The sequence below is a fragment of the Histidinibacterium lentulum genome, assembly GCF_003789055.1.
In the GTDB taxonomy this organism is placed as follows: Bacteria; Pseudomonadota; Alphaproteobacteria; order Rhodobacterales; family Rhodobacteraceae; genus Oceanicola; species Oceanicola lentulus.
Genome location: NZ_ML119083.1, coordinates 388,281 through 444,275 on the forward strand (window position 1 = coordinate 388,281; position 55,995 = coordinate 444,275).

Annotated in this window: 51 protein-coding genes, 1 tRNA gene and 1 riboswitch (2 of these 53 running past the window's edge); of the genes, 31 read left to right on the plus strand and 21 right to left on the minus strand. The window is 70.4% G+C overall.

Annotated features, from left to right (window positions below; all coding sequences use genetic code 11):
• Positions 1–691: the 5' portion of an MFS transporter gene (locus EAT49_RS07740; RefSeq protein WP_123641718.1), read on the minus strand. It extends 533 nt beyond the left edge of the window; 691 of the gene's 1,224 nt are visible here — the first part of the coding sequence; its start codon is at positions 689–691; the stop codon falls past the left edge of the window.
• Between the two features lie 318 nt (positions 692–1,009).
• Positions 1,010–2,317 (minus strand): ATP-dependent protease ATPase subunit HslU, encoded by a 1,308-nt coding sequence (gene hslU, locus EAT49_RS07745; RefSeq protein ID WP_123641719.1) that lies wholly within the window; start codon positions 2,315–2,317, stop codon positions 1,010–1,012.
• Between the two features lie 167 nt (positions 2,318–2,484).
• Between hslU and EAT49_RS07750 the strand changes: the two genes are divergently transcribed.
• From EAT49_RS07750 to EAT49_RS21810, 3 genes are all read left to right on the plus strand, one after another.
• A complete protein-coding gene (locus tag EAT49_RS07750; RefSeq protein WP_123641720.1) occupies positions 2,485–3,399 on the plus strand; it encodes a diacylglycerol/lipid kinase family protein in 915 nt (304 codons plus the stop codon).
• Positions 3,396–4,184: a metallophosphoesterase family protein gene (locus EAT49_RS07755; RefSeq protein ID WP_123641721.1), complete on the plus strand. Its 789-nt coding sequence runs from the start codon at positions 3,396–3,398 to the stop codon at positions 4,182–4,184. The genes EAT49_RS07750 and EAT49_RS07755 overlap by 4 nt, the downstream gene beginning before the upstream one ends.
• Before the next feature lie 89 nt (positions 4,185–4,273).
• Complete coding sequence (locus EAT49_RS21810) at positions 4,274–4,408, plus strand: BrnA antitoxin family protein (protein WP_425459518.1); 135 nt, start codon at positions 4,274–4,276, stop codon at positions 4,406–4,408.
• Here the strand turns inward: EAT49_RS21810 and hslV are convergent.
• Positions 4,363–4,920: an ATP-dependent protease subunit HslV gene (hslV, locus tag EAT49_RS07765; protein ID WP_123641723.1), complete on the minus strand. Its 558-nt coding sequence runs from the start codon at positions 4,918–4,920 to the stop codon at positions 4,363–4,365. The genes EAT49_RS21810 and hslV overlap by 46 nt on opposite strands.
• An 81-nt stretch (positions 4,921–5,001) precedes the next feature.
• Here hslV and EAT49_RS07770 point away from each other — a divergent pair, with 81 nt between their 5' ends.
• Positions 5,002–5,898, plus strand: coding sequence for a hypothetical protein (locus EAT49_RS07770; protein ID WP_123641724.1), 897 nt, complete (start codon positions 5,002–5,004; stop codon positions 5,896–5,898).
• 37 nt (positions 5,899–5,935) lie between these two features.
• Here EAT49_RS07770 and trxA read toward each other — a convergent pair whose 3' ends face one another.
• The 8 genes from trxA to regB form a co-directional block, all read right to left on the minus strand.
• Entirely contained in the window at positions 5,936–6,256 is a 321-nt protein-coding gene (gene trxA / locus EAT49_RS07775; RefSeq protein ID WP_123641725.1) for a thioredoxin, read from the minus strand.
• Between the two features lie 59 nt (positions 6,257–6,315).
• Positions 6,316–9,651 (minus strand): double-strand break repair helicase AddA, encoded by a 3,336-nt coding sequence (gene addA, locus EAT49_RS07780; RefSeq protein WP_123641726.1) that lies wholly within the window; start codon positions 9,649–9,651, stop codon positions 6,316–6,318.
• Positions 9,648–12,563, minus strand: coding sequence for a PD-(D/E)XK nuclease family protein (locus tag EAT49_RS07785; protein WP_246003793.1), 2,916 nt, complete (start codon positions 12,561–12,563; stop codon positions 9,648–9,650). The genes addA and EAT49_RS07785 overlap by 4 nt, the downstream gene beginning before the upstream one ends.
• Positions 12,560–13,231, minus strand: coding sequence for a nucleotidyltransferase family protein (locus EAT49_RS07790; protein ID WP_123641728.1), 672 nt, complete (start codon positions 13,229–13,231; stop codon positions 12,560–12,562). Before EAT49_RS07790 ends, EAT49_RS07785 begins: the two co-directional genes overlap by 4 nt.
• Positions 13,222–14,181, minus strand: coding sequence for an aminoglycoside phosphotransferase family protein (locus EAT49_RS07795; protein WP_123641729.1), 960 nt, complete (start codon positions 14,179–14,181; stop codon positions 13,222–13,224). The genes EAT49_RS07790 and EAT49_RS07795 overlap by 10 nt, the downstream gene beginning before the upstream one ends.
• Positions 14,174–14,644, minus strand: coding sequence for a tRNA (adenosine(37)-N6)-threonylcarbamoyltransferase complex ATPase subunit type 1 TsaE (gene tsaE, locus EAT49_RS07800; RefSeq protein WP_123641730.1), 471 nt, complete (start codon positions 14,642–14,644; stop codon positions 14,174–14,176). Before tsaE ends, EAT49_RS07795 begins: the two co-directional genes overlap by 8 nt.
• A 272-nt stretch (positions 14,645–14,916) precedes the next feature.
• The gene (locus EAT49_RS07805) at positions 14,917–16,542 is read right to left on the minus strand and encodes a PAS-domain containing protein (protein WP_123641731.1); all 1,626 of its coding nucleotides are present in this window, start codon (positions 16,540–16,542) and stop codon (positions 14,917–14,919) included.
• Between the two features lie 126 nt (positions 16,543–16,668).
• Entirely contained in the window at positions 16,669–18,057 is a 1,389-nt protein-coding gene (gene regB, locus EAT49_RS07810; protein WP_123641732.1) for a sensor histidine kinase RegB, read from the minus strand.
• A gap of 79 nt (positions 18,058–18,136) precedes the next feature.
• Between regB and EAT49_RS07815 the strand changes: the two genes are divergently transcribed.
• On the plus strand, positions 18,137–18,766 hold the full coding sequence (locus EAT49_RS07815; protein ID WP_123641733.1) for an SCO family protein: 630 nt from the start codon (positions 18,137–18,139) through the stop codon (positions 18,764–18,766).
• Positions 18,767–18,823: 57 nt separating this feature from the next.
• Positions 18,824–19,375 (plus strand): ActR/PrrA/RegA family redox response regulator transcription factor, encoded by a 552-nt coding sequence (locus EAT49_RS07820; RefSeq protein ID WP_123641734.1) that lies wholly within the window; start codon positions 18,824–18,826, stop codon positions 19,373–19,375.
• Between the two features lie 52 nt (positions 19,376–19,427).
• On the opposite strand, the gene EAT49_RS07825 is transcribed toward EAT49_RS07820, so the two are convergent.
• Positions 19,428–20,306, minus strand: a complete 879-nt coding sequence (locus EAT49_RS07825; RefSeq protein WP_123641735.1) for a LysR family transcriptional regulator — start codon at positions 20,304–20,306, stop codon at positions 19,428–19,430.
• A gap of 189 nt (positions 20,307–20,495) precedes the next feature.
• Between EAT49_RS07825 and EAT49_RS21100 the strand changes: the two genes are divergently transcribed.
• A complete protein-coding gene (locus EAT49_RS21100) occupies positions 20,496–20,654 on the plus strand; it encodes a hypothetical protein (RefSeq protein ID WP_185020693.1) in 159 nt (52 codons plus the stop codon).
• 30 nt (positions 20,655–20,684) lie between these two features.
• Here EAT49_RS21100 and EAT49_RS07830 read toward each other — a convergent pair whose 3' ends face one another.
• Positions 20,685–21,281: an HD domain-containing protein gene (locus tag EAT49_RS07830; protein ID WP_123641736.1), complete on the minus strand. Its 597-nt coding sequence runs from the start codon at positions 21,279–21,281 to the stop codon at positions 20,685–20,687.
• A gap of 66 nt (positions 21,282–21,347) precedes the next feature.
• Positions 21,348–22,376, minus strand: coding sequence for an alcohol dehydrogenase AdhP (adhP, locus tag EAT49_RS07835; protein ID WP_123641737.1), 1,029 nt, complete (start codon positions 22,374–22,376; stop codon positions 21,348–21,350).
• Positions 22,377–22,549: 173 nt separating this feature from the next.
• Here adhP and ahcY point away from each other — a divergent pair, with 173 nt between their 5' ends.
• The 3 genes from ahcY (at position 22,550) to EAT49_RS07850 (ending at position 25,840) form a co-directional block, all read left to right on the plus strand.
• Positions 22,550–23,938 carry an adenosylhomocysteinase gene (gene ahcY, locus EAT49_RS07840; protein ID WP_123641738.1) on the plus strand — a complete coding sequence of 463 codons (1,389 nt, stop codon included), beginning with the start codon at positions 22,550–22,552 and terminating at the stop codon, positions 23,936–23,938.
• Positions 23,939–24,149: 211 nt separating this feature from the next.
• On the plus strand, positions 24,150–25,334 hold the full coding sequence (locus EAT49_RS07845) for a PRC-barrel domain-containing protein (protein ID WP_123641739.1): 1,185 nt from the start codon (positions 24,150–24,152) through the stop codon (positions 25,332–25,334).
• Between the two features lie 164 nt (positions 25,335–25,498).
• A complete protein-coding gene (locus EAT49_RS07850) occupies positions 25,499–25,840 on the plus strand; it encodes a DUF2853 family protein (RefSeq protein ID WP_123641740.1) in 342 nt (113 codons plus the stop codon).
• Positions 25,841–25,926: 86 nt separating this feature from the next.
• On the opposite strand, the gene EAT49_RS07855 is transcribed toward EAT49_RS07850, so the two are convergent.
• Genes EAT49_RS07855 through tsaD form a run of 4 tightly spaced genes read right to left on the minus strand, consistent with a single transcriptional unit; the run spans position 25,927 to position 28,798 of the window.
• Entirely contained in the window at positions 25,927–26,322 is a 396-nt protein-coding gene (locus EAT49_RS07855; protein ID WP_123641741.1) for a DUF1761 domain-containing protein, read from the minus strand.
• A 36-nt stretch (positions 26,323–26,358) separates the two neighbouring features.
• Positions 26,359–26,781, minus strand: a complete 423-nt coding sequence (locus EAT49_RS07860) for an EVE domain-containing protein (protein ID WP_123641742.1) — start codon at positions 26,779–26,781, stop codon at positions 26,359–26,361.
• Positions 26,781–27,740 carry an NAD(P)H-dependent glycerol-3-phosphate dehydrogenase gene (locus tag EAT49_RS07865; RefSeq protein ID WP_123641743.1) on the minus strand — a complete coding sequence of 320 codons (960 nt, stop codon included), beginning with the start codon at positions 27,738–27,740 and terminating at the stop codon, positions 26,781–26,783. The genes EAT49_RS07860 and EAT49_RS07865 overlap by 1 nt, the downstream gene beginning before the upstream one ends.
• Positions 27,737–28,798: a tRNA (adenosine(37)-N6)-threonylcarbamoyltransferase complex transferase subunit TsaD gene (tsaD, locus tag EAT49_RS07870; RefSeq protein WP_123641744.1), complete on the minus strand. Its 1,062-nt coding sequence runs from the start codon at positions 28,796–28,798 to the stop codon at positions 27,737–27,739. Before tsaD ends, EAT49_RS07865 begins: the two co-directional genes overlap by 4 nt.
• 57 nt (positions 28,799–28,855) lie before the next feature.
• Between tsaD and EAT49_RS07875 the strand changes: the two genes are divergently transcribed.
• The 4 genes from EAT49_RS07875 to EAT49_RS07890 all read left to right on the plus strand — a co-directional run bounded on the left by EAT49_RS07875 (position 28,856) and on the right by EAT49_RS07890 (position 32,588).
• Positions 28,856–29,575 carry a uroporphyrinogen-III synthase gene (locus EAT49_RS07875; protein ID WP_123641745.1) on the plus strand — a complete coding sequence of 240 codons (720 nt, stop codon included), beginning with the start codon at positions 28,856–28,858 and terminating at the stop codon, positions 29,573–29,575.
• A gap of 133 nt (positions 29,576–29,708) precedes the next feature.
• Positions 29,709–30,980, plus strand: coding sequence for a COG4223 family protein (locus EAT49_RS07880; protein WP_123641746.1), 1,272 nt, complete (start codon positions 29,709–29,711; stop codon positions 30,978–30,980).
• Between the two features lie 13 nt (positions 30,981–30,993).
• Positions 30,994–32,469 (plus strand): heme biosynthesis protein HemY, encoded by a 1,476-nt coding sequence (locus EAT49_RS07885; RefSeq protein WP_123641837.1) that lies wholly within the window; start codon positions 30,994–30,996, stop codon positions 32,467–32,469.
• 43 nt (positions 32,470–32,512) lie between these two features.
• Positions 32,513–32,588, plus strand: a tRNA-Thr gene (locus tag EAT49_RS07890).
• 128 nt (positions 32,589–32,716) lie between these two features.
• On the opposite strand, the gene EAT49_RS07895 is transcribed toward EAT49_RS07890, so the two are convergent.
• Both EAT49_RS07895 and EAT49_RS07900 read right to left on the minus strand, forming a co-directional pair.
• Positions 32,717–33,115: a VOC family protein gene (locus EAT49_RS07895; RefSeq protein ID WP_123641747.1), complete on the minus strand. Its 399-nt coding sequence runs from the start codon at positions 33,113–33,115 to the stop codon at positions 32,717–32,719.
• A complete protein-coding gene (locus tag EAT49_RS07900; RefSeq protein ID WP_123641748.1) occupies positions 33,115–34,278 on the minus strand; it encodes a CaiB/BaiF CoA transferase family protein in 1,164 nt (387 codons plus the stop codon). The genes EAT49_RS07895 and EAT49_RS07900 overlap by 1 nt, the downstream gene beginning before the upstream one ends.
• A 28-nt stretch (positions 34,279–34,306) precedes the next feature.
• Between EAT49_RS07900 and EAT49_RS07905 the strand changes: the two genes are divergently transcribed.
• On the plus strand, positions 34,307–34,603 hold the full coding sequence (locus EAT49_RS07905; protein ID WP_123641749.1) for a hypothetical protein: 297 nt from the start codon (positions 34,307–34,309) through the stop codon (positions 34,601–34,603).
• Positions 34,604–34,633: 30 nt separating this feature from the next.
• The gene (locus EAT49_RS07910; RefSeq protein WP_123641750.1) at positions 34,634–36,166 is read left to right on the plus strand and encodes an OpgD/OpgG family glucan biosynthesis protein; all 1,533 of its coding nucleotides are present in this window, start codon (positions 34,634–34,636) and stop codon (positions 36,164–36,166) included.
• Between the two features lie 160 nt (positions 36,167–36,326).
• Here the strand turns inward: EAT49_RS07910 and EAT49_RS07915 are convergent, their stop codons facing one another.
• On the minus strand, positions 36,327–37,136 hold the full coding sequence (locus EAT49_RS07915) for a DeoR/GlpR family DNA-binding transcription regulator (RefSeq protein WP_221181442.1): 810 nt from the start codon (positions 37,134–37,136) through the stop codon (positions 36,327–36,329).
• Positions 37,137–37,320: 184 nt separating this feature from the next.
• Here EAT49_RS07915 and EAT49_RS07920 point away from each other — a divergent pair, with 184 nt between their 5' ends.
• From EAT49_RS07920 to EAT49_RS07990, 15 genes are all read left to right on the plus strand, one after another.
• Entirely contained in the window at positions 37,321–38,787 is a 1,467-nt protein-coding gene (locus EAT49_RS07920) for an L-fucose/L-arabinose isomerase family protein (protein ID WP_123641751.1), read from the plus strand.
• Between the two features lie 3 nt (positions 38,788–38,790).
• Positions 38,791–39,627, plus strand: coding sequence for a transketolase (locus tag EAT49_RS07925; RefSeq protein WP_123641752.1), 837 nt, complete (start codon positions 38,791–38,793; stop codon positions 39,625–39,627).
• 5 nt (positions 39,628–39,632) lie between these two features.
• Complete coding sequence (locus EAT49_RS07930) at positions 39,633–40,592, plus strand: transketolase family protein (RefSeq protein ID WP_246003794.1); 960 nt, start codon at positions 39,633–39,635, stop codon at positions 40,590–40,592.
• A 1-nt stretch (position 40,593) separates the two neighbouring features.
• On the plus strand, positions 40,594–42,045 hold the full coding sequence (locus EAT49_RS07935; protein ID WP_123641754.1) for an FGGY family carbohydrate kinase: 1,452 nt from the start codon (positions 40,594–40,596) through the stop codon (positions 42,043–42,045).
• A gap of 117 nt (positions 42,046–42,162) precedes the next feature.
• Positions 42,163–43,575 (plus strand): mannose-1-phosphate guanylyltransferase/mannose-6-phosphate isomerase, encoded by a 1,413-nt coding sequence (locus tag EAT49_RS07940; protein WP_123641755.1) that lies wholly within the window; start codon positions 42,163–42,165, stop codon positions 43,573–43,575.
• Positions 43,576–43,579: 4 nt separating this feature from the next.
• The gene (locus tag EAT49_RS07945) at positions 43,580–44,968 is read left to right on the plus strand and encodes a phosphomannomutase (protein ID WP_123641756.1); all 1,389 of its coding nucleotides are present in this window, start codon (positions 43,580–43,582) and stop codon (positions 44,966–44,968) included.
• A gap of 130 nt (positions 44,969–45,098) precedes the next feature.
• Positions 45,099–46,643 (plus strand): phospholipase D family protein, encoded by a 1,545-nt coding sequence (locus EAT49_RS07950; RefSeq protein WP_123641757.1) that lies wholly within the window; start codon positions 45,099–45,101, stop codon positions 46,641–46,643.
• 1 nt (position 46,644) lies between these two features.
• Positions 46,645–47,589: an agmatinase gene (gene speB, locus EAT49_RS07955; protein WP_123641758.1), complete on the plus strand. Its 945-nt coding sequence runs from the start codon at positions 46,645–46,647 to the stop codon at positions 47,587–47,589.
• 50 nt (positions 47,590–47,639) lie between these two features.
• Positions 47,640–47,727: riboswitch (glycine riboswitch) on the plus strand.
• Positions 47,728–47,870: 143 nt separating this feature from the next.
• Positions 47,871–48,989 carry a glycine cleavage system aminomethyltransferase GcvT gene (gcvT, locus tag EAT49_RS07960; RefSeq protein ID WP_123641759.1) on the plus strand — a complete coding sequence of 373 codons (1,119 nt, stop codon included), beginning with the start codon at positions 47,871–47,873 and terminating at the stop codon, positions 48,987–48,989.
• Positions 48,990–48,999: 10 nt separating this feature from the next.
• Positions 49,000–49,359 carry a glycine cleavage system protein GcvH gene (gene gcvH / locus EAT49_RS07965; protein WP_123641760.1) on the plus strand — a complete coding sequence of 120 codons (360 nt, stop codon included), beginning with the start codon at positions 49,000–49,002 and terminating at the stop codon, positions 49,357–49,359.
• A 42-nt stretch (positions 49,360–49,401) separates the two neighbouring features.
• Positions 49,402–52,251 (plus strand): aminomethyl-transferring glycine dehydrogenase, encoded by a 2,850-nt coding sequence (gene gcvP, locus EAT49_RS07970; RefSeq protein ID WP_123641761.1) that lies wholly within the window; start codon positions 49,402–49,404, stop codon positions 52,249–52,251.
• A gap of 114 nt (positions 52,252–52,365) precedes the next feature.
• The gene (locus EAT49_RS07975; RefSeq protein ID WP_123641762.1) at positions 52,366–53,496 is read left to right on the plus strand and encodes an ABC transporter substrate-binding protein; all 1,131 of its coding nucleotides are present in this window, start codon (positions 52,366–52,368) and stop codon (positions 53,494–53,496) included.
• A 43-nt stretch (positions 53,497–53,539) separates the two neighbouring features.
• Positions 53,540–54,460: a branched-chain amino acid ABC transporter permease gene (locus EAT49_RS07980; protein WP_123641763.1), complete on the plus strand. Its 921-nt coding sequence runs from the start codon at positions 53,540–53,542 to the stop codon at positions 54,458–54,460.
• On the plus strand, positions 54,457–55,434 hold the full coding sequence (locus tag EAT49_RS07985) for a branched-chain amino acid ABC transporter permease (protein WP_123641764.1): 978 nt from the start codon (positions 54,457–54,459) through the stop codon (positions 55,432–55,434). The genes EAT49_RS07980 and EAT49_RS07985 overlap by 4 nt, the downstream gene beginning before the upstream one ends.
• Positions 55,427–55,995: the 5' portion of an ABC transporter ATP-binding protein gene (locus EAT49_RS07990; protein ID WP_123641765.1), read on the plus strand. 181 nt of this gene lie beyond the right edge of the window; 569 of the gene's 750 nt are visible here — the first part of the coding sequence; the start codon lies at positions 55,427–55,429; its stop codon lies beyond the right edge, outside the window. Before EAT49_RS07985 ends, EAT49_RS07990 begins: the two co-directional genes overlap by 8 nt.

A 55,995-nucleotide genomic window follows, 5' to 3' on the forward strand; every position in this document is an offset into this window, starting at 1 on the left:
CCAGGAGGGCGGGCACCAGAAGCCAGAACAGCGGATGGCGCAGCACCTCGGCCCGGGTCCAGTGGCGGCCCTCGAGGCCGGCGATGTCGGTCTCCTCGGCCAGCGCCTGAGGCGTGCGTTCGAGGCGCAGAAGGCGCAGCACGACGGGCAGGGTGCAGAGGACGAGCACCGCCGACAGAAGCCACAGGTTGCGCCAGCCGGTCATCGCAAGGAGCGCGACAAAGATCAGCGGCAGCACCGCCTGCCCGATGGCGAAGCCCATGGAGGAGATGGAAAGCGCGAGGCCCCTCCGGCGGACATACCAGCGCGCCATGGCCACGACGTTGAGATGGCTCATCATCCCCTGCCCGAAGAACCGCAGGGCGAAGATCGCGACGACCAGCAGGGCCGGGCCGGGCACCAGCGCCATGAAGAGGCAGGCGAGGGCAAGGCCGGGCATCACCAGAAGCGCGAGGCCCTTCACGCGGAAATGGTCGGTCAGCATCCCCGACCAGATCATCACCAGCGCCGACACCAGCGTGCCAAGGGTGTAGATTCCGCCCCAGGCCCCGTGGCTCAGGCCGAACTCGCCCCTGATCTCGCCGGCGAAGAGCGAAATGAAATAGGTCTGTCCGTAGGACGAGGTAAAGGCGAGGAGACCCCCCGCCAGAAGGAACGCGGCATTGTCCCGCGCGAACTGCAATGGCGACATGGCGCGATCCTTGACCGGTCCCGGGCGGAAGGGAAAGGGGTCACATCGCGGGAGGGAGCCAATCGGCCTCCCCGCGGAGGGCAGGTTTCAGGCTCTTTCCGGGGGGTCGAGGCTCGGTTCAGGCGCGTTCCATGGCTCGGGCGGCTACCGGTGGCGCGACGACCTTTGCCTCGCGCTGGTCGGGACGGTCGCGTTGCAGGACGACCGTCTCTTGACCGTTGATCACGCGGTAACCGTCGAAACGCGCCTCCACCGTTCAGTACCTGCGGAAGGCCGCCATCGTGTTCCCCTGGCCGTCGATCCGCGCAAAGCCATGCTCTACAGGACGTAGCGGCTGAGGTCCGCCGAACGGGTGAGCTCGCCCAGATGTGCCTCGACGAAGGCGGCGTCCACGGTGACCTCTTCGCCGCCGCGGTCGGGGGCGTGGAAGGACAGGTCCTCGAACACGCGCTCCATCACCGTATAGAGCCTGCGCGCGCCGATGTTCTCCACGCTCTCGTTCACCTCGGCGGCGATGCGGGCCAGCGCGGCGATCCCGTCCTCGGTGAACCGCACTGTCACGTCCTCGGTGCCTAGAAGGCCGGTGTACTGCCGGGTCAGCGCGTTGTCGGTCTCGGTCAGGATGCGCACGAAATCCCCCTCGGTCAGGGCGCGCAGGGTGACGCGGATCGGCAGGCGGCCCTGAAGCTCCGGCAGCAGGTCCGAGGGCTTGGCGATGTGGAAGGCGCCCGAGGCGATGAAGAGGATGTGGTCGGTCTTTACCGCGCCGTGTTTGGTGGACACGGTCGTGCCCTCGATCAGCGGCAGCAGATCGCGCTGCACGCCCTCGCGGCTGACGTCGCCGCCGCGGTGTTCCGACCCGCGGGCGACCTTGTCGATCTCGTCGAGAAAGACGATGCCGTTCTGTTCGACCGCCTCGACGGCGGCGCGGGTCACGGTCTCGTCATCCAGGAGCTTGTCGGCCTCCTCGGCGACGAGCACGTCATAGCTTTCGCGCACGGTCATCCGCTTGCGGACGGTGCGCCCGCCGAAGGCCTTGCCGAAGATGTCACCGAGATTGATGCCGCCGCCCATCATCCCGGGCTGGCCGGGGATCTCCATCCCCCCCAAGGGGTTCGACGTGTCGGAAAGTTCAAGCTCGATCACCGTGTCGTCGAGGTCACCGGCCTTGAGCTTGCGGCGGAACATCTCGCGCGTGCCCTCGCGGGCGCCTTCGCCGGCGACGGCGGAAATCACCCGGTCCTCGGCGTTGTGCTGCGCGGCGGCGCGCACGTCCTCGCGCATCCAGTCGCGGGTCTGCACGATCGCGGTGTCCACCAGATCGCGGACGATCTGTTCGACGTCGCGGCCGACATAGCCGACCTCGGTGAATTTCGTGGCCTCGATCTTGATGAAGGGCGCGCGGGCGAGTTTCGCCAGGCGGCGGCTGATCTCGGTCTTGCCGACGCCAGTGGGGCCGATCATCAGGATGTTCTTCGGATAGACCTCCTCGCGCAGCTCGGGCGGCAGCTGCTTGCGGCGCCAGCGGTTGCGCAAGGCCACGGCCACGGCGCGCTTGGCTTCGGCCTGCCCGATGATGAAGCGGTCGAGCTCCGAGACGATTTCGCGGGGGGTGAGGTCCGTCATGGCGCTCCTGCGGGGCGGCTCCCGGAGGACGCCTGCCTGTGCTGTTGGAATGGCGGACCGTGACACGAGGATGCGCCGCGGCCCGTCGCGGTCCCGGCAGACATACGCATCGCGGCGGAGATTCCAAGGCCGGGGAAACCTCGCCGCCCCGGCAGGGTTGATCCCTCATGGACCAGACCCAGAGACCCGAGGCGCCCACGCGGCGCATCCGCGTGATCGTCAACCCGGCCTCCGGGGGCAATCGCAGAGACCGCAACGCCATAGACCGGGTCCGCGAGGGCCTCGGGGACGGCGCGGAGGTGTTGCCATGGACGCCGGGCCGGCCGCTGACGTGGAAAGGCGGCGAGAAGCCCGACATCGTCGTCGCGGCGGGCGGGGACGGTACGGTCTCCGCGCTCGCCGCGGAACTGATCGGAAGCGGGACGCCGCTCGCCGTGCTGCCGCTCGGCACGTTCAACTATTTCGCGCGGGGTCTGGGCTATTCCGAAGACCCAGAGACTGCGGCGCGTCAGATCCTCGACGGCGAGGCCCATGCGATCCGGGTCGGGACGGTCAACGGGACGCCGTTTCTCAACAACGCGAGCCTCGGGCTTTATCCGCATGTGCTGCGCGAGAGAGAACGGACCTACGATCGCTGGGGCAGGCACCGGCTGGCGGCGCACTGGTCCGTGGTGCGCAGCTTCGTTCGGTTCCGGCAGCCGCTGTCGATCACGCTCGACCGGGGCGAGGGCCCAGAGACCAGGGAAAGCGCGCTCGTCTTCGTCGCCCGCTCGGCCTACCAGCTGGAACGGTTCGGCATCGAGGGGGGCGAGGCGATCTCGGACGACGCCTTCGCGGTGCTGATCGCGCGGGCGACGACGCGGGGCGCGCTGGCCCGGGTGATCGCGCGGCTGACGGCGCGGCGGGCCCGGGAGGGACGGGACTACGACATGCTGAGCGCCGACGACATGACCATCACCTTGCACCGACGGGACCGAGCGCTTCTGGCGCATGACGGGGAGAAGCGGGTCGAACACAGCCCATTCCGGTTCCGAATGGACCCGAGGCCCCTGACCGTGATCCTGCCCGGCGAGGCGACATGAGCCGGATCCTGCATCTGTCGGACCTGCATTTCGGGCGGGACGATCCCGAGCTGGCCGAACCGCTGCTCGAGACGGTCCACAGTCTTGCGCCGGAGCTGGTGGTGATTTCCGGCGATTTCACCCAGCGGGCCCGGGTGGCGCAGTTCGCCCGGGCGCGGGCGTTCGTGGACCGCATTCCCCGGCCCGTGCTGGCGGTCCCCGGCAACCACGACACCCCCCTCGACAACGTGCCGGTGCGGGCGCTGAATCCGTGGGGACGTTATCGCACGGCGTTCGGGGAGGATCTGGAGCCGACCTGGAGCGATCAGGCGGTGGCGGTGGCCGGGCTCAACACGGTGAACCGGTTCTCGTGGCAGCGCGGGCGCCTGTCGCAACGCCGCGTGGCCCGGGCCTGCCGCGCGCTCGAGAATGCGGGCGAAAGGGTGCGGATCGCCGTGATGCACCATCCGCTCCAGCACGGGCCGGAGGTCAAGAAGCGGCTGATGCGCGGCGCGCGCGAGGCGCTGAGGGCGTTCGATGCCTGCGGGGTGGACATCATCCTGTCGGGCCATCTGCACCGCACGGTGGTGGGGCCGGTGCAGGCGGCCCCCGGCCTTCTGTTCGTGCAGGCGGGCACCGGCCTTTCCCTGCGCCAGAGGGGAGAGCCCAACACGTTCAACGTGCTCGATGTCTCGCGCAAGCGTGTCGAGATCTCCACCTGGGCCGCGACAGACCATCATTTCCGGCCCGTGGAAGGCATGTCGTTTCGTCGGGACGAAAAGGGCTGGGTGAAGGAGGGAGATTGATCGGGTGCCGAGTTGTAACCACATTTGTAGGCGTGTGAGCGGTTGAGCCCCCGTTAGCCTTGCCGCGCCATGATTGTCCGCATCTGGATGTGCTCGCGTTCTTCAAGGCGCAGGGCAAGGGCTGCCAGACGCGGATCAACGCGGTGCTGCGCGCATACATGGAGGCGCAGGAGGGGCGTCAGCCGGCGGCCAGCGTCTCCACCGTCAGGTTGCCGTTGGTATAGACGCAGATGTCGGCCGCGATGGCCATGGCGCGGCGGGCGATGGCCTCTGCGTCCATGTCGCTGTCCATCAGTGCGCGGCCCGCGGCGAGGGCGTAGTTGCCGCCCGATCCGATCGCGGTCACGTCATGTTCCGGCTCCAGCACGTCGCCCGCGCCCGTGATCACGAAGAGGTCCCGTCCATCCGAGACGATCAGGAAGGCCTCCAGCTTCTGCAGGTACTTGTCGGTGCGCCAGTCCTTGGCCAGTTCGACGCTGGCGCGGGCGAGCTGGCCCGGCGTCGCCTCCAGCTTCTTTTCCAGCCGTTCGAGCAGGGTGAAGGCGTCGGCGGTGGATCCGGCGAAGCCCGCGATCACGTCCTGTCCGCCGGGGGAGAGGCGGCGGACCTTGCGGGCCGTGCCCTTGATGACGGTCTGGCCGAGGCTGACCTGTCCGTCGCCCGCGATCACCACCCTGCCGCCCTTGCGGACCGCGAGGATCGTGGTGCCGTGCCAGCCGGGGAATTGCTCTGCCATGGAGCCTCCTCATTGCGTCCGACCGATATGGCCCCCCGTGCCGCGATGGACAAGCGGGGTCGCTCCACGCAGGCTGGGGAGATGTCGCGCGCGATCCTTTATCTTCCCGACGGGCTTCGGCAGGTGGTCGAGTCGGGACGACATCCGTTCCTGGCTCGGCTCCGGTCCGTACTCGAGGGGGCCGGGATGGAGGTGTCGATCCGGTCCGAGCCTCGGGGCGTGCTGGAACGGGGCCGGGCGGCGATCCGGGGCGACTGGTCGCTCGTGCACATGGCGCGCCCGGCCGGACGCCGCTGCCTCACCTTCCGGAGGGCCTATCATTACCCGTTCTGGCGCATCGAGCGCCGGGCGGAACGCTGGGAGTGGGAGGTGGCCCATGCGGCGTTCGGGGAGGTGCCCGACCGCGCGGAGGCGGACCGGTTCTACGGCTACTGGCGAACGCGGCTGTTCGGCAAGGGGCCCGAAGGCGCGCGTCGGGAGGGGATGATCTTCGTGCCGCTGCAGGGCCGGCTGAGGGAGCGGCGATCCTTTCAGTCCCTGGCACCGGTGGAGATGGTTCGCGAGGTGATCGCCCATGCCGGCAGGCGCGAGGTGGTGGTCAGCCTGCACCCGAACGAGCGGCTGGACGCTGCCGATCTTGCCGCTCTCGAGGGGCTGGGCGTGCGCCCCGTGACCGGGGGAATGGAGGAGGCGCTCGCGCGGTGCGACCTCGTGGTGACCGAGAACTCCTCGGTCGCCTTCAACGGCTATCTGTTCGGCAAGCCGGCGGTGCTGTTCGCGCGCTCGGACTTTCACCACATCGCGCTCGACGGCGCGGCGCTGGGCATGGCGGAGGCGATGCGGCGCGCGGAAACCCATGCGCCGGACTACGCGGGCTACCTGTGGTGGTTCTGGCAGAAGATGGCGCTGAACGCGGGCCGGCCGGAGATCGAGGAGCGTATCGCGGAGCGGCTGAGGCAGCTCGGCTGGCCGGTGTAGGGGACGGGCGCGGGGGCGCCCGTCCTTCCTGCCGTCGTCAGATGGATTCGTCGATCCAGCTTTGCAGCGCGGCCTTCGGCGCGGCGCCTGCGCGGTTGGAGACGACCTCGCCGTTCTTGAAGATGAAGAGCGCCGGGATGCCGCGTACGCCCATCTGCGCGGGCGAGTTCGGATTCTCGTCCACGTTGACCTTGGCGATCTTGACCTTGCCGCCCATCTCGGCGGCGATCTCCTCCAGCGCCGGGCCGATCATGCGGCACGGGCCGCACCATTCCGCCCAGAAGTCGACCACGACGGGGATGTCGGATTTCCGGACTTCGGCGTCGAACGTGTCGTCGGTGACGGCGACGGTTGCCATGGGACTCTCCTTGGCCGCTATATGTTGAGGCCGGAACCTAAGCAGCCCCCCATCTCCGGTCAAGCGGGGGGCGCATCATGCAGGGCCGCCATGACGAGGGCGTCCGGCAGACGCATCAGGCGCGGGGCGGCCGTCCAGAGGATCGCCGTGTCCACCGGTCTGCCGGGGTAGACCTGACGCAGGGCGGCGGCATAGGCGCCCATCTGGCGCAGCAGGCCCGGCGGCGTGTCCTCGGGGCGCGGGGGGATCGCGCGGTTGGTCTTGAAGTCGATGGCGAGGACCGTCTCGCCCGGGATCAGCCGGTCGATGCTGCCGTGGATGCGGCCGACGCCGGGCAGGTCGGCGCTGATCTCCGCCTCGGTGAGGGCGTCGGCCCGGAAGAGGTCCGTCAGGGAGGGATCGTCGAGGACGCGCGCGGCGTCGGCAAGGAGGGGGGCTGCGTCCATCTCCGGCAGCAGGGTCTCGGCCAGGGCGGGCCAATCGGCCCTCGGCCAGCCGGGCAGATGTTCCAGAAGACGGTGGATCGCGGTGCCGCGGTCGAGAGCGTCGGGGTCGCCCTCGGCCTCGCCCGGCAGGGTCTTCGCGCCGCCGAGGTCCGAGGGCGAGCGGGTGCGGGTCGCCAGGACCGGGGCGAGGGGCGCGAAGGCCGGTGCCGGGGCCGGTGCGGGGGGCGGCGCGGTGGCTGACCCTTCGGGCAGGCCGGTCCAGTCGCCCGTCTGGTGGCGCAGGCCCTCGCCGAGGGCCGTGACGAGAGGCCGCGCGCCGCGCGCGAGAAGCCCGGCCTCGACCGCGCGCCACCAGCTTTTCTCCGGCGCATCTCCCACGTCGCCCGAGGCGCAGACGATCAGCCACTTCTCCGCCCGGGTCATGGCGACGTAGAGAAGCCGGCGGCGTTCGCGGTCCACGGCCTCCTCCAGATCGGTCTGGATGGCGGTGAGCACGGGGGGCATCCTGTCGGCGGGCGGTTTCCAGACGACGCTGTCCTCCATGGGCCAGATCTCCGACCGGATCTTGGCGCCGCCCCGCACCGCAGTGTCGGGCAGGATCACGATTGGCGCCTCCAGCCCCTTGGCGCCGTGGACGGTCATCACGCGGATCTGGTCGCCCTGGGCATCCATCTGGCGTTTCACCTCCACGTCCTCGGTCTGCATCCAGCCGAGAAAGCCGGTGAGGCCCGGGACCTCGGTCCGTTCGTAGGAGAGAGCCTGGGCAAGAAGCGCGTCGATGCCGTCCTCCGCCTCGGCGCCGAGGCGGGCGAGGAGGCGGCGGCGGCCGTCGTGGCGCACGAGGATGCGGGACAGAAGGTCGTAGGGGCGCAGGAAATCGGCCTGCGCGCGCAGGTCCTCGAGGATGGCGAGGGTTCCGGGGTGGGCCGGGCTTTCGCGGAGGGCCTGCCAGAGAAAGCCCTTGCGGTCATGGGCGAGGCGGAAGAGCTCCTGTTCAGTCCAGCCGAAGAGCGGGGATTTCAGCGCGCAGGCGAGCGAGAGGTCGTCCTCGGGCAGGGCGAGGAAGGCCAGAAGCGCGCCGAGGTCGCGCACCGCAAGCTCCGCGCCGACCTTGAGCCGGTCGCGCCCCGCGATGGGCAGGTCCTTCGCCTTGCAGGCGCGGATGATCTCGCCGAAGAGGCGCGAGCGGCGCTGCACGAGGATCAACACGTCGCCGGGGCGCACGGGGCGCAATGTCAGGCCGTCGCGGTCGTCTGGGATGCGGTGGGGGGAGCCCGGCCGCGTCATCTCGGCGATCTCGTCCGCGATCCGTTCCGCAAGCCGGACGTCCTGATGTTGCGGGCTGGTGCGGTCGACGGGTTCGTCCCAGGGGGTCTCGTCCGCGTCCTCGACCTTTTCCACCGGCGGCCAGAGGTCCACGCGGCCCGGCAAGGCGCTCTTGAAGGCGCGGTGGAGGACGGGGGATTCGAGCCCGCGCGCCATGTCGCCGGTGAAGACCGCGTCCACGGTCTCGAGGATCGCGGGAGCGGAGCGGAAGGAGTGCAGCAACACACGCGGGACGAGACGGTTTCCACCGGAAGCGAGCCGCTCCTCGAACTCCGCCTGGATCTGCTCGAAGGCCTCGGCATCGGCGCCCTGGAAGGAGTAGATCGACTGTTTCCGGTCGCCGACGACGAAGAAGCTGCGCGGCACGTCGGCGCGCGCGCCTGCGCCCGAGGCCATCTCCTCGGTCAGCCGGGCGATGACGCGCCATTGCGCCGGCGAGGTGTCCTGCGCCTCGTCCACGAGGATGTGGTCGATGCCGCCGTCGAGGCGGAACAGCACCCACTGTGCCGTCGCAGGGTCGGACAGCAGGTCGCCCGTCTTCTCGATCAGGTCGTCGAAGTCGAGGACGCCGCGCGCGCGCTTGCGGGCCTCGTAGAGCGTGACGAAGGCATGGCCGAAGTCGAGGAGCGTCGCGGTGCGCTCATAGGCCAGGCGCGCGTGGACGCGTGGACGCAGTTCCTCCACCGCGTCCATGAGCGGGTCGATGCGGTCCATCAGGTCGGCATGGGCGGTGCGCGTGGCGCCGGTGGGGAACTTGCCGGCCTTGGAGCCGAAGGGCGATTTCGTCCTGGCGCCGAAGAGGAAGAGGCCACAAAGCGTCTCGAATCCGGCCTGATCGACGTCGAGGCGGGCGATCAACGGTTCCAGCAGGGTGGCGGCCTTCCGGTCGTTCGTCGATCCGGCGGCGCAGGCGGCGCAGAGCGCGGATAGATCGTCCATCACCGATGGCGGGAAGGTCTCCGCCAGGAGCGCGGCCACGTTTCGTCCCGGATCAGTGTCGAAGCGGGCGGCGAGCTCGGCCCGTGGCGGGGGATGCCTGAAGGCGCGGGCCTTGCCGGCGACAGCCGCGATGAGCGGACCCACGTCGCCGTTCCCCGCCTCGGCGGCGAAGCGGTCCATGAGCGCGGGATCGCGCTCCGCAATCTCGTCCAGCACCTCGGCGCGCAGCAACTCGGCCGCGCGGTCCTCGATCTCGGTGAAGCGGGGCGAGACGCCGGCCTCGAGCGGAAAGCGCCGGAGGATGCCGGCGCAGAAGGCGTGGATCGTCTGGATCTTCAGCCCGCCCGGCGTCTCGATGGCGCGGGCGAAGAGGCGGCGGGCCTGGGCGTGGTCGTCGGGCTGGTCGGCGCCGAGGTCGCGCAGGGTCTCGCGCAGCTGTCCCGCCTCCATCATCGCCCAGCTTCCGAGGCGGGCGAAGAGGCGATTCTGCATCTCGGACGCCGCCGCCTTGGTGAAGGTCAGGCACAGGATGTTCTGCGGATCGACGCCCGAGAGCAGGAGCCGCGCCACCCGGTCGGTGAGAACGCGGGTCTTGCCCGAGCCGGCGTTGGCCGACAGCCAGGTGGAACCTGACGGGTCCGCCGCCTCGATCTGGCGGGTCGTGGCCTCGTCGCGGGGGGTCATCGCACGTCCTCCGGCACGGGCGGCATCGTCGGGTCCCATTCGCCGAACCGGGCGAGGTGGTCGTAGTCGCTCGCCTCCCTGTCGGTGAAGGTGCGGGCGCGGGCGGTGTAGCCGCGCGCGGGATCGAGCCAGCGGCGCAGCAGCGCCACGAACTTCTCCCAGACCTCGTCCGGCGGGGCCTTGTCGAAGGGGGCGGGCACCACCTTCGGATCGGCGCCGAGACCGATGAAGCAGGCGATGGCGGTCTCCGCCGGGCCGACCTCCCCGTAGCCGCCGCGGGCGGCCATGGCGGCCTGAAGCAGAAGCTGCTTGTCGAAGGCGAGCTGCTGCTTCTCGCTGGGCGGTGCGCCGGTCTTGTAGTCGTAGAGGGCGATGCGGCCGTCGGGCAGGAGGTCGATGCGGTCGGCCTTGCCCGTCAGCAGGATCGGCGGCGTGCAGATCGGGATCTCCAGCTCTCCGTCGGTCTCGAAGGCGGTGGGGGTCGCCATGGCGCGGCGCGCGCGCTCGCCCTCGAGAAAGGTGTCGGCGACACGCGCCATGCGGGCGGCCCAGAGCCTGCGCTGGGCGGGCCACGGGCAGTCGCGCTCCAGCGCGCGCTCGACCGCCGCCATCAGCGCGTCCCGGGCGGAGGGGTGGTCCGGCGGCGGGCCGGTGCGGACGAACTCCTCCAGCGCCGCGTGGACGATGGTGCCCCTGAGCGGCGCGTCGGCCTCCGCCACCAGTGGATCGAGCGGGGAGAGGCGCAGGACACGGCGGGCGTAGACGGCATAGGGGTCGCGGATCAGGCGCTGCACCTCGGTCACGCTGATGCGGCGCGGGCGGTGATCGGGATGGGGCCGCGGCGAGGGGCGCGGAGCAGCGTCCACCGGTGCCTCGGCCCGGCTCAGGGCCTCGGCCCGGGCGATCCAGTCGGCGCCGCGGGTGCGCATGTCGGCGAGCGCCTCTTCGCCATGGGGTCCGAGGCCGGCCATCAGGTTCGTCAGCCGGTTCAGCCACCGCGAGGGGACGGTCGAGGCCTCGTCGGTGCGGGTGGCGCGGCAAAGCCAGACCTGCGCCCCGGCGACGGCCTGTTCGTAGTCATGGGCCGAGAGGCCGATGCGCCGTTCGGGCAGTGTCAGACCCGCTTCGCGCCGCATCGCGCGGTTGAGCCATGGGTCCGGCGGCGGCGCCTCGGGCCAGGTGCCGTCGTTGAGCCCGCCGAGGATCACGAGGTCCGCGCCCTGCACGCGGCTTTCGAGGGTTCCCCAGATGAGGATGCGCGGATCGCCGGTGTCCGGGTTGCGCACCTCCTCGCCGTTCAGCACGCCGAGGAAGAGCGTGGCGTAGTCCGTCAGCGCCAACGGGCCTGCCGCGTCGCCCGCGCGGGCAAGTCCGTCGCATGTCTCCCGCGCCTTGCGGCCGGCGGCCTCGTCCCAGAGCGTCGGGGTTGCGCCGGGCCCGGCGGAGAGGGACTCGGCCCGTGCGAGGTGATGGGCCAGGAGGACGGGCACGGGCTGATCGCCCCCGGGCACGGGAAGGTCGAGGAGACCGGCCAGCCAGTCGGCCCAGGGCGCGCGATCCGAGGGGGCCTTGTCGCGCGCGGCCCAGCTGCGGAGCATGGCGCCATCGGGATGGGCGGGACCGTGGCGGCGGAGGTGAAGCTCCAGGTCCCGGGTGTGGAGAAGGTGGCGGTTGCGGTCCGCGCCGGCATGGCAGAGCGGGTGCTTCAGCAGCGCAAGCAGGCTCGCGCCGGTCGGGCGGGCGGTCATCAGCTCCAGTGTCTGGCGCAGCAGGCGGCCCGGTGGAGACAGAGGCAGGGGCTGGCCGGCGCTGTCGTCAGGGGTGATGCCCCAGCGGTCGAGGGCCGCGGCGACACGGCGCGTGAGCATGCGATCGGGCGTGATCAGAGCCGCAATCCGCCCCTCCGCCGCCGCGGCGCGCATCCCCAGGGCGATGGTGTCCGCCTCGGCCCTGGGCGAGGGCGCTTCGACGAGGGTCAGGCCACGGGCGGCGGCTTCCGGATCCATGGCGGCGCCCTCGGCGAGCCAGGCGTCGGTGACGGGCGCGGGTCGCAGGGAGAGGGAGACCAGACGGTTCCGCGCCGGGTTGGCGGGCTGCGCATCTGTCCAGCGCGCGACGTCGCCAGGGCGCAGGCCGAGGCGGTCGAGCAGGCGCTTGAAGCGGTACTGCGGATGGTCCTCGGCCTGCATGGCGTCGGACATGCCGTCCCACACGGCGGGCGGGAGCTCGAAATCGAAGCCCGGCAGCACGACGAACCCGTTGGGCAGGCGGGCCACGGCCGCGAGGAACTCTGCGGTGGCTCCGCGCGATCCGGTGGAGCCTGCGACGACGACCGGATGAGGGGGCGGTGCCGTGCGCCAGCTCTCGGCCAGGGCCAGAGCGCGGTGCCGCAGCCGGCCGCCCTCGCCCGGCGGACCGGCGTCGAGCACGCCCCTGATGATCTGCAGGAATTTCAGCGCCTCCTGCCAGTGGGCGGAGCTCTCGGTGCCGTCGAGCCCTGTCAGACTCGACGCGGGCACGCCCTCCACCTCCATCTCGTCGAGGAGGCCTGCAAGGCTGTCTGCGAGGTCGAAGAGCGCAGCCCGGGGGGCAAGGTCGGGCTCGGCCTCCAGCAGCGCCCGGACCAGCCGCATGAGTGCGAGGCGCCGCGGCAGGGCGCGGGCGCAGGGCGACTCTCCGGGCACGGGGTCGCGGGAGAGGTCTGTCAGCAGGCGCAGGCGGGGCAGGAGCGCCGCCGGCCCGCGGTCCTGAATGGCGCGGACGTGGCGCTGCATCCGGCGGGTGTTGACGTAGATCGTGATGCGGGCGGCCTCTTCGGGCGGCAGGCCGGCGGTGCGCTGGTCGAGGCCGCGCACCAGTTCCGCGCCGAAGTCGACGCCGGGCGGCAGGGCGAAGAGACGGGGCGTGCTCACAGCAGGGTCTCCGCAAGGGGAATCGCATCGGGATGGCCCACGTCGCACCAGCGGCCGGGATAGTCCAAGCCGTGGAGGGTGCCGCGCCCGGCGAGGCGCTCCCATACCGCGCGCAGGGAGAAGACCGGGTCGTCGTGACCGGCCAGGGCCGCGGGGTCGATGATCTGGGCGCCGGAATAGACCGCGCCCGCGCCGAAGTGCAGGCGTCCGTCGGCCTCGCGCAGCACGTCGCCGGGGCCGGCATGGCCCAGCGCGCGGTCGCGGGGGATGCAGAGCATCAGGGCCTCCATCTCTCCGGGGCGCCAGTGCCCGGCGAGGAGGTCGAACGGGTTCGGCCCGGACCATATGGCGTCGGTGTTCAGGGTGAAGACGGGACCGGGGCCGAGGAGCGGCATCGCGTGGCGCAACCCGCCGCCGGTGTCGCGCAAAAGGTCTGTCTCGTCGGAGATCAGGACGCCGGTTCCGGCGAGGTGAGTGACGATGAGCGGGGCGAGGTAGTGGGTGTTGACCACCCGGCGGGTGAGGCCGGAGCCCAGAGCGAGCGCATGATCGAGCAGCGTCGTGCCGCCCACCGTGACCAGGGGTTTCGGACGGTCGAGGGTCAGGGGCCGCATCCGCGTGCCGAGCCCGGCGGCGAAGAAGAGCCCGGCGGAGGGGGTCAGGTCCATGGCGTTTCCGACGCGAGGATCGGCAAGACATGGGGACGGACCGCCCCGAGCGCGGGAAGGGCGAGCTGGCGCTGCAGATGGCGGCGCAGACGGGGGAGGAAGGCGCGGTAGCGCGGTTTGCCGCCGGCGATCAGCGCGGCGAAGACGCCGAGGATGCGCAGGTTGCGCTGTACCGAGAGCACGGCGCGGGCGGCCGCGAGGCTCTCGGGGCTGGTCTGCGTCAGGCGGGCGAAGGCATCGAGGGTGCGCGCCCCGGTCGCCGGCGAGACATCGCGGCGCACGTCGTCGAGCAGCGAGGCGAGATCGTAGGCCGGGGGGGCGAGGAAGGCGTCCTGGAAATCGAGGAGGCCGAGGCGGTCGGTGCCTCGACGGTCCGGGCGCCAGATAAGGTTCTCGGCGTGGAAATCCCTGAGCGACAGGATCATCGGGCCGGCGGCATGGTCCGTCATGGCGGCCTCGAGCGTCCCGGCGATGGCATCCCGCCGGTCCGGGTCGGGGACCGCATGGGCGAAGAAGGGGGCGAGCATCGCCGCGGCCGTGGCGGGGACCAGCGTCGAGAGACCCGCGGGAGGCGGCGCGGACTGAAGGGCGGCGAGGAGGGCGGCGGCGGTCTCGTAGATCTCGGCCTCGTCCCCGGGGTGGTTGTCGAGATGGCGCGCGGCCTGGGTGGGCCCGAGGTCCTCGAGGATCAGGATGCCGTGGCGCGTGTCGGCGTGGAGCACGTCGGGCGCCGCGAGGCCGAGGCTGCGCAGGTGGGCGCCGACGCGCAGGAAGGCGTCGAGGCTTTCGACGGCCTCGGGGGGCGCATCCATGACGATGCGGGTCTCGGCGCCCCGTCGCAGGCGGAGGTAGCGCCGGCGGGAGGCGTCGGCGGGCAGGGGCGTGACCTGCCAGTCAGCGTAACCGGCGGAGCTGAGGACATCGGCCAGGAGGCAGGCGCGGTCAGACACCGGCGGCCTCGAGCCGCGCGGGCCAGGGGTCTGGGCCGGCGAGGGTCAGAAGATGGGCGGTCTCGCCCGCGGCGAAGGTCAGGCCGAGGGCCTCGGGCGGGGCGAGATCCCCCAGCCGGTCGGGCCATTCCACAAGGCAGATCGCCGTGTCGAAGGCGGTTTCCAGCCCCAGCTCGACAGCCTCGTCGGGGCCGGTGAGACGGTAGAGATCGGCGTGCCAGAGTTCGGTTCCGCGGGGGTCGCCGTAGGTCTGGACGAGGGTGAAGGTGGGCGAGGGGACCTCCTCCGACGGGTTCTCCATGCGGGCGCGGATCAGCGCGCGGGCGAAGGCGGTCTTGCCCGCGCCGATGGGACCCGACAGCAGGAGGGTGTCGCCGGGGCCCAGGATCGGGGCCAGCCGGGCGGCGAGCGCCTCGGTGTCGTCGAGGCGCGAGAGGGTCAGCGGGCCGGGCAGTCGGGGCATGGCGCAACACTAGGCGAAGGGCGCGGTGCCGCAAGCGCGAATGGGGCGAGGACACGGGTCGCCCGGCGGGACCGCGCGCGCCCGGGGTGCCCGGTGCGTGGCGGCGGGGCCTGCCGGTGACGGCGGGCATCGGGAGGGGGTGGACGCGCCGCCGGCCCGGGCGGCGCGCCCGGGTTCGGTGACGGGGGCCCGGGTCGCCGGGAGCGGGGCGGCCACGGGGTCCGGAGCCGCGCGGCCGCGCGCCGAGGGTGCGCAGCGGGCGCCTTGGCGGCTCAGCCGTGGGCGGCGACGGGGGCGGCCCCTTCCGCGAGAGCGGGCCGGAGGGCGCGGAGCGGCATGTCCTCGGCGGGGCAGGCGAAGGCGACCATGGTGCTTCCGCCCTGGAGGGGAACGACGCGGAGGCGCAGGCGGCGGCCGTCGTCGCGCTGGAGCTGCGCCGTCCACGGCTCGCGGTCGCCCGAGGCGCGGATGCTGGCGCGGATCTCGGGCCAGAGATCGGTGGCGGCGCAGGCGCCGCGCCAGCGGGCGATCTCGTCGGGGAGGCGCTGGTCCCTGACCGGCAAGAGCGCGCCGGCGCCGTCACCCTCCTGCGGATCGGGCAGGGGCCACATGGCGCGGTATCGGGCGTTGGCCAGGATGAGCGTGCCGCCGGAGGAGAAGACGGCGATCCCCTCGTCCATGGCGTCGAACACGGCATGGGCGGTGTCGATCTCCCCCCGGAAGCGGCGCGTAAGGGACATTTCGGCGGTGATGTCCTCCATCAGGAAGGCGATGGCGCCGTCGGGATGGGGGCGGCCCGTGACGCGGTAGGTCTGGCCACTGGGCAGGGACCAGAGGTCGCAATAGGTGCCGTCAGCAGCCTCGGTCTCCAGCGCCGCGATCTGTTCGCGCCAGCCGCGGTAGTTGCGCGGCTCGGGCAGCATTCGCGCCTCGCGCAGGCGGTCGAGAAACGCCTCGATCGGCGGTCGGGAGGCGAGGAAATCCACGGGCAGGCCTGTCAGGTCCACCAACGAGGGATTGAACATCGCCAGCCGCCGGCCCCGGTCGAAGATGGCGAGGCCGATGGCGAGGTCGGCGAAGGTCTTCGACAGGGTCTGCACGAAGTTGCGCTGCGCCGCCTCGGCGCGGACCACAGCGGTGGCGTCGGTGGCGAAGTGGATCGAGCCCGCGCCGCGGCGGATGCTGATGATGTCGAACCACGGCGCCTCGTCCCGCTTCGGGAGCAGGAGCTGCACCCTGCGGCAGTCACGGTCTCCGGCCTCTTCGGGCATGGCGATCCCGGGAAACAGCCGGCGCGGGGGCCAGCGCACGGACTCGGGGGATGCGGGATCGGACTCGAGGTCGAGATAGCTGCGGTTGGCCCAGATCACGCGCCCCCGGTCATCCTGCTGCCAGATCAGCTGTGGCGCATCCTCGGCGAGGGCACGCAGGGTCTGCAGTTCCTCCTCCTTCGCGGAGAGCGCGAGCGGGCTGATGGCTGTGCCCGGGGCCGCGTCATCGCTTCCGTGGAGGGTGAGCCGCACGAGGCCGTCCCAGTATTCGAGGTCGATCCATTCGGGCCCGGTGGCGGAGACGATCTGGCTGTGGCCGTCCTCGTCTATGGCGTCGAGGCGCGCGCGCAGGTCGGGAAAGCTGCGCGACAGGGTCTGGATGAGGGCCTCCTTCTCCCCCCCGCCGGACCCGGCAGAGACGGCGGGGGCGATCAGGAGCCGGCGGGCGGGAGGCGTCGCATCCTCGATCTCGTCTCCGTCGAGCAGGACCGTCACGGTCCCCTCCGCCTCGCGCATGAGCTGGCGCGCGCTGCCGGTCCGTGGACCGGGGCAGAGGATCACGAGGGCCACGGCGAGAAGGCAGGCCGCAACCGGGAGCAGCGCGGCGAGAATCGTCGGATCGAGCATGGAGAGTCCTTCCGGGGCCGAGGCCCCATGCCTACGACAGGGAGGGTTAATCGCTGGTTAAGCGTGATGGGCGGCGCCGGGGGATGGCCGGCTGAAGCCCGGCCTACGCCGCAGGGGTGGGCGGAGTCAGGCGGTGAAGGGCTGGTTCTCGCCGAGGCCGCCCTCGGGCGACGGGCGAGGGACGACCTCGAGGGCGGCGCGGGGCCAGACCACCTGCACCAGCGCCCCGCCGAGCCTTCCGGCGTCGCGGTCGGTGCCGCCGCCGTTCGCGAAGGAGACCCGGGCCCCCGAGCGTTCCAGCAGGGTCTTGGCGATGAAGAGCCCGAGGCCCATACCCTCGTAGCCGGGTCGCTTGCCGCGGTCCTGGGGCTCCTTGCGACGGGTCACGAAGGGATCGCCGATCCGCCCGATCAGCTGCGGCGGAAAGCCCGGACCGTCGTCGCCGATGCGCAGGCGGACCTCGGTCTCGGTCCAGGAGAGCGAGACCTCAACCTCGCTGCGGGCGAAATCGACGGCGTTCTGCACGAGGTTCCTCAGCCCGTGGATCACCTCGGGCCGCCGCTCGATCACCGGCTGGGCCGTGGGCGCGCCGAGGTCGGGCCGGGTGGCGATGCGCACGGCCTTGCCGCGGCTGGCGTGGGGTTCCGCCGCCTCCTGCACCACGGCCTCCAGCGGGGCCTGTTTCAGGTGGCGGTCGTCCTTTCCGGCCCGGCCCATGGAGCGCAGGATGTCGCGGCAGCGGTCCGCCTGCTGCCGGATCAGTGCCGCGTCGGCCTTCAGCTCCGGGTCCTCGATCTCGTCGATCAGTTCCGAGGACACGAGCTTGATCGTCGCGAGCGGCGTTCCGAGTTCGTGTGCGGCCGCCGCCACCACGCCGCCGAGGTCCGTCAGCTTCTGTTCCCGCGCCAGCGCGAGCTGGGTGGCCAGCAGCGCCTCGCCCATGGTGTGCATCTCGTTCGTCACCTGCCGGGCATAGAGCGACAGGAACGCCACCCCCACCACCAGCGCCATCCAGAAGCCGAAGCGGAACAGCAGGGGCAGTTCCAGCGGCACGCCGTCGGGGTCGAGGATGGGCAGGTAGTGCCAGCTCTGCAGGGTTACGATGGTGATCGCGAGGAGCCCCATGAGCAGGGTCGAGCGCAGGTGCAGGACGGTGGCCGAGATCGTCACCGGGGCCAGCATCAGAAGCGCGAAAGGGTTGTTCAGCCCGCCCGTGAGATAGAGCAGGAGCCCCAGCTGCAGCACGTCGAAGATCATCATCAGCATGGCCTGCCGTTCTGTCAGGCGCTGGTTCTCCGGAAACAGGAAGGTCGAGAAGAGGTTGGCGAGCACGGAGGCGCCCACGGTCATGGCGGCCAGCCCGATCTCGAACTGGATGCCGAAGGAGCGCACCGCCACGACGATCGCCGCGGTCTGACCGAGGATCGCGATCCAGCGCAGCACCACGAGGGTCCGGAGGCGCACCCAGTTGGCGCGCCGGTGATCCTGGAACATCTCGAGTTCGCTGACGTCCATCTGCGGCAATGGGCTCCGGTGGCAAAGGCGGCGTGCAGAGCGTATGTCTGCGGCCGGCATAGAGCAATGGAGACAGCCGATGGCCAGAACGGGCACGATCGCCATAGCGGCCGCCATCGTCGCGGTCGTCGGCGTGGGCGGGACGTATCTCTGGAGCGAACTGCGTCAGACGACCGGGGATTTCGCGCAATGCACCCGCGGCTCGGTGGCGGGCGGCGCGCTGGGCGGGCCGTTCACCCTCGTGAGCGAGACCGGGGAGACGGTGACCGACGCCGACGTCATCGACCGGCCGACGCTGATCTATTTCGGCTATACCTTCTGCCCGGACGTCTGTCCGCTCGACAGCATGCGCAACGCGCTCGCGCTCGAGATGCTCGAGGAGCGGGGGGTGGATGCGAAGGGCGTCTTCATCACCGTCGATCCGGCCCGTGACGACGTGGAGGTGGTGCGCGACTTCACCGACAATTTCCACGAGGACATGCTGGGCCTCACCGGGACAGCCGAGCAGGTGGACGCCGCGGCAAAGGCCTACCGGGTCTACTACGACGCGCGGATCGAGGAGGACCCGGAGTTCTATCTCGTGGATCATTCGGCCTTTACCTATCTCGTGCTGCCGGAGGCCGGGTTCATCGACGTCTTCCGCCGCGAGGCGGCGCCGGAGGAGATCGCCGACACGGTTCAATGCGTCGCCGAGGTCGCACGGGTTTGACGGGTCGCGTGGCGGGGGCTACCTCTGACCGCACGGAGTATCAGGGAGATGTGATCGGTGGACGCGACTGGACTGGACCTCGGAAGCGATCCGTCGCTCCTGCTGGTCGATGACGACGAGCCCTTTCTGAAGCGTCTGGCCAAGGCGATGGAGAAGCGGGGCTTCGTCGTGGAGACCGCCGACAGCGTCGCCGCGGGCAAGGCCATCGCCACTGCCCGGCCGCCCGCCTACGCGGTGATCGACCTGCGGCTGGAGGACGGCAACGGGCTCGACGTGGTGGAGACGCTGCGAGAGCGCCGGCCCGACAGCCGGATCGTGGTGCTGACGGGCTACGGCGCCATCGCCACGGCGGTGGCCGCGGTGAAGATGGGCGCGACGGACTATCTGTCGAAACCCGCCGACGCCGCCGACGTCACCAACGCGCTGCTGTCCCGGCCCGAGAGCATGCCACCCCCGCCCGAGAACCCGATGTCCGCCGACCGGGTGCGGTGGGAGCATATCCAGCGGGTCTACGAGCTCTGCGACCGTAACGTCAGCGAGACCGCGCGCCGGCTGAACATGCACCGCCGGACACTCCAGCGCATCCTCGCCAAGCGCAGCCCGCGTTGAGGCGTCGCTCCCCAAGGGAGTATTTCCGGCCAGATGAGGAGGGGGCGTCGGGTCAGGACCCTGCCGCCTCGGCCCTGAGCCAGCGCAGGAAGGTGTCGCGCAGCGGGGTCTTCTGACCCGGGCGGGTGACGATGTGGTAGGCGACGGCGCTGTCGCGTTCCGTGCAGAGGGCGAGGAGGCGGCCCTCGGCGATCTCCGTCTCCACGATGGGCAGGGGCAGGAGGGCGATGCCGAGACCCGCCTTCGCCGCCTCGCGGGCGAGTTCGGCGGTGTCGAAGGTGAGGACCTTCTCTGACGCCAGGTCGACGCCGTGGGATTGCGCCCAGATCTCCTCCTCGCCGGAGAGGCGGTCGGTGATCCAGGTTCCGCCGGCGAGATCCGACAGGCGATCCGTCCGGCGTCCGGCGAAGCGGCCCGGCGCGCCCACGGCGACATGGCCCGCGGGCATCAGGGGCACCGAGTCGACTCCGGGCCAGGGGCCGCGGCCGTACCGGATGGCGATGTCGATGCCTTCGGCACGCAGGTCGGCGAGCGCCGTTCCGGGAATGATCTCGAGCGCGACGTCGGGATGGTCGGACCAGAAGCGGCCGATCCGGGGCATCAGCCAGTTCGCGGCGAAAGTGGGCGTTGTCGCGATCCGCAAGGGCCGGGCCGCGTCGCGCTCGCGCAGGTCCTTGGCGGCGGCGGTCATGATGCCCAGGGCCTCGGTCAGGGCGAGGGCAAGGGGCTGGGCCTCTGGGGTCACGGTCATGCCGTTGCCGGAGCGGCGCATGAGCGGCAGGGCGAAATGCTCCTCCAGAGCGCGGACATGCTGGGCGATGGCGGCATGGGTCACGTTCAGCTCGCGCGCGGCCGCGGAGAAGCTGCCGTGGCGGGCGGCGGATTCGAAGGCGCGCATCGCGGCGAGGGACGGCAGGTCGCGCCAGCTCATGCTGTAAGTCTGGCTGACATGTGCCCAGTTTTTCTGACTGGCGGGTGGAGGTCAACCTGCCTAGGTGAGCGGTGTCGCCGGGATCACCGGCGACCGCTCTTCGAACACCCCGGCGGTTCGACCGGCCCCGCGCTGCCCCCCGGCGCGGACCGGACCGGCTCGCCCGCGACACAGCAAAGGACGTGACCCATGCTCGGCATCTTCTCCTCCGCCTTCAACCTCGCCGCGCGCACCGACGACTGGAGCCAGCCGCCGGCGAAGCCGATCGCCCCGGCCTCCGCCAAGGGCGACGAGGCGCAGGCTCCGCGCCGCAAGCGGATCGCCTTCACCCTGAGCGCGCTCGACTGAGTGGGCAGGGCGCGCCTGCCCGCCCCGGGGTCACAGCGCCGCCATCAGCTCCGCGTGGCGGGCGGTGTAGTCGGCGCGCACCTCGACGGGCGGGCGCAGGCGGATCGTGCAGGCCGCGATCAGGCCCTCGTCGGGGCGGCCGAAGAAGCGGGTCGCCTCCGCCTCGGAGAAGCCCGCGATCCGCGTTGCCTCGAGCCAGGCCGAGACCCTGTCGGCGGCCTTGATCTGTTGCTTGACGGGTTTCGGCACCTCGGCGGGCAGGCCGAAGCGGATGTGGATCGCCCGCATCAGCCGGTCGTCGAGCTCTCCGTAGGAGGGCCCGACCGCGGCCTTCACAGGCGAGATCATGTCGCCGATCACGTATTCCGGCGCATCGTGCAGCAGCGCCGCCAGCCGCCAGCGCGGTTCCGCCGAGGGGCGGCGCAGGGCGAAGATGCGCTCCACCAGCAGCGAATGCTCGGCCACGGAATAGGCGTAGTCGCCGCGTGTCTGGCCGTTCCAGCGGGCGACGAAGGCGAGACCGTGGGCGATGTCCTCGATCTCGATGTCCATGGGCGTGGGATCCAGGAGGTCGAGCCGGCGGCCCGAAAGCATCCGTTGCCAGGCGCGGGGCTGGGGTCTGGGCATGGCGGCACCTCCTCAGGCGCCGCTTGATAGCATCCCGGCGGCAGGGGGCCAGCCCCGGCGGTGTCCTCAGATCCGCATCACCACACGCCCGTCGATTGCCCCTGCGCGCATCCGGTCGAAGATCGCGTTGATGTTCTCGAGGCTGTCCCAGGAGAAATGCGAGGCGACCTTGCCCTCGCCGGCAAAGGCCAGGGCCTCGCGCAGATCGTTGCGGGTGCCCACGATGGAGCCGCGCACGGTGATCCGCTTCAGCACGATCTCGAAGATTGGCAGGGGGAAGTCGCCGGGCGGCAGGCCCACGAGCGACATGAAGCCGCCGCGCCGCAGCATCCCCACCGCCTGGGAAAACGCGGCGTTGGACACTGCGGTCACCAGGACACCATGGACACCGCCCATCTGGGTCTGAAGCTCCGCCACCGGGTCCTGGTCAACGGCGTTGATCGTCAGATCCGCGCCGAGTTCGCGGGCGAGCCGCAGCTTGTCGTCGTGGATGTCCACGGCGACGACGTGAAAGCCCATGGCCTTGGCGTATTGCACGGCCATGTGCCCGAGCCCGCCGATGCCCGAAACCGCGACCCAGTCGCCGGGTTTCGCCTCCAGCTCCTTCAGCCCCTTGTAGACCGTGACCCCGGCGCAGAGCACGGGTGCCGCCGGGCCGAACTCCAGCCCGTCGGGCAGGAGGCCCACATAATCGGCGTCGGCGGCGACATATTCGGCATAGCCGCCGTCGACCGTGTAGCCTGTCATCTGCTGGCTCTCGCAGAGCGTCTCCCAGCCGCCCACGCAATGGGGGCATCGGCCGCAGGCGGTGTGCAGCCAGGGCGCGCCGATGCGGTCGCCCTCCTTCAGGTGGGTCACGCCGGGGCCGACCGCCGCGACCTCGCCGACGCCCTCGTGGCCGGGGATGAATGGAGCGGTTGGCTTGACCGGCCAGTCGCCTTCGGCGGCGTGCAGATCGGTGTGGCAGACGCCGGAGGCATGGACCCGCATCAGCACCTGACCCGGGCCGATGGCGGGCACAGGGACCTCGCGGATCTCGAGGGGTGCGCCCAGGGCGGGCACGACGGCGGCCTTCATGGTCTTCGGGATCGACATGGGGGCTCCTTTCGCGGGCTGTCGCGGTGCAGTCTGACCGCCCGCGCGGTGAGCACCTTGACGCGGATCAAGGCGCCTCCGATTGGCTTCCGCGCGGTCCCTGCGTCGGCGGTTGTGGCACTGCTGCCTTTGGGGTAACGGCTGACTCAATTCGAGAGACAGGGGAGCCGTCAATGGCCAAGGATTACATCGTCCGCGACATCGGTCTGGCGGGGTACGGACGCAAGGAACTGGACATCGCGGAGACCGAGATGCCGGGCCTGATGGCGCTTCGCGCTGAATACGGCGAGACGAAGCCCCTGACCGGCGCGCGGATCGTGGGCTCGCTTCACATGACGATCCAGACGGCCGTGCTGATCGAGACGCTGGTGGCGCTGGGCGCGGACGTGCGCTGGGCCTCGTGCAACATCTTCTCCACCCAGGATCACGCGGCGGCGGCCATCGCCGAGGCGGGCGTGCCGGTCTTTGCGATCAAGGGGCAGACGCTGGAGGAGCACTGGGACTATCTCGACAAGTCCTTCATGTTTCCCGAGGGCGCGAACATGATCCTCGACGATGGCGGCGATGCCACGCTCTACGTCCTTCTGGGCGCGCGGGCCGAGGCGGGGGAGGATATCATCCCCGTGCCGCAGTCCGAGGAAGAAGAGGTCATCAAGGCGCAGATCAAGAAGCGCATGGCCGAGAGCCCCGGCTGGTTCACGAAGACCCGCGACGCGATCAAGGGCGTGTCCGAGGAGACCACGACGGGCGTCAACCGGCTTTACCAGCTGGTGCGCGAGGGCCGTCTGCCGTTCCCGGCCATCAACGTGAATGACAGCGTCACGAAGTCGAAGTTCGACAACAAGTACGGCTGCAAGGAATCGCTGGTGGACGGCATCCGCCGCGCCACCGACACGATGATGGCGGGCAAGGTCGCCGTGGTCTGCGGCTACGGCGACGTGGGCAAGGGCTCGGCCGCCTCTCTGCGCGGTGCGGGCGCACGGGTGAAGGTGACGGAGGTCGATCCGATCTGCGCGCTGCAGGCGGCGATGGACGGTTACGAGGTGGTGCTGCTGGAGGATGTGGTCTCGACCGCGGACATCTTCATCACCACCACGGGCAACAAGGACGTCATCCGCATCGACCACATGCGCGCCATGAAGGACATGGCCATCGTCGGCAACATCGGCCATTTCGACAACGAGATCCAGGTCGCCGCGCTGCGCAACCACAAGTGGACGAACATCAAGGAACAGGTGGACATGATCGAGATGCCCTCGGGCAATCGCATCATCCTGCTGTCCGAGGGACGTCTGCTCAACCTCGGCAACGCCACGGGCCACCCGTCCTTCGTGATGTCGGCCTCCTTCACCAACCAGGTGCTGGCGCAGATCGAGCTGTGGACCAAGGGTGACCAGTACCAGAACCAGGTCTACATTCTGCCCAAGCATCTCGACGAGAAGGTCGCGCGTCTGCATCTCGACCGGATCGGCGTGAAGCTGACGCCGCTCGATCCCGAGCAGGCGGCCTACATCGGCGTGAGCCCGGACGGACCGTTCAAGCCCGAGCACTACCGCTACTGACACGGCCAGCGCCTGCCCTTTCGGCCCGGTCGAGCGTGCCTGAACGGCCCGCCTGACCGGGCGATCCCTCTGGTTTCCCGGGCCGAACCCCGGCGCAACCGCTTCCGGGGCGGGGCGGCGTGATCCTGCCGAGGCGTCGCTCCCCCTGCGGAACAAAAGCCGCCGATACCTTCTTCTTCTCGCAGAATGCACCTCCACGGAGAGAGAGAAGATGATGATCAGGACACTCATGCTGTCGGTCGCCACGAGCGCGCTGACCCTGTCGCCGGCCCTGGCGCAGGATGGCCAGACATCCGGCGAGACCGGCGAGAGTGAAAGCGTGACCGTGCCGCTCGATACCGAGGCCACGGTGACGATCACCGAAGAGATACAGGTGCCCATCGAGGGCGAGGTGACCATCGACGTCAACGTGACCGAGGTCGAGGCCGATCCGGCCGCCGGGTCCGAGGGCGAGGAGTCGGCCCAGGCCGAAGGCGACCAGGCCGACAGTGACGAGATGGACCAGGCCGAGGGCGACCAGGCCGAAGGCGATGCGACCGCCGGAGCCGAGGGTGAGACCGGAGCCGAAGGCACCAGCGGCGAGCAATCCGCCGATCAGGGCCTCTCGGTCGCGGACGATCAGGAGCAGTCGGCCGAGGATGGGGACGACCAGCAGGGTCTGTCCGTCGCCGAGGACGAGGGTGATGCCACCACGTCCGGTCAGGGCGAAGACGGCGGTATGGCCGAAGGCGATACGGAGACCGAAGGTGGCGCGTCGGGCACCGGCATGGCCGAGGGTGACACCGAAGCATCCGAAGAAAGCGGTGACGTGGCTGCCGAGGGAGACGCCTCCGGCGAGGGTCTCTCGGTCGAGGAAGAGGACGGCACGGGAGTCGCCGAGGGTGACGACCAGTCCACGCAAGGCGGCAGCGAGCCGGTCGAGGGTGAGTTCGTCAGCGACGAGCAACTCGAAGAGGGTGCAGGCACCGCCGCCACCGACGAGGCGCAGACCGGCGCCGAGGCGGAACAGGACGGCATGTCCGCCGAGACGGAACAGGATGGCATGTCCGCCGAGGCGGAGTCCGGTCCCGACTACGGCCCCTTCGCCGACATGACGGTGGACGACATCCTGTCCATGCCCGTCGAATCCACAGACGAGCGGCGCGTGGGCGACATCGACTACCTGATCCGTCGCGAGGGCCGCATCGAGGTGGTGATCGGCGTCGGCGGCTTCCTTGGGCTGAACGAGTACACCGTGGCGCTGCCGCTGGAGGAGTTCGAACTCGTGGACGACGGCGACCGGCTCTTCATCTCGTATACCGAGGATGAGCTGACCTCGATGCCCGAGATCGACGAGAGCGGGCTCGAGAGCCTCGACGGGGATCTCCGGATCGCGGACATCGCCGCCCAGGGCTGACGCGCCGGGAAGTCCGGTTGACTGGACAGCACGGCAGCCGGCCGCGGATTCGCTCCGCGGCCGGTTTTCTTTGACCTTTCGTCATCTCTTCCCCTACGATTCGCGCGGACAGGGGCCGCCCCGGGGACAGGGTTGCGGCGGAATGCCGAGGGAGAGAGGTAACGATGGGAAAGAGGGACGATCTGATCGAGCTCTATGCCGGGGATCTGCGGACGAAGTGCGGCATGGACCCCGACATGGACCTGCTGAGAAAGGTGACGATCGGCTGCGGACCGTCGATCTACGACGCGGACGGCTCGACCGTCGCCGCGAGCCAGCCTCATGAGCTTGAGACGGTGAAGACGAACTTCCTCATCAGGAAGCTGGGCCTGAAGGACGGGCCGGAACTCGACGCCGCCATCGCGCAGGTGATCGAGACCTATGGCAAGTCCGAGCGGAACAAGTACCGCGCGGTGGTCTATTACATGCTCACGAAGCATTTCGGGAAAGAAGCTGTCTACGGCTGACCTCTCTCCCGCACGGCCCGGGCGCCCGGGCCGCCGCTCCGGCTCATCGCGTTCACTGGAGTTGACTCCGGTCGAACGCGAGGCGCCTAGAACAGCGTCAGCACCAGCCCGATGAGCCCGCAGCCGACCACGGCATAGCCGCCGTCGATGACCGTCAGTCCGGCGGGCTTTCTCCCGTAGGCGTTGTTGATCGCGATCCACGGCAGGATGAAGAAGGCGCCGATGCCGAGGCCCGACAGGAGCCCGGCGCCGGGCGTCGCAACGCCCGAGGTGGCGAAGATGTGGCGCATGAAGCCGGCCACGACGACCATGGCAATAGCCGAGAGCACGAAAGGCAGGGGACTTCCGCCGGTCTGCGGCTTGCCGTCCGGGCCACGGGGGATGCCGGCGGCCTCCATCCACGGTTTCGACAAGATCATGTAGTGCAGCGCGCCGTATACCCAGGCGACGGCGGCGGCGGCGAGAACGGCGATGATGCCCATGGACTTCCCTCCCCGAGACAGCGGGAGGATGCCGCGTCAACCCGGGTCTGTCTGCCCCATTTCGCAGATGCGCCGCCATTCAGCCTCGCTTACCGGCTGGACCGACAGGCGGGAGTTCTTCACCAGAACCATGTCCGATAGCGCGGGATCGGCCTTGATCGCGTCGAGCGTGACCGGCCGGGCGAGGGGCTTCAGCGCGCGGATGTCGACGCAGTCCCAGCGGTCGTCCTCGGTGGTGCTGTCGGGATGGGCGGCGGCGCTGACCTCGACGAGGCCCACCACGGCGCGCTCGGTCTGGGAATGGTAGAAGAAGCCGCGGTCGCCCACCGCCATCTCGCGCATGAAGTTGCGCGCCTGGTAGTTGCGCACGCCGCTCCATTCCTCGCCGGCCTCGCCCCTTGCGATCTGCTGGTCCCAGGACCAGGCGGAGGGTTCGGACTTGAAGAGCCAGTAGCGCATCATTCCTCCTTCAGCGGGCGGGCGAGCAGGGTCCGCAGGGCCGCGTCGATGTCGATTTCGCCCGCCACGACGGCGGCGACAAGGGTGGTGATCGGCATGTCGATGCCCTCCTCGGCCGCGATGCGGGCCACGGCGCCGGCCGTCTTCACCCCTTCCACCGTCCCGGCGTCCTCCCACCGCTCGCCCGCGCCCCAGGCATGGCCGAAGCGGTAGTTGCGGGACTGGTCGGAGGTGCAGGTGAGCGTGAGATCGCCGAAGCCCGACAGGCCCATGAGCGTGGTCGGATCGGCGCCCCTGTGCGCGGCGAGGCGCTGCATCTCGGCAAAGCCCCGGGTCATCAGCGCGGCGCGGGCTGAGGCGCCGTAGCCCTTGGCGATGGTGGCTCCGGCGGCGATGGCGATGACGTTCTTGAGCGCGCCGCCCAGTTCCGCGCCGATCACGTCGGTGGTGCGGTAGAGCCTGAGGCAGGGCGTGGACAGCAGGTGCTGGAGCCGTTCGGCCTCGGCCCTGTCGCGGCAGGCGAGGGTCAGCGCGGTGGGCAACCCGAGGGCGATGTCGCGGGCGAAGCTGGGGCCGGTCAGGATGGCGGCCGTGCTGCCGGGCAGGGTTGCGGCGATGGTGGCGGCGGGACCGGTGAGGCGTTCGGCGTCGATGCCCTTGGCGCAGGCGACCAGGGCGCGACCCTCGAGCTGCGCGCGGTGGGCGTCGAGGAAACCCGCCAGCGCCTGGGCGGGGATCGCGAGGAGCACGGCCTCGTCCGAGGCAAGCGCCTCGGTTTCGGCGGTCACGGTCACGGCATCGGGCAGGCGGATGCCCGGCAGGCGGCGGGTGTTCTCGCGTGTCTCCTGCATTCCGGCCGCGGCGGCGGGGTCGCGGACCCAGAGCTTTACCGGGCCGCTGGCCGCGAGGGCGGCCGCGAGCGCCGTACCGAAGGCGCCTCCGCCGGCGACGGTGATCATGCCTTGGCTCCCTTCCTGCCCGATCCGAGCAGCGCGGGAGCGCTGTCGTCGAGGGGCCAGCGCGGGCGGGCGGGCAGCTCCAGTCCGTCCGTCTGTCCCAGCTTGAGGCGCTCCGCGCCCGCATAGGCGATCATCGCGGCATTGTCGGTGCAGAGCGCGAGGGGCGGCGCGACGAAGGGCAGCGTCCCCGCCACCTCCTCCAGCGCCGCGCGGATCCTCCGGTTGGCCGCGACGCCGCCCGCCACGGCGAAGGCGGTCACGCCGGGGCAGAGGGCCAGCGCGCGGCGGCTCTTCTCCGCGAGGATATCGGTCACCGCCGCCTGGAACCCGGCGCAGAGATCGCTGCGGTCCCGTTCGGTGATCCCGCCCTTTCCGGCGATGACCGTGTCGCGGGCGCGCAGGAGTGCCGTCTTCAGCCCGGAGAAGCTCATGTCGCAGCCCGCGCGGTCCAGCAGCGGGCGGGGCAGGACGAAGCGCGCGGCGTCGCCCGAGGCCGCAGCGCGCTCCACATTGGGACCGCCGGGCTGGGGCAGGGCAAGGAGGCGGGCGGTCTTGTCGAAGGCCTCGCCCGGCGCATCGTCGATGGTGCCGCCGAGGCGGACGAAACGGTCGGGGCCGTCCACCCGGAGGAACTGGCAATGGCCGCCGGATACCAGCAGCAGGAGATAGGGAAAGGCCACATCATCGGTCAGTCGGGGGGTCAGCGCATGGCCCGCCAGATGGTTCACCCCGATGAGCGGCTTTCCCGTGGCGGCAGAGAGCGCCTTGGCGGTCATCACCCCCGCCAGCACGCCCCCGATGAGGCCGGGGCCTGCGGTCACCGCGATCGCATCGATCTCCGCCAGCGTCACCCCGGCCCCGGCGAGAGCGGCCTCGATGCAGAGGTCGACCTTCTCGGCATGGGCACGGGCGGCGATCTCCGGCACGACGCCGCCGTAGGGCGCGTGCAGATCGCTCTGGCCTTCGACGACCGACGACAGGATGCTGCGCCCGCGCAGGACGGCGGCGGCGGTATCGTCGCAGCTCGATTCGACGCCGAGGACGAGGGGATCAGTCATGGGCCGGGCGGTTGCTCTCGGGACGGCACGGCGTAACATCCGGGAGGGAAGGCGACAATGACCCCGATCCTGCTCGTCACGCGCCCCCTTCCCGAGGCGGAGCGATTCGTCCGGACGGTGATGGCCCGGCTGGCCCGGCGGCCGCAGGTGATCCTGTCGCCGCTCATGGACATCGTGACCCTCGGAGTGGAGACGCCCCCGGACGTGGCCGGGCTGGTGCTGACCTCGGCGCGGGGGGCGGAGGCGGCTGGGCGGCTCGGCCTGCCGCGGGGGCTGTCCGCCTGGTGCGTCGGCGCGCAGACAGAGGCCGCGGCGGAGGCGGCGGGCCTGGTGGCGCTGCCCGGCGGGGGGGATGCGGATGCGCTGGTCAGCCGCGTGCTCGCCGCCCGTCCGAAGGGGCCGCTCCTGCATCTCAGGGGCGCCCATGCCCGGGGCGACGTGGCGGCGCGGCTGAGCGCGGGCGGTGTCGAGACGATTGAGCGGGTGGTCTACGACCAGCGAGCGCGCCCGCCGAGCGACGAAGCTCTGGCGGCGCTGCGGGGGACGGCGCCGGTCATCGCGCCGGTCTTCTCGCCCCGATCGGCGGCATTGCTGGCCGAGGCCGGTCCCGTGCGCGCGCCTCTTGCCGTCGCCGCGATCAGCCCCGCCGCGGCGGAGGCCGCGGCTCCTCTGGGCGCCGCGCGGATCGGGGTTGCGGACCGTCCCGACGGGTCGGCGATGGCGGTGCTGACCTGCCGCCTTCTGGAAGAGACGCCGCAGGCGCACCCGTCGGCTTGAGGCCCGGCGGGGCGCGGGCTAGGGTGACTTCGGTCCGCGCCGGACCGAGGCAAGGAACGAGGTCGCGGACGTGGCGAAGGAAGACGAAGCGCAATCCCCGGAGTCCGGGCGCATTCCCCCAGAGGCGGCGGACATGACGCCCGTGCTCGCGCCGGAGGCCGAGGTCGCCGGCCTTGCCGCGGAAGAGGAGCGCGCCGAGGCCGCCCCGGTGACCGTGCATGACCGGAGAGCTGACGCCGCCGAGGAGCCGATGCGGGACATCGCCGCGCCCGAGCCGCCCCGGACAGAGCCGCCCCGGACCGAGCCTCCGCCGCCGCGGCCGCCCGCGCCCGTGCCGGAAAGACGCAGGGGCGGCGCCGTCGGGTTGATCCTCGGCGGGATCGTCGCCGGCGCCATCGGTTTCGGCGCCGCCTGGTATCTCGAGCGGATGAACGATCCCGGGCTCGACATCACCGGCGAGTTCGAAAGCCGCGACGCGCTGATCGCGGCGCTGGAGGCGGAGCTGGCCGACCTGCGCGCCGCCACCGCCGACGGGCCGGACCTGACCCCGCTCGAGACCGCGACGGAGAGTGCCGCGAGCGAGGCCGCCGCCTCCCGCGCCGCCGTGGAGGAGCTGCGCGGCGACATCGCCGAATCGGTGGGCTCGCTTCAGGACGGCCTCGCCGCGCTCGACACGCGGCTTACGGATCTCGAGCAGCTTCCGCAGGGCGACGGCAGCCTGTCCTCCGCCGCGGTCGAGGCCTACGAGCGCGAGATTGCCGCGCTGCGCGAGGAAACGGCCGAGGCCGTCTCCGGACTCGAGGCGCGGGCCGGCGCGATCGAGACGGGGTTCGACGAGCTGCGGACGACGGTCGAGGCGGCGCTCGCCGATCTCGAGGCCGAAGCCGAGGCGCTGGAGCAGCAGTCGGAGGAGGCCGCCGCGGCGGCCGCCGCCCGCACCGCGCTGGCGGAGATCCAGGGCGCCGTCTCGGGCGGCGCGCCCTATGCCGACGCCCTGTCCGATCTTCAGGCGAGCGGCGCCGTCGAGGTGCCCGAGGTCCTGGCTGCCAATGCCGAGGCCGGTGTGGCCAGCCTGCCCGCCCTGCGCGAGACCTTCCCCGAGGCGGCGCGCGCCGCGCTCGCCACCGTCCGCGCCGGGGAGAGCGGCGGCGGGCTCGGCGGCTTTCTGGAACGCCAGCTCAATGTCCGATCAGTCGAGCCGCGCGAGGGCGATGATCCCGACGCGGTGCTGAGCCGGGCGGGCGCCGCGGTGGACGCTGGCCGCATCGACCACGCGCTGGACGAGCTCGCCGCCCTGCCAGAGGCCGCGGCCGCCGCCCTGTCGGACTGGACTGCCGCGGCCACCGCGCGGGTTGAGGCGCAGGATGCCATCGACCAGCTTACCCAAACGCTCACGACGAACTGAGGCCGCTGCCATGATGCTCTGGACGCTCGTAAAGATCCTGGCCTTCGTCGCCGCCGTGATGGCGCTGACCTGGGGCGCCATCCTGCTGCTGGAGGTCGAGGCGGGCGCCACGATCACCATGGGCGGATACGAGATCACCCTGACCGCCCTGCAGATGGTCATCGCCGCCGTGATCCTCGTTGGTCTGATCTGGCTCCTGTTCAGGCTGGTCGGCCTGACGGTGGCGCTGTTCCGGTTCCTGAACGGCGACGAGACCGCCATCACCCGCTACTTCAACCGCAACCGGGTGAAGCGGGGCTATGACGCGCTGGCGGACGGGATGATGGCGCTGGCGTCCGGCGACGGTCAGCTCGCGATGGTCAAGGCGGAGAGGGCAAACCGCTACCTCGACAGGCCGGAACTGACCAACCTGCTCACCGCCCAGGCGGCGGAGATGGCGGGCGACAAGCGCAAGGCGGAGGCGACCTACAAGGCGCTGCTGACCGACGAGCGGACCCGCTTCGTCGGCGTGCGCGGGCTGATGAAGCAGAAGCTGGAGGCCGGCGAGACCGCGACCGCGCTGAAGCTGGCGGAGCGCGCCTTCGCGCTCAGGCCGAAGAACGCCGAGGTGTCGGACACGCTCCTGCGGCTGCAGGCGGATGACGAGGACTGGTCGGGCGCCCGCAAGACCCTCGGGGCGAAACTCACGAACGGGTCGCTGACGCGCGACGTGCACAAGCGGCGCGACGGGGTGCTGGCGCTCGCGGAGGCGCGTGAGGCCGAGGCGGAAGGCGACGCGGCGCGGGCCCGCGACCGCGCCATCGAGGCGAACCGGCTGTCGCCGGACCTGATCCCGGCGGCCGTGATGGCGGCCCGGGCCCATACCACCCGGGGCGAGATGCGCCCCGCCGCGAAGATCCTGAAGAAGGCCTGGGACGTGCAGCCCCATCCGGAGCTTGCCGCAGCCTTTGCCGAGATCCAGCCGAGCGAGGCGCCCGCCGCCCGGATCAAGCGGTTCCGCGACCTCGTGAAATCGCGGCCCGACCACGAGGAGAGCCGGATGCTCCTGTCGGAGCTTCACATCGCGGCCGAGGATTTTCCCGAGGCCCGGCGCGCGCTGGGCGATCTGGTGGAGACCGATCCGACCGCGCGGGTCCTGACGCTGATGGCCGCCATCGAGCGCGGCGAGGGCAAGGACGACAGCATCGTGCGCGGCTGGCTGACCCGCGCGCTGACCGCGCCGCGCGGCCCGCAGTGGATCTGCGACAGCTGCCACAACATCACCAAGGGCTGGGCCCCGGTCTGCCCGAACTGCAAGGGCTTCGACACGCTGAGCTGGAAGCGCCCGCCCGAGAGCGAGGTGGCGATGCCGCGCGGCACCGAGATGCTGCCGCTCATCGTCGGCGCGGTGGAGGACAAGCGCGCCCAGACCACGGAAGAGGCGCAGACCGTCGATGCCGAGGTGGTTCCGGAGTCGCCCCAAAGGGACGCCGCCGAGGCCCCGAAATAGGGCCTTTCGCCCCTCCATCCCCGGTGCTAAGAGCGCCGCCAGTGCCGGTGTAGCTCAGCTGGTAGAGCACGTCATTCGTAATGATGGGGTCGGGGGTTCGAGTCCCTTCACCGGCACCAAATCCCCATCCGGAAACTCGCTGAAGCGACGGTTGACCCTTCAGTCGAAGGGGAGGGAAAGTCGCAGGTCGCGTCGGGGACCGGGCTCCCGTCGATCGCGTCGGCGGAAGCCTTCCCGCGCGGGCGCGTCAGGACCCCTCCATCTCCACCAGCGCGCCGAACATGTCCGCGGGGTGCAGGAACGCGATGCGTTTGCCGAAGACGTTGAGGCTGGGCGGGGCGAGGACGCGGACGCCGGCGTCCCGGCAGCTGTCGAGCTCCGCGTCGAGGTCACCCGTGGCGAGCGCCAGGTGGTGCAGGCCTCCCCTTGGGTTGCGGGCGAGGAAGGCGGCAACGGGGCTGTCGTCGCTCAGGGGCGACAGCAGCTCGATCCGGGCGTTGCCGAGGTCGAACTGTACCAGCCGGACGCGCTGGATGTCGTTCACGAGGACCGGTCCGGGGGGCACGCCCAGCCGTTCGGTGAACCGGGCGATCGCCGCCTCGAGGTCGGGGACGGCGATGCCGACATGGGACAGGGCGAGATCCATCAGCTGTCCCAGACCGAGGCGGGATCGCGGCGCAGGCGCTCCATGATCTCCTCCGTGTGCTGGCCAAGCGTGGGCGGCGCGCGGCGGATCGCGGGAGGCGTCATGCCCATCGTGAAGGCGGGCGCGACGCTGCGGATCACCCCGGCGAGCGGGTGCTCGATCTCGGCGATCATGCCCAGCGCCGCGGTCTGCTCCTCGTCAAGGGCCGTCTGCACCGAATTGACCGGGCCGCAGGGCACACCGACCTTCCGCAGGCCCGTCACCCAGTCCGCCACGCTGCGCCGGGCCACCACCGCGGCGATGGCGCCGTCGACCAGAGCCCGGTTCGTGACCCGGGCCGAATTCGTGGTCATCCGCTCGTCGGCCGCCCATTCCGGATGGCCCGCCACCTCGGCGAAGCGCGCGAACTGCTGGTCGTTGCCCACCGCAAGGGCCAGCTCCCCATCAGCGGCGGTGAAGGTGCGGTAGGGCACGATGTTGGGATGACCGTTGCCGAACCGGCCCGACGGCTTGCCCGAGGCCAGCGCATTGGCCGCCACGTTGCACAGCAGCGAAATGCCGGTCTGGTAGAGCGAGACCGTCACGCTTTGCCCCAGCCCCGTCGCATGGCGCGCGTTCAGCGCGCCAAGGATCGAGATCGCGGCATAAAGCCCGGTCGCGATGTCCACGATGGCGACGCCGTGCTTCACCGGCTCGGAATCGACAGGGCCGGTGATGCTCATCAGCCCGCTTTCCGCCTGGAGGATGAAGTCGTAGCCCGGCAGGTGCGCCTTGGGCCCTGTCTGCCCGTAGCCGGTGATGGAGCAGCGCACGACGCGCGGCGCATGCTCGCGCAGCCAGTCGTCGCCCAGGCCCCATTTGTCGAGCGTGCCGAGCTTGTAGTTCTCGATCAGGACGTCGCAGGTGCGGATCAGGCTGGCGAGGCTTTCGCGCCCCTCGTCCGAGGAGAGGTCGAGGACGATCCCGCGCTTGTTGCGGTTCACGCCCAGGTAATAGGCCGCCTCGCCGCCCGAATGGGGCGGACCCCAGGTCCGGGTGTCGTCGCCCGAGGGAGGTTCGACCTTCACGACATCGGCGCCCATGTCGCCGAGGATCATCGTGCAGAGTGGTCCGGCGAGGATTCGTGTCAGGTCGAGGACCCGGACGCCTGAAAGCGAAGTCACTGCGATATTCCCCCTGAAGGAACTGGCGATGTCGGGAACCGATCTGTCAGGGACCGGCACGCGCCGCAAGTCCGGCGGGGCCGCGGTGACCGTTGACACGCGGGTCTTCTCGCTCGCCGGCCGCGCAGCATCGGCGTCTCCGGCGGCGCGCGCGGGTCGGCGCGAGCGGTCGGTCCCGTTCGACGAGGTCGACTTCGGCGTGCTCGGCCATGTCCATCTGCCTGGATCGACCTATGTCGCGTGGGTGCCGGCGGGCGCGGTTTTCGCCATCGCCACGAGACGGCCGACCGTGGACGCGGCCCGTGCCTTGCCTGAAACCGCCTGACGCCGCAGCGCAGATCGAAGGACTTCGCCCATGACCCCGATGACCCGCCGCCGGATGCTGAGTCTGATGAGCGGCCTCGCGGCGCTCGGCCTTGCGCCTGCCTCGGCCGAGGATGGAAGCCCGCCCGCGCTCGGCGACCCCGCGCCCTTCGACGCGGAGACGGTCGTGGCGAAGGCGCGCGCCCTGGCTGCCGCCCCCCATGTGCCGCCGCCCGCCGTCAGTCCGGAGTGGCTGAACCTCGATTTCGACGCCTTCCGCGGGATCTGGTTCGACACGCGCAACGCGCTTTTCAGAGACCAGGGCAGTGCGGTCCGGGCGGATTTCTTCGTGGCCGGGCTTTATTCGCGGCAGCGGATCGCGATCAACGCGGTGGAGGGCGGAGAGGCCCGTCCTGTCCTGTTCGACATCGAGGCCTTCGACCGGACCGACCGCTTTCCCGCCCTGCCGCCCGAGGGGACGGGTTTCTCGGGGTTCCGCCTGCGCGGCGAGCTGGAGACCGAGGGGGTTTTCCAGGAATACGCCGTCTTCCAGGGCGCGAGCTATTTCCGCGCGATCGGGCGCGGCCATAACTACGGCATCTCGGCGCGAGGACTGGCGCTGGACACGGGAGAGCCGGGCGGCGAGGAATTCCCCGTCTTCCGCGAGTTCTGGATCGAGGCCGCGCCGCCCGGTGCGCGCACGGTCAGGGTTCACGCGCTGCTGGACAGCCCTTCGGTGGCGGGGGCGTTCCGTTTCGACATCACCAAGGGCGACACCACGGAGATGCTGGTGAGTGCGCGGCTCTTTCCCCGCGTGGACCTCGCGACGGTCGGTATCGCCCCCGGCACGTCGATGTTCCTGTTCAGCGACATCAACCGCCCGGTCTTCGACGACTTCCGCGAGGCCGTGCATGACAGCGACGGCCTGCTGATGATGAACGGGGCGAGCGAAACGCTGTGGCGGCCGCTGAACAACCCGACCTCGCTCCAGATCAGTTCCTTTGCCGACAGCGGCCCGCGCGGTTTCGGCCTGATGCAGCGGGCGCGCGACCTGCGCGACTACAACGATCTCGAGGCGCGGTACGAGACGCGCCCCTCCCTCTGGGTCGAGCCGGAGGGGGACTGGGGGCCGGGCGCGGTCGTCCTCGTGGAGATCCCGACCGATCAGGAGATCAACGACAACATCGTGGCCTTCTGGAGGCCCGCAGAGCCGCTGGAGGCGGGGGGCGAATACCCGCTCGATTATCGCCTGTACTGGTGCAGCACCGCCCCGGCCGAGGGCGCCGTGGCCCGCATCATCGCCACCAGGACCGGCGCCCGCGTCTTCGAGGAAGGGCGGCTATTTGCCATCGACTATGCGCCGCATCCGGCGCTGGGTGACGATCCATCTCGCGTCGAGGTGCGCGTGTCGACAAGCGCCGGGGAAATCTCGAGCGCGATCCTGCACCGCAACCCGGCCACGGGAGGCATGCGTCTCGATCTGACGCTCACGGGGGATGTGCCCGTTGCCGAGCTCCGCGCAGAGCTGTGGCGTGGCGGACAGCGCGCGGCCGAAGTTTGGCTGACCCGCTGGCTGGACGCATGACCGTGGCGCGGCGCCTGCCTCTGCCAAGGGAGGCGGCGGCGCAGCTGGTCCGGTCCTGAACCGGCAGGAAGTTCCGGCGATCCTGCGTGACCCTGGGCGGCACGCCGCCCCAGCCGTGCCCCCGGTCGGTCCGGCGGCCCGCGCGCCCTGACGCGCCGGTTCAGCGCGCGATCAGCACCTCGATGCCGCGGGCCTCGAAGTCCCGCGCGTCGGCATCGGAGATGCCCTCGTCGGTGATGAAGGTCTGGATCAGGTCGAGATCGCCCAGCCGGGTGAAGGACGCCTTGCTGATCTTGGTCGAGTCGGCCACGAGGTAGACATGCTGGGCGGCGCGGATCATCGCTTCCTTCAGCTGCAGATCCGCGAAACCGGGATAGGTCAGCCCCAGCCGCACATCGACGCCCGCCGTGGCGAGAAACAACCGCCCGGCGAGAATGTCGCGGAAGTACTCGACCGACTTGTCGCCCGAGAGCGACAGAGTCGGCGGCTTGAACTGGCCGCCGGGCATGTGCACGGCGAACCCGGGCACGGAGCCCAGGATCATCGCGATGTTGAGCGCATTGGTGATGACGGTCAGGTCCGCGTGGCGGGTCAGCCGGGTCGCGATCTCGGTCGTCGTGGTGCCCGCGTCGAGGATCAGCGTTTCGCCGTCCTTCACGAGGGACGCCGCCAGCGCGCCGATCCGGGCCTTGCGGTCCATTTCGACCCGGTGATGCAGCGCCAGCGAGGCGACCTGCGCGGGCACCGAGTTGAGATAGGCGCCGCCGTGCTCGCGGGTGATGCGCCCGGTGCCCTCCAGCCGTTCGAGGTCCTGCCGGATCGTCGCCTCGGTCACCTCGAAGGCCTGGGCGAGGTCGCGGACGCGGGCCGCGCCCTCTTCCTCGATCCAGTCGAGGATGCGCTGCCGGCGCACGGCCGACAGCATCCCCGGGGCCTCGCCCGCCGCCTTCGGTCTCGTCCGCCGCGCCATTCGCCCTCGCCAACAGGTTCCGGGGCTTTCTGCCTGACCCGGTGAGGTTTGTCAGGCCCTTCTTTCGATTGCTTCCGGTTCCTGGTCTCTCCGGGGGTTTCCGTGGCACTTTCGCTTGCCTGAGCACAGGATTCAGCCTAAACGAAACCAAACACAAGTTTTCAAAAGTAAACTGGGGGAGAGGATGGAACGCATTGTCAACCGGCCCGTCACGCTGGGGGTGGTCATCGGCAGCCGCGCGTTCTTCAGTCCCGCGCCGTGCCGGCAGGCTCGGGAGGACGTGCTCGCGCAGCTCGAAAAGCTGGGGATCCGCGCCGAGATCCTCCCCTACGAGGCCACGCCCAACGGCGCGGTGCAGTCGGTAGAGGACGCGCGGCTCTATGCCGAGCATTTCAGGGCGCGGGCCGACCGGATCGACGGGCTGGTGGTCTGTCTGCCCAACTTCGGCGACGAGATCGCGGTGGCCGAGCTCGTCAGCCGCGCGCGGCTGAACGTGCCGATCCTGCTGCAGGCCTGCCGGGACGAGATCGACAGGGTCGACGTCCAGTCCCGCCGCGATGCCTGGTGCGGAAAGATCTCCATCTCCAACAATTTCTGGCAGTACGGCGTGCCCTTCACCGAAACGACGAACCACACGGTGGATATCGCGTCGGACGAGTTCGCTGCCGATCTGGATCGCTTCGCCCGCGTTTGCCGAACCGTGCGGGGCCTCTCCGGCGCGCGGATCGGGGCCATCGGCGCACGCACCGGCCCGTTCCAGACCATGCGCTATTCGGAAAAGCTGTTGCAGGATTCGGGGATCACCGTGGTCACGGTGGACCTGTCGGAGATGATGCACGCTGCGGGTCAGATCGCCGATGACGCGCCGGAGCTGATGGCGAAGCTGAAGAAGATCGAGGGTTACGGCACCATTGCGGCGCATATCACCCCCGACCAGATCCGCACCCAGGCGAAATGGACCCTCGCCGTGAACCGCTGGATCGACGAAAACGAATGCGACGCCTCGGCGATCCAGTGCTGGCGCTCGCTTCAGGACAATTTCGGCTGCGCCACCTGCGTGACCATGTCCATGATGGGCGAGGAGCTGATGCCCTCGGCCTGCGAGGTGGACGTCATGGGGGCGGTGTCGATGTATGCGCTCACCCTTGCCTCGGGCGCGCCTGCCGCGATCCTCGACTGGAACAACAACTACGGCGACGCCGAGGACATGTGCGTCTGCACCCATTGCGGCAACTATCCCAAGAGCTTCATGGGCCGCACACCGGAGATCGGCGAGCTCGACGTGCTGGGAGAGACCATCGGCCGGGCGAAATGCTTCGGCGCTGTGAAGGGCAAGGTGAAGGCCGGGGAGATGACCTATTTCCGGCTTTCGACCGACGACCGCGCCGGCACGATCAAGAGCTACCTCGGCGAGGGGGAGTTCACCGACGACCCCTTCGGCATGGACGGCGGCATCGCTGTGACCCGGGTGAAGGACCTGCGGCGGCTCATGCGGTTCGTCACCCGGAACGGGTTCGAGCATCATGTCGCGATGGTCCGCGGGCACCATGCCGATGTCCTGTCGGAGGCGGTGACCCAGTATCTCCGCTGGCCGATCTACCACCACGGCGGCGAGCCCGAGCCGCAGATGACCCTGCCGCGGCGGGTCTGAGCCATGACACCGCTCGCAAACGAGGACCCGCGGCTGGACCTGATCCGCGACCGCGCGGCCTGGATGCGCCGCCGCGCCCTGCGGATGGTCAACCGCAGCAAGCTCGGCCATATCGGCGGAGATTTCTCCGCCACGGACATTCTTGCGACGCTCTATTTCGGCGTGCTGCGCTACGACCCTGCGGAGCCGCGCGCCCCTGGCCGGGACCGGTTCGTCATGTCGAAGGGCCATGCCTCGGGGGTGCTCTACACCGCGCTCGCGGCGGCGGGCTACTTTCCCGAGGACTGGCTCGACAGCTACATGGCGCCCGGGTCTCTGCTGAACGGCCATCCGAACCGGATGTACCTGCCGGGGGTGGAGGCCAACACCGGCCCCCTCGGGCACGGTTTTCCCATCGCCGTGGGCATAGCGATCGCGGGACAGCTCTCGGGAGACGGCTACCGGACCTACGTCCTGACCGGCGACGGCGAACAGCAGGAGGGCTCCAACTGGGAGGCCGCGATGACCGCCTCCCACCGGGGCCTTGCGAACCTGACGCTGATCGTGGACCGCAACGGGCTGCAGCAGGGCGACCTGACCGAGGACACCGTGTCGCTGGAACCGCTGGATGCGCGCTACCGCGCCTTCGGCTGGGAGGTGACGGAGGTCGACGGACACGACCCGGCGGAGCTGCTGTCGGTTCTTGGTGCGCCCGTGGGCGCGCGGACCCGTCCGCTCTGCGTCATCGCGCGGACGGTCAAGGGCAAGGGCGTGTCCTTCATGGAGAACAGGGCCAAATGGCACCATGGCGTGCCCAGCGAGGCGGAATACGAGGCGGCCATGGCGGAGCTGGGCGGATGACGCGCATGGACCGGACCCCGGGCACCTTCGACTGCCGCAAGGCCTTTGCCGAGACGATGGAGGAACTCGCCCGCGCGGACGAGCGCATCGTCGTGGTTGTGAACGATTCGGTCGGGTCGTCGAACCTCACCGGGTTCCGCGCCGCCTTCCCCGACCGCACGATCAACGTGGGCATCGCGGAACAGAACATGGTCGGCGTCGGGGCGGGCCTGGCGAACGGGGCCCGCATTCCCTTCGTCTCGGCGGCCTCCTGTTTCCTGAGCGGCCGCGCGCTCGAGCAGGTCAAGGCGGATGTCGCCTACTCGGGCTACAACGTGAAACTGGTGGGCCAGTCCTCGGGTGTCGCCTATGGCGAACTGGGCGCCACCCACCATTCGATCGAGGATTTCGCCTGGCTGCGCGCGCTCGACCCGCTGACCGTGATCGCCCCCGCCGATCCCTGGGAGACCGAGGCCGCCCTTCGCTGGGCCGCGGCGCACGAGGGACCGGTCTACCTGCGGCTGTCGCGGATGAAGGTCCCCGACCTCGGCCCCGACGCGGACGGCCGGCGCAGGTTCGAGCCGGGGCGCGCCCGGGTGATGCGGCGGGGCGATGACGTGGCGATCCTCGCGCTGGGCACGACGGTGCATCTGGCAATGGAGGCGGCCGAAGCGCTGGCTGCCCAAGGCACCGGCGCGCGGGTCCTGTCGGTGCATACGCTCAGCCCGCTCGACGAGGCCGCCGTTCTGGCCGCGGCGCAGGAGACCGGCGCGCTGGTCACCGCGGAGGAGGCGCTGGTGCGCGGCGGGCTGGGCGGTGCGGTGGCCGAACTGACCTCCGCCCATCGACCCGTCCCGCTGGAGCGGGTCGGATTCGACGGGTTCCAGAAGACCGGGCCAGTGGATTGGCTCTTCCGGGAAGCCGGCCTCACCGGCGCGGGCATCGCCGAGGCGGCTCGGCGGGCGATGCGGCGCCGGGACGGCTGACATGCTGATCCTCGCCATCGACCAGGGAACGACGAATACCAAGGCGCTGGTCTTCGACCTCGAGGGACGCATCCTGCGCAGCGCCTCGGCCTCCTGCCGCACCGACTATCCGGCCCCGGGCTGGGCCGAACAGTCGGCGGCGGAGATCTGGGCCACCACGCGGACCGTCATCGCCGAGGCGACCGCGGGCCTGACGCGCGAGATCGCCGCCATCGGCATCGCGAACCAGCGCGAGACGCTGGTGGTCTGGGACGCCGGGACCTCCGCTCCCGTGGGGCCGGCGCCGATCTGGCAGTGCCGACGCACGGCCGACGCCTGCGCGCGGCTGATCGAGGCGGGCCATCCCGGGGAGGTGGCCGAAAGGACCGGCCTGGGGATCAACCCGCTCTTTCCCGCCACGAAACTGGCCTGGGTGCTGGAGAACCGGCCCGAGGCCGCGCGGCTCGCCGACGCGGGGCGGCTGAGGGCCGGAACGGTGGATGCCTGGCTGTTGTGGAATTTCACCGGCGGGGCGGCTTTCGCCACGGATCACTCCAACGCCTCGCGCACGCTGCTCTTCGACACCGGGACACTCGACTGGGGGCCGGACCTCGCGCGCCTCTTCGGTGTCCCGCTCGACTGCCTGCCGCGGGCCATGGCCTCCGACAGCCTGTTCGGCAGGACGGCGGAGGGGGCGACGGCGCTGCCCGCCGGAGTGCCGATCCATGCAATGATGGGCGACAGCCATGCCGCACTTTTCGGCCATGGGGTGCGCGGTCAGGGGCAGGTCAAGGCGACCTACGGCACCGGGTCTTCGCTCATGACACTCACGCAAGGGCGGCCCCGGTCCCTTCACGGGCTCTCGGGCACCGTCGGATGGACGCAGGGCGCCCGCACGAGCCATGCGCTCGAGGGCAACATCACCGTCTCGGCCCAGGCGGCCGCCTTCGCCGCCGACCTGCTGGGCCTGCCGGATGCCGCCGCCCTGTCGGCGCTGGCCGAAAGCGTGCAGGACAGCGGCGGGGTGGTTTTCGTGCCCGCCCTTGCCGGTCTGGGCGCACCCCATTGGGACGACGCGGCGCGGGGGCTGGTGACGGGACTGTCCCTCGGCTCGGGCCGCGCCCATCTCGCGCGCGCGACCCTCGAGGCGATCGCGCATCAGGTGGCCGATGTGTTCGAGGCCATGGAGCACGACCTTGGCCGGCGTCTCGACGTGCTGTCCGCAGATGGCGGAGCCTCGGGTAACGGCTTCCTGATGCAGCTTCAGGCGGACCTCCTCGGCCGTCCGGTGCGCCGGCCGGCCCTTGCAGAGATCGGCGCGCTCGGCGTGGCCACCATGGCGGCCGGGGCGCTGGGCGAAACCATGGCCGCGCCGTCCGACGGGGCGAAGACCTACCGGCCGGGACTGTCCGGCGACGCGCGCGCGACCGAAAGGGATCGCTGGCGCGCCGCGATCGCCCGCGCAACAGGCTGACTGCGCCCCGGTTTGTGGCCCTGTGACCGCAGGGCGTGGGCGCCGCCGCTTCGTGCTTGCGTCCCGGAGCGCCCGCGCGGCAGACAGGGAGCACCGGTTCGGGGCAAGGGGTCTGCGATGATCGTTCCCATTCTGATGTGCGGCGGTTCGGGTACGCGGCTCTGGCCGCTCTCGAGAAAGAGCTATCCGAAGCAGTTCGCCACGCTGCTGGGCGACGAGAGCCTGTTTCAGGCCTCAGCCCGCCGCTATTCCGGGGCGGATTTCGCCGCTCCCGTCGTGGTGACGGGCGACGCCTTCCGTTTCATCGTGACGAAGCAACTGGACGAGATCGGCATGGCCGCCGATACAGTCCTGATCGAGCCCGAGGGCCGCAACACCGCCCCGGCCGCCATCGCCGGCGCCCTTCATGTGGCGGGGGGCGATCCCGACGCGCTGATCCTGATCGCCCCCGCCGATCACGCCATGGCCGATCCGGCAGGCTTCCGCGACGCGGTCCTGGTGGGCGCCGCCGCCGCGCGCGAGGGCCGGATCGTCACCTTCGGTATCCGGCCCACGCGGGCCGAAACGGGTTATGGCTGGCTCGAGGCGGGAGAGGAAAGCCATCCTGGCGTCCGCACCCTGAGCCGCTTCATCGAGAAGCCCGACGCCGACAGGGCCGCCGCGCTGCTCGGGAATCCCGGCAACCTCTGGAACGCAGGCATCTTCCTGGTCCGCGCCCGGACGCTGGTCGAGGCCTTCGAAGCCCATGCGCCCGCGATCCGGCAAAGCGTCGCCGCCGCGCTGGAGGCGGCGCGGACGGATCTCGGGTTCTGCCGCATCGACGAGGCGCTCTGGGCCGGCGTGCCCGAGGATTCCATCGACTATGCCGTGATGGAGAAGGCCGCCAACGTCTCTGTCGTGCCCTACGAAGGCCCGTGGAGCGACCTGGGGTCCTGGGAAGCCGTGTGGACCGAGATGCCCCGCGATACCGCCGGCAACGCGCTGAGCGACAACGCCACGGCGCTGGGCTGCGAGGGAAGTCTCCTGCGGTCCGAGGACGAGGGGATCGAGCTCGTCGGCATCGGGCTGAAGAACGTCGTCGCCGTGGCGATGAAGGACGCCTTCATGGTCGCCGACATGTCGGACAGCCAGAACGTCAAGACGGCGGTCAAGGTGTTGAAGGACAAGGGCGCCTCCCAGGCGGTACAGCTGCCGCGCGACTACCGCCCCTGGGGCTGGTACGAGACTTTGATTCTGTCCGACCGCTTCCAGGTGAAGCGCATCCATGTTCATCCGGGCGCCGCGCTCAGCCTGCAATCCCATGTCCACCGTTCCGAACACTGGATCGTCGTGGCGGGCACCGCGAAGGTCACCGTGGACGACGAGGTGAAGCTGCTGACCGAGAACCAGTCGGTCTACATCCCGCTCGGCGCGGTGCACCGGATGGAGAACCCCGGCAAGGTGCCCATGGTGCTGATCGAGGTGCAGACGGGCGCCTATCTCGGCGAGGACGACATCATCCGTTACGAAGACATCTACGCGAGGGGCTGAGCCCATGGCTCCCAAGTTCGGAACCCGCGGGCTGCGCGGTCTCGTCACCGAGCTGACGGACGACCTGGTGGCGGACTACACCCGCGCCTTTCTCGCGGCCTGCCCCCATGGCGGTCGGGTCTTCGTGGCCCGGGACCTGCGCGAGAGTTCCCCCCGCATCGCGGAGGCGGTGATCGCCGCGGCGCGGGGCGAGGGTGTGGACGTTGTCCGCGCCGGGATGCTGCCCACGCCGGCGCTGGCGCTCGCCTCCATGGGCGCGGGGGCGGCGGCGATCATGGTCACGGGCAGCCATATCCCAGCCGACCGCAACGGGCTGAAATTCTACCTGCCCGGCGGCGAGGTGTCGAAGAACGACGAGGCGCGCATCGTCGCGGCACTCGGACGGCCCGCCGCGGGCCGCAGCGGCGGGGTGAGCGAGGGCGAGGGCATCGCCGGGGCCTATGTGGACCGTTATGTCGGCGCCTTCGGCGCGGAGGCGCTGGGCGGCCTCCGGATCGGCGTCTATCAGCATTCGTCGGCCGCGCGGGATCTCCTGTGCGAGATCGTGGCGCGGCTGGGCGCCGAGGCGGTGCCGCTCGCCCGCTCCGCTACCTTCGTGCCGGTGGATACCGAAGCGGTGGACCCCGAGACCACGCAGAGGCTCGCTGCCTGGTGTCTCGAGCACCGTCTCGACGCGGTCGTGTCCACCGACGGCGATGCCGACCGGCCCATGGTCGCGGACCACACGGGCCGCATCGTGCCCGGGGACGTGCTGGGGCCGCTGACGGCGGGGCTCCTGTCGGCCGACGTGCTCTGCACCCCTGTCTCGTCGAACACGGCCGTGGATCACATGGGCTTCGCGCGGGTCGTCCGCACCCGCATCGGCTCCCCCTATGTCATCGCGGCGATGGAGGCGGCGCTGGCTGCCGATCCCGCCGCCAGGGTGGCGGGATACGAGGCAAACGGCGGTTTCCTGCTCGGCTTCGAGGCCGAGGGTCCCGCGGGCGGCCTTCCGCCCCTCGCCACCCGCGACAGCGTGCTGCCCGTCGTGGCGCCGCTCGCGCGGGCGCGGGCCGAGGGACGGACGCTGGCGGGGCTCGTGTCCACCTTGCCGCCACGCTTCACCGCCGCAGACCGGATCACCGGCATCGACACGGATCGCGCGCGCGAGTTCCTTGCCGCGATGCGCGCCGATCCTGCCCGGCGCGCGGCCTTCTTCGACGCCCTGCCGCCGGAGGAGGCCATCGACGAGACGGATGGCTTGCGGGTGACCTTCGAGGGCGGCGCGATCCTGCACCTGCGCCCCTCCGGCAACGCGCCGGAGTTCCGCTGCTATGCCGAGGCGGCGAGCGCCGAAGCCGCGCAGACCCTGCTCGCGCGGCACCTCGGAAAGCTGGGGACGGAGGTCGGATGAGCGCAGGGCAAGGCGGGCTGCGAACCCGCCCGACACCGGCGGCCCTGCGTCCTGCCCCGGCGCACAGACGGTTTTACTCTGCGGCAGCCGCCCGGTAGCATCGGGCAGCAACGGACGAGGGGCCCCATTCATGCGCATTCTTCGCGCTCTGCTTTCCATTGTCGTCCTGATCGGCGTCGCCATACTCGCCCTGCGGCTCTTCTTCCCGGTGCCGCCCCTCGAGGGCCGGCCCGAAAGCATGGCCATCGCCGCCTCGCCGGAAACCACGCTTGGGGCCGCGATCCTGCCCCTGGCCGAGGAGCGTCCCGGCGAAAGCGGGGTCTGGCCGCTGGCGGACGGGCGCGAGGCCTATGCCGCGCGCATCCTTCTGGCCCGCGCCGCCGAGGTCAGCATCGACGTGCAGTATTACATCTGGCAGACCGACACGACGGGCTGGATCCTGCTCGACGAGCTGCGGCAAGCCGCGGACCGGGGCGTGCGGGTGCGGCTCCTGCTCGACGACAACGGCATTCCTGGCCTCGACGCGGAACTTGCCGCTCTCCATGCCCACGAGAACGTGGAGGTCCGACTCTGGAACCCGTTCACCCTGCGCAATCCGAAGCTCCTGTCCTATGCCTTCGACTTTCCCAGGCTGAACCGGCGGATGCACAACAAGTCGATGACCGTGGACGGCGTGGTGACCGTCGTGGGCGGGCGCAACATCGGGGACATCTATTTCGCCTTCGGGCAGGGGGTGCATTACTTCGACGCCGACGTCCTGGCCATCGGCCCCGTCGCCGCCGAGGTGGCGACGGACTTCGACCTCTACTGGGAGGCGGATTCGGCCTATCCTGCCGACATGATCCTGCCCGAGGCGCCCGAGGGTCTCTCCCGCCTGGAAACGCAGGCCGTGAACGCCCGCGAGACCGCGCTGGGCTCGGGCTATGCCGAGGCCGCCGCCGGCACCTCCCTCGTGCAGGACCTGGAGGCGGGCACGCTCGCCCTCGACTGGGGCGAGGTCCTGCTGTTCAGTGACGATCCCGCAAAGGGGCTTGGCCTGGCCGAGCGCGAGGACCTGCTGATCGGCCGCATCACCTCCGTCGCGCCGGCGGAGAGTTCCTTCGATCTCGTGTCGGCCTATTTCATTCCCGGCAGGGAAGGAGCGGATCTGCTGACAGGCATGGCCGAGCGCGGCGTGCGCACGCGCGTCATGACCAACTCGCTGTCGGCCACCGACGTGCCGCCGGTGCATGGCGCCTACATGAATTACCGGGAGGAGCTGCTCGACGCCGGCGTGACCCTGCTGGAGCTGGAGCGCAGCGCCGGCGCGCGGCAGGACAGGGACCTGTCGTCGATGATCGTGGGATCCGCATCCAGCCTGCACGCCAAGACCTTCCAGATCGACGGGGAGCGCCTCTTCGTGGGGTCGTTCAATTTCGACCCCCGGTCGGCCCATCTGAACACGGAAATGGGCCTTCTGGTGCCCAGCGGACGGATGGCGACGGGGCTGGCGCAGGCCCTCGACCGCCCGCAGCCCTACTACCGGCTGGAGCAGGGCGAGGGCGGGGAGCTGCGCTGGATCGAGACAGCCGACGACGGCACCGAGATCGTCCACCTGGAAGAGCCGGAAACCGGCGTGATGATCCGGACCATGGCGCGGATCGTCAGCTGGCTGCCGGTGGAATGGATGCTCTGAGATGGCCCACGGATACGACAGCGGCTGGCTGAACCTGCCCTTCGTGGGCATCGCGACCTTCGGCAAGGCGCCCTACGTCGCGGACTGGGACAGGATCGAGGCCGACGTGGCGATCCTGGGCGCGCCCTATGACATGGGCACCCAGTTCCGCGCCGGTGCCCGCTTCGGCCCGCGCGCGATCCGCGAGGCGTCGACGCTGTTCTCCTTCGGCCATGCCGGGGCCTATGACCCCGAGGACGACGTGACCTATCTCGACGGTGTGCGCATGGCGGACCTCGGGGATGCGGACATCGTCCATACTGACACTGACCGAAGCCACGCCAACATAGAGACGGGCGTGCGCGCCATCCTCGCGGCGGGCGCGCTGCCGGTGGTGCTGGGGGGCGACCATTCGGTCAACATTCCCTGCATACGCGCCTTTGCCGACCACGGCCCGATCCACATCGTGCAGATCGACGCGCACCTGGATTTCGTGGACGAGCGGCACGGGGTCCGCCACGGCCACGGCAACCCGATGCGCCGCGCGGCGGAACAGGCGCATGTGACCGGGCTGAGCCAGCTCGGCATCCGCAATGTCTCCTCAACCGCCAAGGAGGGCTACGACGCCGCCCGCGCCATGGGCTCCGACATCCTGTCGGTGCGGCAGGTGCGCAAGTTGGGGGTGGAGGCGATGCTCGCCCGCATTCCCGAGGGCGTGGACTACTACCTGACCATCGACATCGACGGCTTCGACCCCTCCATCGCGCCGGGCACCGGCACGCCCTCCCACGGCGGGTTTCTCTACTACGAGGTGCTGGAACTGCTGGCGGGTCTTGCGAAACGGGGCCGCGTCGTGGGCATCGACCTTGTCGAGGTCTCTCCCGACCATGACCGGTCCGGCATCACCGCGATCCTCGCTGCACAACTCCTGCTCAATGTGATAGGCCGCGTCATGCACGCGCGCTGAGGCGGCGGCGGGGGCCTTGTTTCCGATCGGAAACCCCTTATGCTGCGGCGCAGGATCGAACGGGAGAGTCGGCGACACGCCGGCGCCGAAGGAGCAACCGCCCCGGAAACTCTCAGGCCAAAGGACCGTTCGATCGGCAGGACTCTGGAGAGAGGCGCCCCCGTGGCGTCCGCCGAAGGGATAACGTTCTCAGGCGAAAGGACAGAGGGGGCGTCGGGCGCAGGCTGTCAGGGCCTGCGCGAACTCGGCCGGGCGGGAGCGCCCGGGGAAGGAACGACGCCATGGCCGACGCCGCGCTGCGCCGCACGCCGCTTCACGATCTGCACGCCGGGCTGGGCGCCCGAATGGGCGGCTTCGCGGGCTACGACCTGCCGCTGAGCTATCCCGCCGGGGTGATGGCGGAGCATCTGCACACGCGCGCGGCGGCGGGGCTCTTCGATGTCAGCCACATGGGCCAGGTGATCCTGCGCGGAGAGCGTGCGGCAGAGGCGCTCGAGGCGCTGGTGCCCGTCGATGTGCTGGGCCTTGCCGAGGGGCGTCAGCGCTACGCGCTCTTCACCAACGAGGCGGGCGGGATCGAGGACGACCTGATGGTCGCCAATCGCGGCGACCACCTGCTCCTCGTCGTCAACGCGGCACGCAAGGAGGCCGATCTTGAGCTGCTGCGCGCCGGGCTGCCCGAAAGCGTGACGGTCGAGCCGCTGGACCGCGCGCTGCTCGCCCTGCAGGGACCGGGCAGCGAGGCGGCGCTGGCGGCGCTCGCGCCCGGGGTGGCGGGGATGCGCTTCATGGACGTGGCCACCGTGACGCTGGAGGGGACGGAGGCCTGGGTCTCCCGCTCCGGCTATACCGGCGAGGACGGGTTCGAAATCTCCATCTCCGAGAAGGCGGCAGTCCGGGTCGCCGAGGCGCTTCTGGCACAGGAGGGCGTCGCGCCCGCCGGCCTCGGCGCGCGGGATTCGCTGCGGCTGGAGGCGGGGCTTTGCCTCCATGGCCACGATATCGACGCCGCCACCACCCCCGCCGAGGCGGGCCTCGGCTGGGCGATCCAGAAGGTCCGCCGTACCGGCGGCGACCGCGCGGGCGGCTTTCCCGGCGCGAACCGTATCCTGAGGGAGCTGGCCGAGGGGTCCGAGCGCCGCCGCGTGGGAATCCGACCCGAGGGTCGCGCGCCGATGCGCGAGGGCGTGGAGCTGTACGACAGCGCCGACGCCCTCGCCCCCGTGGGCCGGATCACCTCCGGCGGCTTCGGCCCCAGCGTGGGCGCGCCGGTCGCCATGGGCCTTGTCCCTGCCGCTCTCTCCGAGCCGGGCACGCGGCTCCACGCAGAGTTGCGCGGGCGCCGCCTTCCGGTGACCGTGGCTGCGCTGCCCTTCATCCCATCCAACTTCAAGCGATGAGCGAGACCCCATGAAATACACCGAAGAGCATGAATGGCTCCGTCCCGAGGGCGACCTGGTCGTCGTCGGCATCACGTCCCACGCCTCCACCCAGCTGGGCGACGTGGTCTATGTCGAACTGCCCGAGGTCGGCACCGTCGTGACCCAGGGTGACGAGATCGTGGTGATCGAGAGCGTCAAGGCCGCCTCCGACATCACGGCCCCCCTCGACGGCGAGATCGTGGAGATCAACGAGGCCATCGCCGACGAGCCCGGCAAGGTGAACGAGGACCCCACCGGCGACGGCTGGTTCTTCAAGATCCGGCCGACCGACATGTCCCAGCTCGACGCCTTCATGGACGAGGACGCCTACGAGGCGATGACCGGCTGAACCGGTCCGCCCGATCCGAGCAGCAGCCCGCAGGAGTGCCCCATGCCCTTCACGCCCACCGACTACGATCCCTACGACTTCGCCAACCGGCGCCACATCGGGCCGTCACCGTCCGAGATGGCGGACATGCTGTCGGTGCTGGGCACGGAGAGCCTCGAGGCGCTGATCGACGAGACGGTGCCGCAGAGCATCCGGCAGGAGGAGCCGCTCGACTGGGACGCGCCCCTGTCGGAGGCGGAGCTGATCTTCCGGATGCGGCAGGTGGCGTCCGAGAACAAGGTTCTGACCTCGCTGATCGGGCAGGGCTATCACGGGACGGTCACGCCGCCCGCGATCCAGCGCAACATCTTCGAGAATCCGGCCTGGTATACGGCCTACACGCCCTACCAGCCTGAAATCAGCCAGGGCCGGCTCGAGGCGCTGCTGAACTTTCAGACCATGGTGTCCGACCTGACGGGCCTGCCCGTCGCCAATGCCTCGCTGCTGGACGAGGCGACCGCCTGCGCCGAGGCGATGACCATGGCGCGGCGGGTGGCGAAATCGAAGGCGGGCGCGTTCTTCGTGGACGAAGGGTGCCATCCGCAGAACATCGCGGTGATGCGCACCCGGGCGGAACCGCTGGGGATAGAGCTGATCGTGGGGAACCCCGATGACCTCGACCCTGCAAAGGTCTTCGGCGCGATCTTCCAGTATCCGGGCACCCATGGCGAGCTGCGCGACGTGACGGACCTCTGCGCCGCGCTGCACGAGGCGCAGGCTATCGCGGTGGTCTCCGCCGATCCCATGGCCCTGACCCTGCTGAAGGAGCCGGGCGCCATGGGCGCGGACATCGCCGTGGGCTCCACGCAGCGGTTCGGCGTGCCCATGGGATACGGCGGGCCTCACGCCGCCTACATGGCCGCGAAGGACGAGATGAAGCGCGCCATGCCCGGCCGGATCGTGGGGGTCAGTGTCGACAGCCACGGCAACCGGGCCTATCGCCTCGCGCTCCAGACCCGCGAGCAGCACATCCGGCGGGAGAAGGCGACGTCCAACGTCTGCACCGCCCAGGCACTGCTGGCGGTCATGGCGGGGTTTTTTGCCGTGTTCCACGGGCCAGAAGGGCTGAAGGCCATCGCCCAGCGCATCCATGCCAAGACCGTGCGGCTGGCGAAGGGTCTGGCCGAGGCCGGGTTCACCGTGGGGCCGGAGCATTTCTTCGACACGATCACCGTCCATGTCGGCGCGGCGCAGGCGGCGCTGCTGAAATCTGCGGTGGACGAGGGGGTGAACCTGCGCAAGATCGGCACGGATCGCATCGGCATCACGCTGGACGAATGCACGCGACCCGGCAACATCGAGGCCGTCTGGCGGGCCTTCGGCATCGACCGGCAGGACGACGCTGACCATGCCGAATACCGCCTGCCCGAGGGTCTGATCCGGCAGACTTCGTATCTCCAGCACGACGTTTTTCACATGAACCGGGCCGAGTCCGAGATGATGCGCTACATGCGCCGCCTGTCGGACCGCGACCTCGCGCTCGACCGGGCGATGATCCCGCTGGGCTCCTGCACGATGAAGCTCAACGCAGCCGTGGAGATGATGCCGCTGAGCTGGCGCGAGTTCGCCAACATCCACCCCTTCGCCCCCGCCGACCAGACCGAGGGCTATGCGAAGCTGATCGCCGACCTCTCGGACAGGCTTTGCGATGTCACGGGCTACGACGCGATTTCCATGCAGCCCAATTCCGGCGCGCAGGGCGAATATGCGGGGCTTCTGACCATCGCTGCCTGGCACCGGGCGAAGGGCGAGGGGGAGAGGAACGTCTGCCTCATCCCCATGTCCGCACACGGCACCAATCCCGCCTCGGCGCAGATGGTGGGCTGGAAGGTCGTCACCGTGAAATCCGCCGCCAACGGCGACATCGACCTCGAGGATTTCCGAGCCAAGGCCGAAGCGGCGGGCGACCGGCTCGCCGGCTGCATGATCACCTATCCCTCCACCCACGGCGTGTTCGAGGAAACGGTGCGCGAGGTCTGCGACATCACCCACCGCCATGGCGGGCAGGTCTATATCGACGGGGCCAACATGAACGCCATGGTGGGCCTGTCGCGCCCCGGTGATCTGGGCGGGGACGTCAGCCACCTGAACCTGCACAAGACCTTCTGCATTCCCCATGGCGGCGGCGGGCCGGGCATGGGGCCGATCGGGGTCAAGGCGCATCTCGCGCCGCACCTGCCGGGCCATCCCGAGACCGGCGGCAGCGAAGGCCCGGTCTCCGCCACGCCCTACGGTTCGCCCTCGCTCCTGCCGATCTCCTGGGCCTATTGCCTGATGATGGGCGGCGAGGGGATCACCCAGGCCACCCGGGTCGCGATCTTCAATGCGAACTACATCGCCAAACGGCTCGAGGGGGCCTACAAGGTGCTCTACACCGGCCCCACCGGGCGGATCGCCCATGAATGCATTCTCGATGTGCGGCCCTTCGAGGCCTCGGCCGGCGTGACGGTGGAGGATATCGCCAAACGCCTGATCGACTGCGGCTTTCACGCGCCGACGATGAGCTGGCCCGTGGCGGGCACGCTGATGGTGGAGCCCACGGAAAGCGAGACGAAGGCGGAACTCGACCGGTTCTGCGACGCGATGCTGGCGATCCGCGAGGAGATCCGCGACATCGAGGAGGGCCGCATCGACCGCGCGGACAATCCGCTCAAGAACGCGCCCCACACCATGGAGGATCTCGTGCGCGACTGGTCGCGGCCCTACAGCCGGGAACAGGGCTGCTTCCCGCCCGGCGCGTTCCGGGTGGACAAGTACTGGCCGCCCGTGAACCGCGTGGACAACGCCTACGGCGACCGCAACCTCGTGTGCACCTGCCCGCCGCTGTCGGATTATGCCGAGGCCGCCGAATAGCCTCGAAAGCCGCCCCGGCGATTGAACAGGCCGGGGCGGCTGGCTAACCTGCCCCCTGCCGCGAATGCGGGCGCGGCCGGCAGAGACCGGCCCGGCACCAACGGGGGGACGACGATGAAGACGCTACTTTCTGCCGCCGCGGCGGCGGCACTTCTGGCCGCGCCGGCTATGGCCGAGGTCAAGGTCGGCATGATCACCACGCTCTCGGGCGGCGGCGCGGGCCTCGGCCTCGACGTGCGCGACGGGTTTCTCCTCGCCATCGCCCAGTCGGGCCGGGACGACATCGAGGTGGTGATCGAGGACGACCAGCAGAAGCCCGACATCGCGGTGCAGATCGCCGACGAGATGATCCAGTCCGAACGGGTGGACGTGATGACCGGCATCATCTGGTCCAACCTCGCCATGGCCGTGGTGCCCGCCGCGGTGAACCAGGGCGTGTTCTACCTGTCGCCCAACGCGGGCCCCTCGCAGCTCGCCGGGCCGGGCTGCCACGAGAACTACTTCAACGTGGCCTGGCAGAACGACAACCTGCACGAGGCCGCGGGCGCCTGGGCCAACGAGACGGGCTATACGAACAGCTTCATCCTCGCCCCGAACTACCCCGCGGGACAGGACGCGCTGACGGGCTACAAGCGGTTCTACGAGGGCGAGCTGGCCGGAGAACTCTACACCCAGCTCGGCCAGACCGACTATGCCGCCGAGATCGCCCAGATCAGGGCGTCGGGTGCCGACAGCGTGTTCTTCTTCCTGCCGGGCGGCATGGGGATCTCGTTCCTCAAGCAATACGCCGATTCGGGCGTCGAGATCCCGGTGATCGGTCCGGCGTTCAGCTTCGACCAGGGCATCCTGCAGGCCGTCGGCGACGCCGCGCTGGGCGTCGTGAACACCTCGCAATGGTCCAAGGACATTGACAACCCGACCAACGCCGCCTTCGTCGAGAGCTTCGAGGCCGAATACGGCCGCCTGCCCTCGCTCTACGCCTCCCAGGGCTTCGACACGGCGAACCTGCTGCTGTCCGCGCTCGAGGTGGCGGAGCCCTCGGACGCCGACGCCTTCCGCGAGGCGCTGCGGGCGGCGGAGTTCGACAGCACCCGGGGCGATTTCGCCTTCGGCCCGAACCACCACCCGATCCAGGACATCTACGCCCGCGAAGTGATCCGCGAGGGCGACGTCTTCACCAACCGGATCGTGGGCGTCGCGCTGGAGGACCATGCCGACGCCTATGCCGACGAGTGCAGCATGTAAGCCATCGGGGCGGTGCGCCTGACCGCGCACCGCCCGCTTGCCCATGTCTGCGATCCTGATCATCGAGCAGGTCCTGAACGGCCTGCAATTCGGCGTCATGCTGTTCTTGATGGCGGCAGGGCTGACGCTGATCTTCGGCGTCATGGGCCTGATCAACCTCGCCCACGGGTCGCTCTACATGATCGGCGCCTTCGCCGCGGCGGCGGTCGCGGGCGCCACCGGCTCCTTCCTGCTGGCGCTCGCGGCGGCTATGGCGGCGGCGGCCGCGGCCGGCGCGCTGGTGGAACTCACGGTGATCCGCAGGCTCTATGCCGCCGACCATCTGGACCAGGTGCTCGCCACCTTCGCGCTGATCCTGATCTTCTCCGAAGGCACGCGCTGGATCTTCGGGTCCTTTCCGCTCTATCTCGACGTGCCCGCCGCCCTCTCCGGTCCCGTCACCCTGCCCGGGGGGATCGACTATCCGCGCTACCGCCTTGCCCTGATCGGCGCGGGCCTTGCCGTCGCGGTGGGGCTCTGGGCGCTGACGCAGCACACCCGCATCGGCATCCGCATCCGCGCCGGAGAGAACGACCGCGAGATGATCGCGGCGCTGGGGGTGGACATCGGCCGGCTCTATACCCTCGTCTTCGCCCTCGGCGCGGCGCTGGCGGGGCTGGCGGGGGCGCTGGTGGGCGCGATCCAGTCGGTTCAGGTCGGCATGGGAGAGCCCGTGCTGATCCTCGCCTTCGTGGTCATCGTCATCGGCGGGATCGGCTCGATCAAGGGCGCCTTCATCGGCGCGCTGCTCGTGGGGCTGACCGACACGCTGGGCGGCATCTTCCTGCCCGAGTTCTTCAAGCTCTTCATGGAGCCGGGTGCGGCCACGCAGACCGGCGCCTCGCTCGCCTCCATGGCAATCTACATCCTGATGGGTCTCGTGCTGATCTGGCGGCCCACGGGTCTCTTCGGGGCGCGGGCATGATCCCGGAACGGTGGCTGACGTTCGCCGTGCTCGTCGGGCTGCTGGCGGTCGCGCTGGGGGCGCTGGTCATGGACCGGCCCTTCACCATCACGCTCGCCACACGGGCCACGATCCTCGCGCTAGCGGCGGTGGGGCTGAACATCGCGCTGGGACAGGGCGGGCTGGTCAGTTTCGGTCACGCCGCCTTCTTCGGGATCGGCGGCTATGCCATGGGCATCCTCGCCCATCACGCGCAGACCTTCACGCCGCTGGAACTGGGGCCGCTGACCATCACTGGCACGAAGTCCATGCCGGTGATCTGGCTGACCGCCGTGGTGGCATCCGCCCTCGCCGCGCTGCTGATCGGGCTGCTCGCGCTGCGCACCTCCGGTGTCTACTTCATCATGATCACGCTCGCCTTCGGGCAGATGTTCTTCTACTTCGCCATCTCCTGGAGCGCCTATGGCGGCGAGGACGGGCTGTCCATCTATGTCCGCAACGACTTTCCCGGGCTGAACACGCTCGACCCGATCCAGTTCTTCGGTCTCTGTTTCACCCTCCTGTGCCTCGTGCTGCTCTTCGCCGGGCGGCTGATGCGGTCGCCCTTCGGCCTTGCGCTGAATGCCGCGCGGCAGGCGCCCGAGCGGGTGGAGACGGTGGGCCTCGACCCGATGCGCCTGCGGCTGCTGGCCTTCGTGCTGTCGGGCGCGGTGACGGGCCTTGCCGGCGCGCTCTTCGCCGATCTCAACCGCTTCGTCAGCCCCGCCATGTTCAGCTGGCAGCTGTCGGGGGAGCTGATCGTGCTGGTGATCCTCGGCGGGGTCGCGCGGCTGATCGGGCCGGTTGTGGGCGCCATCGCCTTCGTGACGCTGGAGCATGTGCTGGGAGATGTCACCGAGTTCTGGCTGATCTGGCTGGGCGTCGCGCTGCTGCTCGTGGTGCTCTTTGCGCGCGGCGGCATCGTGGGGCTGGTGGCTCGGAGGGGCCATGGCTGAACCGCTCCTCGCCACCCGGGGCCTCACCAAGAGCTTCGGCGCGGTCACCGCGTCGGAGGACGTCTCCATCGACCTGAGGCCCGGGGAAATCCACGCCGTGATCGGGCCCAACGGCGCGGGCAAATCGACCCTGATCCGGCAGATCTGCGGCGGTCTGACCCCGGACCGGGGTACGGTCACGCTGCTCGGCCGCGACGTGACGCGCATGGGCACTGTCGACCGCGCCCGCGCCGGGCTGGGGCGGACCTTCCAGATCTCGTCGCTCGCCATGGAGGACAGCGTGCTGGAAAACGCGGTGCTGGGCGCGCTTGGTGCGGGCGGCACGCCCTGGCGGTTCTGGCGTCCCGCGCTGGCCTCCGCCGACCTCTGCGCGCGCGCCGAGGAGGCCCTGGAGAAGGTCGGCCTCGCTGACCACCGCCACACCCGCTGCGGCGATCTCAGTCATGGCCAGCGCCGCCAGCTGGAGGTCGCCGTGGCCCTGACCCTGCGCCCGAAGGTCTTTGTCATGGACGAGCCAATGGCGGGCCTCGGCGCCGAGGGCTCGGCGCGGATGACCCGCTT

Bases quoted from the DNA above. Each gene is read 5' to 3' on its own strand.
- hslU (WP_123641719.1), bottom strand. From the start codon at position 2,317: ATGACGGACCTCACCCCCCGCGAAATCGTCTCGGAGCTCGACCGCTTC.
- EAT49_RS07750 (WP_123641720.1), top strand. From the start codon at position 2,485: ATGGACCAGACCCAGAGACCCGAGGCGCCCACGCGGCGCATCCGCGTG.
- EAT49_RS07755 (WP_123641721.1), top strand. From the start codon at position 3,396: ATGAGCCGGATCCTGCATCTGTCGGACCTGCATTTCGGGCGGGACGAT.
- hslV (WP_123641723.1), bottom strand. From the start codon at position 4,920: ATGGCAGAGCAATTCCCCGGCTGGCACGGCACCACGATCCTCGCGGTC.
- EAT49_RS07770 (WP_123641724.1), top strand. From the start codon at position 5,002: ATGTCGCGCGCGATCCTTTATCTTCCCGACGGGCTTCGGCAGGTGGTC.
- trxA (WP_123641725.1), bottom strand. From the start codon at position 6,256: ATGGCAACCGTCGCCGTCACCGACGACACGTTCGACGCCGAAGTCCGG.
- addA (WP_123641726.1), bottom strand. From the start codon at position 9,651: ATGACCCCCCGCGACGAGGCCACGACCCGCCAGATCGAGGCGGCGGAC.
- EAT49_RS07790 (WP_123641728.1), bottom strand. From the start codon at position 13,231: ATGGACCTGACCCCCTCCGCCGGGCTCTTCTTCGCCGCCGGGCTCGGC.
- tsaE (WP_123641730.1), bottom strand. From the start codon at position 14,644: ATGCCCCGACTGCCCGGCCCGCTGACCCTCTCGCGCCTCGACGACACC.
- EAT49_RS07805 (WP_123641731.1), bottom strand. From the start codon at position 16,542: ATGCTCGATCCGACGATTCTCGCCGCGCTGCTCCCGGTTGCGGCCTGC.
- regB (WP_123641732.1), bottom strand. From the start codon at position 18,057: ATGGACGTCAGCGAACTCGAGATGTTCCAGGATCACCGGCGCGCCAAC.
- EAT49_RS07815 (WP_123641733.1), top strand. From the start codon at position 18,137: ATGGCCAGAACGGGCACGATCGCCATAGCGGCCGCCATCGTCGCGGTC.
- EAT49_RS07825 (WP_123641735.1), bottom strand. From the start codon at position 20,306: ATGAGCTGGCGCGACCTGCCGTCCCTCGCCGCGATGCGCGCCTTCGAA.
- EAT49_RS21100 (WP_185020693.1), top strand. From the start codon at position 20,496: ATGCTCGGCATCTTCTCCTCCGCCTTCAACCTCGCCGCGCGCACCGAC.
- EAT49_RS07830 (WP_123641736.1), bottom strand. From the start codon at position 21,281: ATGCCCAGACCCCAGCCCCGCGCCTGGCAACGGATGCTTTCGGGCCGC.
- adhP (WP_123641737.1), bottom strand. From the start codon at position 22,376: ATGTCGATCCCGAAGACCATGAAGGCCGCCGTCGTGCCCGCCCTGGGC.
- ahcY (WP_123641738.1), top strand. From the start codon at position 22,550: ATGGCCAAGGATTACATCGTCCGCGACATCGGTCTGGCGGGGTACGGA.
- EAT49_RS07845 (WP_123641739.1), top strand. From the start codon at position 24,150: ATGATGATCAGGACACTCATGCTGTCGGTCGCCACGAGCGCGCTGACC.
- EAT49_RS07850 (WP_123641740.1), top strand. From the start codon at position 25,499: ATGGGAAAGAGGGACGATCTGATCGAGCTCTATGCCGGGGATCTGCGG.
- EAT49_RS07855 (WP_123641741.1), bottom strand. From the start codon at position 26,322: ATGGGCATCATCGCCGTTCTCGCCGCCGCCGCCGTCGCCTGGGTATAC.
- EAT49_RS07860 (WP_123641742.1), bottom strand. From the start codon at position 26,781: ATGCGCTACTGGCTCTTCAAGTCCGAACCCTCCGCCTGGTCCTGGGAC.
- EAT49_RS07865 (WP_123641743.1), bottom strand. From the start codon at position 27,740: ATGATCACCGTCGCCGGCGGAGGCGCCTTCGGTACGGCGCTCGCGGCC.
- tsaD (WP_123641744.1), bottom strand. From the start codon at position 28,798: ATGACTGATCCCCTCGTCCTCGGCGTCGAATCGAGCTGCGACGATACC.
- EAT49_RS07875 (WP_123641745.1), top strand. From the start codon at position 28,856: ATGACCCCGATCCTGCTCGTCACGCGCCCCCTTCCCGAGGCGGAGCGA.
- EAT49_RS07880 (WP_123641746.1), top strand. From the start codon at position 29,709: ATGACGCCCGTGCTCGCGCCGGAGGCCGAGGTCGCCGGCCTTGCCGCG.
- EAT49_RS07885 (WP_123641837.1), top strand. From the start codon at position 30,994: ATGCTCTGGACGCTCGTAAAGATCCTGGCCTTCGTCGCCGCCGTGATG.
- EAT49_RS07895 (WP_123641747.1), bottom strand. From the start codon at position 33,115: ATGGATCTCGCCCTGTCCCATGTCGGCATCGCCGTCCCCGACCTCGAG.
- EAT49_RS07905 (WP_123641749.1), top strand. From the start codon at position 34,307: ATGTCGGGAACCGATCTGTCAGGGACCGGCACGCGCCGCAAGTCCGGC.
- EAT49_RS07910 (WP_123641750.1), top strand. From the start codon at position 34,634: ATGACCCCGATGACCCGCCGCCGGATGCTGAGTCTGATGAGCGGCCTC.
- EAT49_RS07915 (WP_221181442.1), bottom strand. From the start codon at position 37,136: ATGGCGCGGCGGACGAGACCGAAGGCGGCGGGCGAGGCCCCGGGGATG.
- EAT49_RS07920 (WP_123641751.1), top strand. From the start codon at position 37,321: ATGGAACGCATTGTCAACCGGCCCGTCACGCTGGGGGTGGTCATCGGC.
- EAT49_RS07925 (WP_123641752.1), top strand. From the start codon at position 38,791: ATGACACCGCTCGCAAACGAGGACCCGCGGCTGGACCTGATCCGCGAC.
- EAT49_RS07930 (WP_246003794.1), top strand. From the start codon at position 39,633: ATGGACCGGACCCCGGGCACCTTCGACTGCCGCAAGGCCTTTGCCGAG.
- EAT49_RS07935 (WP_123641754.1), top strand. From the start codon at position 40,594: ATGCTGATCCTCGCCATCGACCAGGGAACGACGAATACCAAGGCGCTG.
- EAT49_RS07940 (WP_123641755.1), top strand. From the start codon at position 42,163: ATGATCGTTCCCATTCTGATGTGCGGCGGTTCGGGTACGCGGCTCTGG.
- EAT49_RS07945 (WP_123641756.1), top strand. From the start codon at position 43,580: ATGGCTCCCAAGTTCGGAACCCGCGGGCTGCGCGGTCTCGTCACCGAG.
- EAT49_RS07950 (WP_123641757.1), top strand. From the start codon at position 45,099: ATGCGCATTCTTCGCGCTCTGCTTTCCATTGTCGTCCTGATCGGCGTC.
- speB (WP_123641758.1), top strand. From the start codon at position 46,645: ATGGCCCACGGATACGACAGCGGCTGGCTGAACCTGCCCTTCGTGGGC.
- gcvT (WP_123641759.1), top strand. From the start codon at position 47,871: ATGGCCGACGCCGCGCTGCGCCGCACGCCGCTTCACGATCTGCACGCC.
- gcvH (WP_123641760.1), top strand. From the start codon at position 49,000: ATGAAATACACCGAAGAGCATGAATGGCTCCGTCCCGAGGGCGACCTG.
- gcvP (WP_123641761.1), top strand. From the start codon at position 49,402: ATGCCCTTCACGCCCACCGACTACGATCCCTACGACTTCGCCAACCGG.
- EAT49_RS07975 (WP_123641762.1), top strand. From the start codon at position 52,366: ATGAAGACGCTACTTTCTGCCGCCGCGGCGGCGGCACTTCTGGCCGCG.
- EAT49_RS07980 (WP_123641763.1), top strand. From the start codon at position 53,540: ATGTCTGCGATCCTGATCATCGAGCAGGTCCTGAACGGCCTGCAATTC.
- EAT49_RS07985 (WP_123641764.1), top strand. From the start codon at position 54,457: ATGATCCCGGAACGGTGGCTGACGTTCGCCGTGCTCGTCGGGCTGCTG.